General features: G+C 44.4%; 45 protein-coding genes and 1 riboswitch (1 of these 46 running past the window's edge). Of the genes, 15 read left to right on the forward strand and 30 right to left on the reverse strand.

Features of this window, described 5'->3' with window-relative positions; genetic code table 11:
• Window positions 1-579: 579 nt before the first annotated feature.
• The gene (locus VKA52_RS11635; RefSeq protein ID WP_326315766.1) at window positions 580-1,515 is read right to left on the reverse strand and encodes an NADP-dependent oxidoreductase; all 936 of its coding nucleotides are present in this window, start codon (window positions 1,513-1,515) and stop codon (window positions 580-582) included.
• A gap of 114 nt (window positions 1,516-1,629) precedes the next feature.
• Between VKA52_RS11635 and recQ the strand changes: the two genes are divergently transcribed.
• The 3 genes from recQ to kynB are packed head-to-tail and all read left to right on the forward strand — an operon-like array spanning window position 1,630 to window position 5,712.
• Complete coding sequence (gene recQ, locus VKA52_RS11640; RefSeq protein ID WP_326315767.1) at window positions 1,630-3,771, forward strand: DNA helicase RecQ; 2,142 nt, start codon at window positions 1,630-1,632, stop codon at window positions 3,769-3,771.
• A gap of 19 nt (window positions 3,772-3,790) precedes the next feature.
• Window positions 3,791-5,068 (forward strand): kynureninase, encoded by a 1,278-nt coding sequence (kynU, locus tag VKA52_RS11645; RefSeq protein WP_326315768.1) that lies wholly within the window; start codon window positions 3,791-3,793, stop codon window positions 5,066-5,068.
• 11 nt (window positions 5,069-5,079) lie between these two features.
• Window positions 5,080-5,712 (forward strand): arylformamidase, encoded by a 633-nt coding sequence (kynB, locus tag VKA52_RS11650; RefSeq protein ID WP_326315769.1) that lies wholly within the window; start codon window positions 5,080-5,082, stop codon window positions 5,710-5,712.
• Window positions 5,713-5,803: 91 nt separating this feature from the next.
• Here kynB and VKA52_RS11655 read toward each other — a convergent pair whose 3' ends face one another.
• The 3 genes from VKA52_RS11655 to VKA52_RS11665 all read right to left on the reverse strand — a co-directional run bounded on the left by VKA52_RS11655 (window position 5,804) and on the right by VKA52_RS11665 (window position 9,205).
• Window positions 5,804-7,333, reverse strand: a complete 1,530-nt coding sequence (locus VKA52_RS11655; protein ID WP_160910796.1) for a BCCT family transporter — start codon at window positions 7,331-7,333, stop codon at window positions 5,804-5,806.
• Window positions 7,334-7,490: 157 nt separating this feature from the next.
• Window positions 7,491-7,664, reverse strand: a complete 174-nt coding sequence (locus VKA52_RS11660; RefSeq protein ID WP_202412332.1) for a hypothetical protein — start codon at window positions 7,662-7,664, stop codon at window positions 7,491-7,493.
• A gap of 62 nt (window positions 7,665-7,726) precedes the next feature.
• Complete coding sequence (locus VKA52_RS11665; protein ID WP_326315770.1) at window positions 7,727-9,205, reverse strand: phytoene desaturase family protein; 1,479 nt, start codon at window positions 9,203-9,205, stop codon at window positions 7,727-7,729.
• A gap of 347 nt (window positions 9,206-9,552) precedes the next feature.
• Here VKA52_RS11665 and VKA52_RS11670 point away from each other — a divergent pair, with 347 nt between their 5' ends.
• The 3 genes from VKA52_RS11670 (at window position 9,553) to asnB (ending at window position 13,259) form a co-directional block, all read left to right on the forward strand.
• Window positions 9,553-10,143, forward strand: coding sequence for a sigma-70 family RNA polymerase sigma factor (locus tag VKA52_RS11670; protein WP_326315771.1), 591 nt, complete (start codon window positions 9,553-9,555; stop codon window positions 10,141-10,143).
• Complete coding sequence (locus VKA52_RS11675) at window positions 10,125-11,288, forward strand: hypothetical protein (protein WP_326315772.1); 1,164 nt, start codon at window positions 10,125-10,127, stop codon at window positions 11,286-11,288. Before VKA52_RS11670 ends, VKA52_RS11675 begins: the two co-directional genes overlap by 19 nt.
• 87 nt (window positions 11,289-11,375) lie before the next feature.
• Window positions 11,376-13,259, forward strand: a complete 1,884-nt coding sequence (gene asnB / locus VKA52_RS11680; RefSeq protein WP_326315773.1) for an asparagine synthase (glutamine-hydrolyzing) — start codon at window positions 11,376-11,378, stop codon at window positions 13,257-13,259.
• 41 nt (window positions 13,260-13,300) lie between these two features.
• Here the strand turns inward: asnB and VKA52_RS11685 are convergent, their stop codons facing one another.
• The 3 genes from VKA52_RS11685 to VKA52_RS11695 all read right to left on the reverse strand — a co-directional run bounded on the left by VKA52_RS11685 (window position 13,301) and on the right by VKA52_RS11695 (window position 18,171).
• Entirely contained in the window at window positions 13,301-14,548 is a 1,248-nt protein-coding gene (locus VKA52_RS11685) for an aminopeptidase (protein WP_206947450.1), read from the reverse strand.
• A gap of 130 nt (window positions 14,549-14,678) precedes the next feature.
• On the reverse strand, window positions 14,679-16,574 hold the full coding sequence (locus VKA52_RS11690) for an ABC-F family ATP-binding cassette domain-containing protein (RefSeq protein WP_326315774.1): 1,896 nt from the start codon (window positions 16,572-16,574) through the stop codon (window positions 14,679-14,681).
• A gap of 175 nt (window positions 16,575-16,749) precedes the next feature.
• Window positions 16,750-18,171, reverse strand: a complete 1,422-nt coding sequence (locus tag VKA52_RS11695) for an alanine/glycine:cation symporter family protein (protein WP_160910792.1) — start codon at window positions 18,169-18,171, stop codon at window positions 16,750-16,752.
• Window positions 18,172-19,005: 834 nt separating this feature from the next.
• Between VKA52_RS11695 and VKA52_RS11700 the strand changes: the two genes are divergently transcribed.
• The 3 genes from VKA52_RS11700 (at window position 19,006) to VKA52_RS11710 (ending at window position 22,646) form a co-directional block, all read left to right on the forward strand.
• Window positions 19,006-20,118 (forward strand): Fe(3+) ABC transporter substrate-binding protein, encoded by a 1,113-nt coding sequence (locus tag VKA52_RS11700; protein ID WP_160910791.1) that lies wholly within the window; start codon window positions 19,006-19,008, stop codon window positions 20,116-20,118.
• 193 nt (window positions 20,119-20,311) lie between these two features.
• On the forward strand, window positions 20,312-21,922 hold the full coding sequence (locus tag VKA52_RS11705) for an ABC transporter permease (RefSeq protein WP_326315833.1): 1,611 nt from the start codon (window positions 20,312-20,314) through the stop codon (window positions 21,920-21,922).
• A gap of 1 nt (window position 21,923) precedes the next feature.
• Window positions 21,924-22,646 (forward strand): ABC transporter ATP-binding protein, encoded by a 723-nt coding sequence (locus VKA52_RS11710; protein ID WP_206948553.1) that lies wholly within the window; start codon window positions 21,924-21,926, stop codon window positions 22,644-22,646.
• A gap of 39 nt (window positions 22,647-22,685) precedes the next feature.
• Here VKA52_RS11710 and VKA52_RS11715 read toward each other — a convergent pair whose 3' ends face one another.
• The 3 genes from VKA52_RS11715 to VKA52_RS11725 form a co-directional block, all read right to left on the reverse strand.
• Window positions 22,686-23,207, reverse strand: a complete 522-nt coding sequence (locus tag VKA52_RS11715) for an acyl-CoA thioesterase (RefSeq protein ID WP_089653695.1) — start codon at window positions 23,205-23,207, stop codon at window positions 22,686-22,688.
• 65 nt (window positions 23,208-23,272) lie between these two features.
• On the reverse strand, window positions 23,273-24,604 hold the full coding sequence (locus tag VKA52_RS11720; protein WP_326315775.1) for a sensor histidine kinase: 1,332 nt from the start codon (window positions 24,602-24,604) through the stop codon (window positions 23,273-23,275).
• Complete coding sequence (locus VKA52_RS11725; protein WP_160910788.1) at window positions 24,601-25,287, reverse strand: response regulator transcription factor; 687 nt, start codon at window positions 25,285-25,287, stop codon at window positions 24,601-24,603. The genes VKA52_RS11720 and VKA52_RS11725 overlap by 4 nt, the downstream gene beginning before the upstream one ends.
• A gap of 192 nt (window positions 25,288-25,479) precedes the next feature.
• Between VKA52_RS11725 and VKA52_RS11730 the strand changes: the two genes are divergently transcribed.
• Complete coding sequence (locus VKA52_RS11730) at window positions 25,480-26,628, forward strand: S1C family serine protease (protein WP_326315776.1); 1,149 nt, start codon at window positions 25,480-25,482, stop codon at window positions 26,626-26,628.
• Window positions 26,629-27,224: 596 nt separating this feature from the next.
• Here VKA52_RS11730 and cls read toward each other — a convergent pair.
• The 8 genes from cls to VKA52_RS11770 form a co-directional block, all read right to left on the reverse strand.
• Complete coding sequence (gene cls / locus VKA52_RS11735) at window positions 27,225-28,667, reverse strand: cardiolipin synthase (protein ID WP_160910786.1); 1,443 nt, start codon at window positions 28,665-28,667, stop codon at window positions 27,225-27,227.
• A 162-nt stretch (window positions 28,668-28,829) separates the two neighbouring features.
• Window positions 28,830-29,372 carry a transcription repressor NadR gene (locus VKA52_RS11740; protein ID WP_160910785.1) on the reverse strand — a complete coding sequence of 181 codons (543 nt, stop codon included), beginning with the start codon at window positions 29,370-29,372 and terminating at the stop codon, window positions 28,830-28,832.
• 81 nt (window positions 29,373-29,453) lie between these two features.
• Complete coding sequence (locus VKA52_RS11745; RefSeq protein ID WP_326315777.1) at window positions 29,454-30,911, reverse strand: glycoside hydrolase family 32 protein; 1,458 nt, start codon at window positions 30,909-30,911, stop codon at window positions 29,454-29,456.
• 154 nt (window positions 30,912-31,065) lie between these two features.
• The gene (locus VKA52_RS11750; RefSeq protein ID WP_326315778.1) at window positions 31,066-31,563 is read right to left on the reverse strand and encodes a PTS sugar transporter subunit IIA; all 498 of its coding nucleotides are present in this window, start codon (window positions 31,561-31,563) and stop codon (window positions 31,066-31,068) included.
• 268 nt (window positions 31,564-31,831) lie between these two features.
• On the reverse strand, window positions 31,832-33,016 hold the full coding sequence (gene megL, locus VKA52_RS11755; RefSeq protein WP_326315779.1) for a methionine gamma-lyase: 1,185 nt from the start codon (window positions 33,014-33,016) through the stop codon (window positions 31,832-31,834).
• A 73-nt stretch (window positions 33,017-33,089) separates the two neighbouring features.
• The gene (locus tag VKA52_RS11760) at window positions 33,090-34,283 is read right to left on the reverse strand and encodes an MFS transporter (protein WP_326315780.1); all 1,194 of its coding nucleotides are present in this window, start codon (window positions 34,281-34,283) and stop codon (window positions 33,090-33,092) included.
• A complete protein-coding gene (locus VKA52_RS11765) occupies window positions 34,280-34,711 on the reverse strand; it encodes a MarR family winged helix-turn-helix transcriptional regulator (protein ID WP_326315781.1) in 432 nt (143 codons plus the stop codon). The genes VKA52_RS11760 and VKA52_RS11765 overlap by 4 nt, the downstream gene beginning before the upstream one ends.
• 102 nt (window positions 34,712-34,813) lie before the next feature.
• Window positions 34,814-36,070, reverse strand: a complete 1,257-nt coding sequence (locus tag VKA52_RS11770) for an EAL and HDOD domain-containing protein (RefSeq protein WP_326315782.1) — start codon at window positions 36,068-36,070, stop codon at window positions 34,814-34,816.
• 145 nt (window positions 36,071-36,215) lie between these two features.
• On the opposite strand from VKA52_RS11770, the gene VKA52_RS11775 reads away from it, so the two are divergent.
• Together VKA52_RS11775 and rarD are read left to right on the forward strand one after the other, a co-directional pair.
• A complete protein-coding gene (locus tag VKA52_RS11775; RefSeq protein ID WP_326315783.1) occupies window positions 36,216-37,805 on the forward strand; it encodes an FAD-dependent oxidoreductase in 1,590 nt (529 codons plus the stop codon).
• A 108-nt stretch (window positions 37,806-37,913) separates the two neighbouring features.
• The gene (gene rarD, locus VKA52_RS11780; RefSeq protein ID WP_326315784.1) at window positions 37,914-38,819 is read left to right on the forward strand and encodes an EamA family transporter RarD; all 906 of its coding nucleotides are present in this window, start codon (window positions 37,914-37,916) and stop codon (window positions 38,817-38,819) included.
• Between the two features lie 222 nt (window positions 38,820-39,041).
• Here rarD and VKA52_RS11785 read toward each other — a convergent pair whose 3' ends face one another.
• Together VKA52_RS11785 and VKA52_RS11790 are read right to left on the reverse strand one after the other, a co-directional pair.
• A complete protein-coding gene (locus VKA52_RS11785) occupies window positions 39,042-40,007 on the reverse strand; it encodes an NAD(P)/FAD-dependent oxidoreductase (RefSeq protein WP_160910776.1) in 966 nt (321 codons plus the stop codon).
• 128 nt (window positions 40,008-40,135) lie between these two features.
• Entirely contained in the window at window positions 40,136-43,303 is a 3,168-nt protein-coding gene (locus VKA52_RS11790) for an efflux RND transporter permease subunit (protein WP_326315785.1), read from the reverse strand.
• Window positions 43,304-43,418: 115 nt separating this feature from the next.
• On the opposite strand from VKA52_RS11790, the gene VKA52_RS11795 reads away from it, so the two are divergent.
• Window positions 43,419-44,264, forward strand: a complete 846-nt coding sequence (locus VKA52_RS11795) for a TetR/AcrR family transcriptional regulator (RefSeq protein WP_160910774.1) — start codon at window positions 43,419-43,421, stop codon at window positions 44,262-44,264.
• Between the two features lie 51 nt (window positions 44,265-44,315).
• Here VKA52_RS11795 and VKA52_RS11800 read toward each other — a convergent pair whose 3' ends face one another.
• From VKA52_RS11800 to VKA52_RS11810, 3 genes are all read right to left on the reverse strand, one after another.
• The gene (locus VKA52_RS11800) at window positions 44,316-44,771 is read right to left on the reverse strand and encodes a hypothetical protein (RefSeq protein WP_160910773.1); all 456 of its coding nucleotides are present in this window, start codon (window positions 44,769-44,771) and stop codon (window positions 44,316-44,318) included.
• Window positions 44,772-44,807: 36 nt separating this feature from the next.
• Window positions 44,808-46,028, reverse strand: coding sequence for an NAD(P)/FAD-dependent oxidoreductase (locus VKA52_RS11805; protein WP_160910772.1), 1,221 nt, complete (start codon window positions 46,026-46,028; stop codon window positions 44,808-44,810).
• A 320-nt stretch (window positions 46,029-46,348) separates the two neighbouring features.
• Complete coding sequence (locus VKA52_RS11810) at window positions 46,349-46,546, reverse strand: DUF2188 domain-containing protein (protein WP_089653746.1); 198 nt, start codon at window positions 46,544-46,546, stop codon at window positions 46,349-46,351.
• Between the two features lie 135 nt (window positions 46,547-46,681).
• A riboswitch (SAM riboswitch) is annotated at window positions 46,682-46,792 on the forward strand.
• A 109-nt stretch (window positions 46,793-46,901) separates the two neighbouring features.
• Here VKA52_RS11810 and VKA52_RS11815 point away from each other — a divergent pair.
• Both VKA52_RS11815 and metX read left to right on the forward strand, forming a co-directional pair.
• On the forward strand, window positions 46,902-48,596 hold the full coding sequence (locus VKA52_RS11815) for an O-acetylhomoserine aminocarboxypropyltransferase/cysteine synthase family protein (RefSeq protein WP_326315786.1): 1,695 nt from the start codon (window positions 46,902-46,904) through the stop codon (window positions 48,594-48,596).
• A gap of 23 nt (window positions 48,597-48,619) precedes the next feature.
• Window positions 48,620-49,672: a homoserine O-acetyltransferase MetX gene (metX, locus tag VKA52_RS11820; protein WP_326315787.1), complete on the forward strand. Its 1,053-nt coding sequence runs from the start codon at window positions 48,620-48,622 to the stop codon at window positions 49,670-49,672.
• A gap of 80 nt (window positions 49,673-49,752) precedes the next feature.
• Here metX and VKA52_RS11825 read toward each other — a convergent pair whose 3' ends face one another.
• From VKA52_RS11825 to VKA52_RS11855, 7 genes are all read right to left on the reverse strand, one after another.
• Window positions 49,753-51,114 carry a polysaccharide deacetylase family protein gene (locus tag VKA52_RS11825; RefSeq protein ID WP_326315788.1) on the reverse strand — a complete coding sequence of 454 codons (1,362 nt, stop codon included), beginning with the start codon at window positions 51,112-51,114 and terminating at the stop codon, window positions 49,753-49,755.
• A 224-nt stretch (window positions 51,115-51,338) separates the two neighbouring features.
• Complete coding sequence (gene kynA, locus VKA52_RS11830) at window positions 51,339-52,175, reverse strand: tryptophan 2,3-dioxygenase (protein ID WP_326315789.1); 837 nt, start codon at window positions 52,173-52,175, stop codon at window positions 51,339-51,341.
• A gap of 13 nt (window positions 52,176-52,188) precedes the next feature.
• On the reverse strand, window positions 52,189-52,833 hold the full coding sequence (locus VKA52_RS11835; RefSeq protein WP_326315790.1) for a DUF4166 domain-containing protein: 645 nt from the start codon (window positions 52,831-52,833) through the stop codon (window positions 52,189-52,191).
• 373 nt (window positions 52,834-53,206) lie between these two features.
• Window positions 53,207-54,733 (reverse strand): RQC-minor-2 family DNA-binding protein, encoded by a 1,527-nt coding sequence (locus VKA52_RS11840; RefSeq protein ID WP_326315791.1) that lies wholly within the window; start codon window positions 54,731-54,733, stop codon window positions 53,207-53,209.
• Window positions 54,734-54,815: 82 nt separating this feature from the next.
• Window positions 54,816-55,514 carry a ribose 5-phosphate isomerase A gene (gene rpiA / locus VKA52_RS11845; RefSeq protein ID WP_326315792.1) on the reverse strand — a complete coding sequence of 233 codons (699 nt, stop codon included), beginning with the start codon at window positions 55,512-55,514 and terminating at the stop codon, window positions 54,816-54,818.
• A 572-nt stretch (window positions 55,515-56,086) separates the two neighbouring features.
• A complete protein-coding gene (locus tag VKA52_RS11850) occupies window positions 56,087-56,719 on the reverse strand; it encodes a response regulator transcription factor (RefSeq protein WP_160910765.1) in 633 nt (210 codons plus the stop codon).
• Window positions 56,716-57,671 carry the 3' portion of a sensor histidine kinase gene (locus VKA52_RS11855; RefSeq protein WP_326315793.1) on the reverse strand. The gene runs 85 nt beyond the window's last position, so 956 of the gene's 1,041 nt are visible here — the last part of the coding sequence; its start codon lies beyond the right edge, outside the window; it ends in the stop codon at window positions 56,716-56,718. The genes VKA52_RS11850 and VKA52_RS11855 overlap by 4 nt, the downstream gene beginning before the upstream one ends.

A 57,671-nucleotide genomic window follows, 5' to 3' on the forward strand; every position in this document is an offset into this window, starting at 1 on the left:
TCAGCTTGTGTGGTTATGAGAAGTGAATGATGTAAACTCTATCCCATTGACGTTTAGCAAACGCAAATGCTTGATACAACACACTATACGCCTGCCTAGGGGGGAAGAATTGGAACCTTCCTAATGAATACAGGTGTTCTATCACCCACTTCCCTCAACCATTCATGCTACCCCTTTTAGAATTAGTTTCGAGACACTTATAAGGTAAAGGGGCGGAGGGAAACGGTGAGACTCCTATGGGACGTGTGGGACAGGTGAGACCCCGGAAGGCGGAGCCTGAGGAGACTCACCGCCCGCCCCATGGAAAGTGTTCAAATGCGGAATCGTCCTGGTAGACATGACTGGCATAAGCAGAAGAGCAACGGAATGTGTTTTTCATTCCTTTGCTCTTCTGCTTATGACGCGAGTGTCTGGACGATGGAGCAAGACGAACCTTTTCCCGGAGCCCCTAGAATCACACGAACATCTCGAAACTGAGTCTTCAAAAATAGGGAGCTTTTGTGAAGGTTGTAGTTGGGTGAAAAAACGGACCAGGTCATCCTTTTGGGGGTGACCTGGTCCTGTGTGAAGGTGTAAATCCTATTTAATGTTGATGACAATTTTACCTTTGGCATGGTGAGTTTCGCTGACGCTGTGAGCTTCTTTCAATCCTTCTTCACTAAGGTCAAAGCGGTGCCCGATGACAGATACCAAATCTCCATCCTCCATCATGGAAGCAAGCTTGGCTAATTGATCTCCGCTCGGCTCAAGCCAGACAAATCCGCCTTTCACTCCATGTTTGGCAGCGAGGTCTTCATCCGGTGGCTGGACAATAGATGGAAGACGTCCGCCTTTTTTCAAGACAGAAAAGCTTTTTTCCTGAATTTCTCCACCAAGGGTATCGAGGACAATATCGTAGTCACTCAATACTTCTGAGAAATCCTCTTCTTTATAGTTTATAAAACGGTCAACACCCAGCTTCTCTACCCACTCCTGGTTCTTGCCGCTGGCTGTCGCTGCCACATAAGCCCCTTTTTGTTTTGCAATTTGAATGGCATAGTGGCCGACACCTCCTGAACCTGCATGGATGAGTACATGATCCCCTTCTTGAATGTCACTAAAGTCCACTAAGCATTGCCATGCAGTAAGACCTGCCAATGGCACGGCAGCCGCTTCCTCAAAAGAGACATTCTCAGGAAGATGGGCCAACAGGTGTTCATCCACTGCTGTGTATTCTGCATACGTTCCTTCTCGTGTTGTATCGGGACGGGCAAAAACACGATCGCCTACTTTGAATTTATCCACGGAGGAACCAACCTCTGCGACGATCCCTGCAGCATCCCATCCTAAAATGATAGGAAATTCAAAGTCCAGCATTTCTTTCAAGTAACCTTCCCGAAGCTTCCAGTCAATCGGGTTGATGGATGTGGCGTGCAATTCCACAATGACCTGGTTCTCCTTTGGAACCGGGCGCTTCACATCTTTTTCTACTAATTGTTCTTTATCTCCATATTGCTCAATAACAATGGCCTTCATCTTACAATCGCTCCTTTATTTAGAGGTATGACTTCTATAGTTTTCCCCACAGTTTTCACGTGAAACATGATAAGATGTGGGAGAAAGAAGATTATGTATAAAAGGATGATCACGATGATTCAACAGGCCGAAAAAATTCTCCAACAATACTACGGTTATCCCTCCTTCCGTCCTGGTCAAAAAGAGGCCATCACTCATGTGTTAGATCAAAAAAATACGTTGGCTGTCATGCCGACAGGAGGCGGAAAATCCCTCTGTTACCAAATCCCCGGACTCACTCTGCAAGGAACAGCGATCATCATATCCCCATTGATCTCTTTGATGAAAGACCAAGTGGATGCCCTCCTTTCCTATGGGGTAGCCGCTACTTATATCAACAGCTCCCTTTCTCCTACAGAGCAGCAACAAAGGCTCAGAGATATGGAAAAAGGCCGCTATTCCTTCGTGTATGTCGCTCCTGAGCGGTTCGACTCACCCAATTTCCTGGCGGCAATCAACAGCATATCTCTTTCCTTAATTGCTTTTGATGAAGCCCATTGTATTTCCCAATGGGGGCATGACTTTCGTCCCAGCTACCGGTCGATTGTCCCCACCCTGAAGAAAGTCGCAAACCTCCCTGTCCTTATGGCACTAACGGCTACAGCCACCCAGGAGGTAATCAGAGACATTAAAGAGTTGATTGATGTCGAAGATGAAAATGTCATTAATACAGGTTTCGCAAGGGACAACTTGTCTTTCCGTATTATTAAAGGCCGTGACAAACGAGAATTCATCAGCGAATACTTGACCCAGATTCCCAATGAATCCGGCATTATTTATACGGCTACACGAAAAGATGCCGACCAGCTTCATTACCTTTTAACCAAAAAAGGGTTTGCGGCTGGAAAATATCACGCAGGGATGACAGAGAATCAAAGAAAACAGGCCCAGATGGATTTCGTTCAAGATGAAGTGACCACGATGATTGCCACCAATGCATTCGGGATGGGCATTGATAAATCAAACGTCCGTTACGTCATCCACTATTCCATGCCAATGAATATTGAGTCTTATTACCAGGAAGCTGGTCGTGCCGGCCGTGATGGAGAGCCTGGTGATTGCGTATTGCTTTTCTCCAGTCAGGATATCAACCTGCAACGTTTTTTGATCGACCAGTCACCCAATGAAGAAAAGAAAAAGGATGAGTACACAAAGCTACAGGCCATGGTAAATTACTGCCATACTCACTCCTGCCTGCAGCAATACATCCTCGACTACTTTGATGATCCGACGGACTCTGAGCCATGTGGAAAGTGTACGAACTGCACCCACGATGGTGAAGAGCAGGATATGACAAAGGAAGCGCAAATGGTATTGTCCTGTGTAAAGCGTATGGGCGAAAGGTTCGGAGCCGGTCTTACAGCTAAGGTGCTCAAAGGCTCTGCTGATCAAAAGGTGAAGCAGTTCCGTTTCCAACAATTATCCACCTATGGCATTATGCCGAATTATACAGAAAAAGAATTGACTCGCTTCATTCAGTTTTTAACCGCAGAAGGCTATCTATCTACAGGCGAAGGACGTTATCCTTCATTAAAGCTGACAAATGAAGCCGTCTCTGTCATTAAAGGGAGTCAGCCTGTCCTTATGCTTGTTGAATCCACAACGAAAAAACAGAAAACAGAATATAATGAGCAATACTTCGAAGAGTTGCGACAGTTACGTAAAACGATTGCCGATGAAAGCAACCTTCCCCCTTACGTCATCTTTTCGGATGCCACACTTAAAGACTTGACCATCTATCTCCCGGAAAGCAAAGAAGAAATGATGAACATCAAAGGAATTGGAGAGCAGAAATTCGAGAAGTATGGGGAACCTTTCCTGGAGAAATTACGGCCGTGGGCCCAGGAAACAGAAAGAAAACCTAAGCCGGTTCGTTCGACCGAACCTTCTATTCAACAAAAGGATCCGTTTGATGACCGCCCCAGCCACATCATTTCTTACGACCTTTGGAAACAAGGAAATGATGTACAAGACATCTCTAAAGAAAGAGGCATAGGCAAACAAACGATTGAGAACCATATATTCCGAGCTGGAAAAGAAGGAAATGAAATTGATTGGAATCGTTGGTTTGATGAAGAACAGGAAGGTAACATTTTGAAAGTCTATGATCAAATGGAGGAGCATAAATTGAAACCCTTGAAAGAGGCTCTCCCAGAGGGGTATTCCTACTCTATGATCAAGGCTGTCCTTGTGAAGCATAACTTAATTGATGAATGAGAGTTGAGGAGGAAGATTCATGACTAAACCTGTAATCTCAAGAGAAGATGTAAGAGCAATGGACCAGCAAGACACGCTTCAAGCGTTCAAACGTGAATTTTACCAGGAAGGTTTTTACTATATGGATGGAAATTCCCTCGGATTGCTTTCAAGACGTTCCGAGGAAACGCTCTCCACATCCCTGAACGATTGGAAAAAACATGCGATCGGCGGATGGACCGAAGGAGAAGAACCCTGGTTTTATATGTCAGAGAAAATCGGAGCTTTGACCGCTCCTCTCATCGGGGCGAAATCGGAAGAAGTGATTAATACCGGTTCTATTACATCCAATATCCATCAATTGCTGGCAACCTTCTATAAGCCAGAAGGAAAACGCACGAAAATCCTTGCAGATGAACTAAACTTTCCGTCTGATATTCATGCGATCAAGAGCCAGATCCAGTGGCACGGGTTAGCGCCTGAAGAACACTTGATCCGTGTGCAAAGTGAAGATGGCTATACATTATCAGAAGATACCATCATTAAAGAAATGGACGAAGACATCGCTGTTCTTCTCCTGCCTTCCGTTTTGTATCGCAGTGGTCAACTACTAGATATTGAAAAAATAACAAAGGCCGCTCACGAATATGGCATCATCGTCGGCTTTGATCTTGCCCACTCAATCGGTGCTCTTCCTCACCGCTTGAATGAATGGGGCGTCGACTTTGCCGTCTGGTGTACGTATAAGTATTTAAACAGTGGACCTGGAGGCGTCGGCGGACTGTATGTGAACGAAAAGCATCTCGGCAAGAGTCCAGGTCTTGCAGGGTGGTTCAGTTCAGACAAAGACAAACAGTTCGATATGAGCCATGAACTAACACCAGCAGAATCCGCAGGTGCTTTTCAAATCGGCACCCCCCATGTACTCAGTTCTGCACCTCTCTTAGGATCACTCGAGCTCTTTGAAGAAGCAGGGATCGAACGAATTAGAGAAAAATCATTGCAGCTTACCCGTTTGTTGATGGACCTTGTTCACCAGGAACTATCAGGGTACGGCTTCAAAATCGGTAATCCTTTGAATGATGAACACCGAGGTGGCCATATCTGTCTCATCCATGACGAGGCCGCAAGCATCTGTAAGGCTTTAAAACAAGAAGCCATCATCCCGGACTTCCGTTCACCGAACGTCATCCGCCTTGCACCGATTGCTTTTTATACGTCATATGAAGATGTATATGAGGTGGTTTCACGCTTGAAAGACATCCTGGAGAATGACAAACAAAAGCAGTTTAAAAATGAAAGAGATACCATCGCCTAAGGAGGTTTTTAATGATGAAATTCATTGATATTACCATGATATTGAACAACGAAACGCCTCCCTGGCCAGGAGACGAGCCCTTTGAATACAAGCTGACGTGGTCCATGGAGGATACGGGCTCTGTCAATGTTGGCCAATTCAAAGGCAGTAATCATATTGGAACCCATGTGGATGCCCCTTATCACTATGATTCCGCCGGCTTAAAAATTGCAGACCTACCCGTCGATCGATTTTCGGGACAAGCGCTGGTTGTTCACCTAAAAGATAAACCGGCCATCACGAAAGAGCTCCTGGAAGGCGTCGACTTGAGTAAGGTAAGTAAAGTGTTATTCCGAACAGACAGTTGGAAAGACCGTACCCGCTTCCCTGATCCATACACGGTCATCGGTGATGATATCGGTCCATTTTTAAAACAACATGGCATAGACCTGATCGGAATCGATACTCCTTCTGTTGACCCTGAAACGAGTAAAGAGTTAAAAGGACACCACACCCTGTACCGAAATGACATCTTGATTCTTGAAGGGATCAACCTTTCTCAAGTGTCATCAGGAGTTTATGAGCTTTTTGCTTTTCCATTGAAAATGGAGCAGGCTGATGGCAGCCCCGTCCGTGCCGTTCTGCGAACTGTTGAGGCTATCTAATCCCCCACTCCACTTGTGGGGCGGTTGTTTGGTTCTATATATAAAAAAATGCCCGGGAGGCTTTCCCGGGCATTTTTTTATGAGAAAATATTTATTTTTTGGTGATTCGTTGGTCAATAGCCATCTTCTTCGCTACTTTTGGTGCAAGCCAGATCATTGGCAGTAGAAGAATGGATACTGGAACAGCTGTAACAACAATGAAGTTTTGCAGCTGAGTAATACCACTGTCGCCTGTGATTAACAGAATGACAGCGATCGCGCCCATCAATACGGCCCAGAACACTCTAAGCCAGCTTTGCGGGTTCCCTTCTCCTGTGACGGCCATGGCAATCGTGTAAGACATGGAGTCACTCGTCGTTACAACGAAAAGAATCGTTAATAACAGGAATAACGGAGAAATGATACTTGCTAACGGGAATTGTTCAGTAATGGCGAACATCGCTGCTGGATTACCTGCTTCATTCAATGCGTTGGATACAGATCCAGGGTTGTTCAATTCAAAGAAGATTCCTGATCCGCCAAGGACCGTAAACCAAAACGTAGAAATAACTGGTGCAAAGACAGATACAGCAATGATAATCTCTCTGATTGTCCGACCTCTTGAAATACGGCTGACAAGAATCGCCATCATCGGTCCATACCCGATGAACCATCCCCAGAAGAATACTGTCCATAGAGACAGCCAGCCTTCATCGCCTCGATACGTACTCATCGGAATGAATTGATCGACATAATATCCGAAGCCTGCCAGGAAGTGGTCAATGATGAAACCACCAGGTCCAAAGATGACGATAAACGCCATCAACGCAATCGCCATTCGGACGTTGAAGCTACTTAAAATCTGAATTCCCTTATATAAACCTGTAACTGCTGAAATCGTCGATATAACTACAACAGCAAAAATAATGGAAAACTGTGTGCTGAACTGATTAGGGATTCCGAAAATTTCCTGAAGTCCGTAACTAGCCTGAAGACCAAGGAAGCCAATCGGTCCGATCGTCCCTGCTGCTACAGCAATAACAGAGAAAGCATCAATAATCGTACCTAACCAGCTGTGACGCAATTTTTCACCGAAGATCGGATAAAGCAAGGTTCTAGGTTTCATCGGCATGCCTTTATGATAGTGACCATACATCATGACGACAGCACTGATTGTGCCAAGAATGGCCCAAGCAAGGAAGCCCCAGTGCATAAAACTTTGTGCCAATGCCGGATTGATCGCTGCTTCTGTCCCAGCTTCAATTCCACCCGACTGGGATGGGGGCACAGTCAGGAAGTGCCACATCGGTTCAGCAGCAGCCCAGAAAACGCCTCCGCCGGCCAAGAGGGTTGCCATAATGATGGATAGCCATTTGTATAACCCTATTTCTGGCTTCTCCATATCCCCCATTCTGATTTTTCCATAACGTGAAAAAGCTAAATATAAACCAACAACGAACGTAGCAAGCATGAGCACTTGCCAGAAAGCACCGAAGTACTTGGCTGACCATGCAAAGCTGTCACTGACGATCATTTCAATCAAATCAATATCAATAAGTGCAAGAATAACGAAAAGGACCAATAATCCTCCGCTTATTACAAATACCGGCCAGTCGATACGGCCTGTGTTTTTATTTTCCATAGTTGTCTCCTTTAATTCATAGTGTGTTGGAATGCACAATGTACAACTTTATCACTCTTATTATTATGGTGTAAAGCTATATCCTTTATCCTTTAGTGTATTGTTTTTTAAAAGAAACGCATGAAAAAGGCGACCCCTTGAAAGAGATCGCTTCTCTTTAATCTTCTTTGGACTCGACTTTATGATCTTCCTGTCTGTTCTGGCATTCCTTGCAAAGATTGATTTCTCTCTCTTCTTTGATTTGAAGCGGTTTGCCACAGCGCTGACACTCATCGTAGTTATTCGGGTTGGCTTGGAATCCCGGCATTTCGTTACTTCCATCGTTATACATACAAATTCATCTCCTTTATCTTTCACCTTTTCTTTTCTTATTCCCTAATCACTTTTCATTAATCATCTCGTCATTTCCTTTGCGGCTGTCATCCCTGACAAGGTTACTCCAAGTGTCCCGGCCCCTGGAAAAACTGTATCCCCGCATTGATAAACGTCCGGAATGCCGGTGCGGATGGAGTAACTGTTCAGCCAGCTATATTTCCCCGTCGGTGTGTACCCTCCTACCTTTCCACCTTTTCTTCTCAACCACTTTTGAAAAGTAACCGGTGTCCCAGGAAGAACGATGTCTAACTTTTCTTCAAATCCTGGGAAGTAAAAATCCACCGTGTTCAGAAGGCGTTTTTTCATGTGTTCCTTATCCGCTTCATATTGATCAGAGTTCCACCAGTTAGAAAGAGAGGTGTGAGTAGAAATGGTCAATGACCGCTTTCCATAAGGCGCCATCTTCAAATCCCCGGGATGGGATAAAGACATTAAAAACTGTCCCCCATCATGGAGTTCGTCCGGGTGGTCAGGGTCAATAAACTGATGATACAAAACCTCAGACTCTTCAAAAACCGTCCCATCCACACCTCCATGAATGATAAAAGCTCCCCATGTATCCCTTTTTTCTTCTTTTAATGATTGTATATAGGATTGTTCACCTAACTCGTCTGATACCGTATCATGGAAATTATGAACAGAATTGTTTAACAGCACCTTTTGAGCTCGAAAGACTTGATCACGCTTCGTATGAAATTCAAAATGCCTGCCGCTTTTCTCTACTTTGTGGATAGGGTGACGCATATAAATATCGTTCCCTGAATCCTTGATGAATGACGCCAAACGCTCGGCAACAGAAGCAAGACCTCCATGTACAGCATAAGCGCCTTTATGAAACGTTTGTAACGCAGCATAGCCTAAAAATGCAGGGCAATATTCAACGCTTGTTTGAACACTATCCATTAACTCCCCATTCAAAAACACGCGAAAAAGATGATGATTATGAAGCCCATACTTCTTCAAGCGATCTTCTATCGTCTGGCTCATGAAGGGAAGAAGTTGCAATGAATTCTTGTTTACTAAAGGGACGACACGCGTCATGTCTTTTATTGTTCGTGGAGGAAATACTGGAAGGTCTTCCGTTAAACGATCAACCATTGCTCCCACTTTATACACTTCATCATAGAACGATTGGATGGCAGAAGATTGTTCTGGAAAAATTCGTTGGATCTCATCATACCAACGGCTTCGCTCACGATAATAGTGGATGGTGCGGTCCGGCATGTGGATATCCATGATGGTATCTAACAAGGTCATGTCAGGAGGATCAATTTTTAATTGATCGAAGAGTCGGCGAAGAACCCCTCCCTCTTCAAATCCCATACCAAGGGTGGCACCGGACTGAAAACGGTATCCGTTTCGTTCAAATTTCCCTGCACTACCCCCAAGTTCATTAGAGGCTTCAAAGACGGCCACTTTCATTCCTTTTTCCGCGAGGGAAGCTGCAGCTGCCAGCCCTCCGAAGCCTGCACCTACAACTCCAACATCATAAATCATCCGCACACCTCCCTCCTCTTCTTTTCCCCCATCTCCATGATTTTAGGCGTGGCTGATGTTCTTGAAGGATATGGATATAACGGGATTGTGAAAGACTCCATTTCAAGATTTTTTTAAGTGGAAGAGGGCTGCGGGGAATAACTCGCTTTCCACGGTAGCGCGGTGAGCCTCCTTAGGGCGGAAGCTCGCCACTACCCACAGAAAAGCGAGTAGTTTCTCAGCAGCCCCTGACGCTCAACTGAAGCAACGCCTCCCGTGTATCTTGAAACTGAGTCTTCAAAAACCGGGAGTTTTAAGGGAATAAGTAGATTTTTTGAAGGAATTTGTATTATTGCAGACCTTAGGTCATGAAATATCGTCTAATGAAAGAGAAAGGAGAGGAAAGCCTGGTGTCCGGACTTATACAAAATCAGTACACACGCGAAGAAGCGGTTGAGTACGTCATGGACCAATACGGAGAATCATTGAAAAGAACCATTTTTACATATGTGAAGAATCACCATACCACAGACGATATTTTTCAGGAAGTTCTGTTGCAGATTTATCGAAAGTGGGACAGGTTCAACGGAGATTCCCAATTGAAGACATGGGCGATGAGAATCGCTATCAACCGATGCAAAGATTATTTACGCTCCCCTATTCACCGCATTAAAATCGCTACCGATAAATGGCGCGATCAAAAAGATCCGAACTATCCAGAGCAAAAAGTCGTCCAAAAGGAACAGTGGGATGAAATAGCAGGGGTCATCCTTGACCTTCCTATTAAATATCGAGAAGTAATGATTCTGACCTTCCAACAAGATATGACGCAGAAACAAATTGCTGAAGCGACCGGCACACCTCTAAGCACGATCAAAACAAGGATGCAACGCGCACGTCAACTGCTTAGAGAAAAAGCAGATGAAGGAGGGATAGACCCGTGGATCATCAACGAATAAAAGAAGCCATCAACCGCCAAATTGGGGAGGATCCTTTATTCACAGATAAAGATAAAGAGCGCTTTTATAAAAACAAGCCAAAACGCCGGCTACGATTCCCTGCTGCTCCGAAAATGGTTACGGTCCTTCTTGCTTTCCTTGTTTTGAGTGGGTCCTTTTATACCTTTGTAAAGACCGATTGGTTTGAACAATCCTCTTCACCAATGCAAGATGAAAAAGATCCAACAGAAGAAGCCCCCCCTGCACCTGACCCGGTTCCAGAAGAACCCACTCATGTAAAGGTGGAAAAACTAAAGGAAGTCATTACCTCTATGCCGAGTAAAAGCAAGGCCAAAGTGGTCATTGAACAATTCCATGGAGTCGAAGCAGAATTCGAACGTTTTACAAAAGAGAATGACACCGATGGGAGAAAGGTTAATTTGTTGGAAGTTTATTATTCCTTTGACCGTCACAATGAACCGGGAGATTCTTCCGCGTACATTGGTCCTATGCCTCCAACAAAAGAGGCTTTTGAACGCGGAGATGTAGAAATTTCCTTGAAGCTCGACTGGGTGGAATCTGAAAATCGGGATTACCTGAATGAAGCAACACTTCTTTATCTATCAGAAGAAGGTGATCTGATAGAAGAGAACTATACTGCAACCGGTCATCATCGAGACTTCATTAAGGTCAAGAACCCGGATGAACCTGTGGTCATGGACGATTTAATCCTTCGGTCCATCGCAAGGTCCGTAGGGAAAGAGCCGGGAGCTATTACTAAGCGTGATCTCCTGTATTTAGAAGATTTGACGATTAACGCTTCCCATTTATCCGGCATCTATGAAGTGGACGAAGACATTGAATATTTTAAAGCGATGCAGTCCCTTTTCGTGCTTAAGCTGAATCAAGCCATCATACCAGGAGAGTTATTAAAAGAAGTTCCTCACTTGGATCAAGCGACCTTCATCGGTCCGACCGTCGACGATTTGAGTCGGGTCAAAGAAGGCCTGCAAACCATCACGTACTTGAATTTGATTAATTCCTCCTTTAGAGGTACGGCTGAAGACATTCTTGAACTGAAATCTTTGAACATCGTCAGGGTCGACCCTTCGGTTGTTCCTAATTACGAAGAATTGCAATTTGAAGGCATGGATGTTCGCTGGTAATAAATAAAAAAATACGGAGTCCTCTTCCAAACCACGGAGGAGGTTCTCCCTGCTTTCGGGTGTAGGATTCTAAAAAGGAGGCATCACATGTGTGGAATAGTCGGAATATTCAATCATAAAGGCATTGAAAATCCTTCCTTTATTCAGGAAATGATGGCGAAAATCCATCATCGCGGACCAGACAATCAAGGTTCATACACAAATGGAGAGATCAGTTTCGGATTTCAAAGACTCACGATTATCGATGTTTCTGAAAATGGCAATCAGCCGATGTTTAGTGAGCATGAACGATATATGATGGTCTTCAACGGGGAGATCTATAATTTTCAAAGTTTGAAAGAAGATTTACTTCTAAAGGGGCATACGTTTCAAAGTCAGGCGGATAGTGAGGTTGTCCTTCATGGATACGAAGAATATGGTCCTGAGATATTGCAGAAGTTACGAGGCATGTTCGCTTTTTCTATATGGGACAAGGTGGAAAAACACCTCTTTCTTGCGAGGGATCCTTTCGGCATTAAGCCGCTTTACTATACAGAAGAAACGACAGACGGATCCTTCTTGTTTGGGTCAGAAATCAAATCGTTTCTTCCCCATCCGGGGTTTCGCAAATCCTTCAATCATGAAGCTTTACAACCCTACCTTACCTTTCAATATTCGGCTATGGAGGAAACCTTTTTCGAAGGCGTATACAAACTGTCCCCTGGCCACTATATGATCCATGATGGGAAAAACTTTAATATTCAACGATACTGGGAACCTTCTTATTCTGAGGAAATCACTGATGTAAGCCAAGCCATTGAGAAAATCCAGGACGTGATAGAGGATTCCATCTGTCATCATAAAATCAGTGATGTAGAAGTAGGCTCCTTCCTATCTGGTGGCATTGATTCAAGCTATGTGACAAGTTTATTGAAACCGAATAAGACATTTTCGATCGGTTTTGAAGATTATGAAGGCATGTTTAATGAAACAACACTCGCTCAAGAGTTATCACAAATGATAGCAGTCGAAAACCATAAACGGTTCATCACAGCGGAGGATTTTTTCCAGGCGGTGCCCACCATACAATATTATATGGATGAACCCCACGCCAACCTTTCTTCCGTCCCTCTTTTCTTCTTAAGTGAATTGGCTAAAGAACATGTGACGGTCGTTCTCTCCGGAGAAGGCGCCGATGAACTTTTCGGAGGGTATGATTGGTATAAGAGCAGTCCGGAGCAGAAGGTTTACGAGAAAGTACCGTTTATGCTTCGCAAGTCCATTGCCACTATTACATCGAAGCTCCCTAAGAACAGGATCACTACCTTTTTAACGAGGGGTGGAGAGAAAATTGAAGAAAAATTCATCGGGCATGCCAAAGTCTTCCGTCCAGAAGACGCTCACTCAGTCCTTAAACCCGCTTATCAACAGAACCTTAAGCCCGCAGATCTTTTATTAAAGACGTACGCCAAAGTTTCAGGAGCCAATGATTCGACGAAGATGCAATACGCCGATCTTCACCATTGGCTCCCTGGGGACATCCTTCAAAAAGCTGATAAAATGAGCTCCGCTCACTCTCTTGAGTTACGCGTTCCTTTTCTAGATGCAGAAGTAATGGAAGTCGCTTCCTCCCTCGCTCCTTCTTTAAGGGCGAATGGCAAGGACACGAAATATGCCCTGAGGGAAGCCGCTAAGTCTGTACTCCCTGAAGAATGGGCAGACCGTAAAAAAGTCGGTTTTCCTGTCCCCATCCGGGATTGGTTAAGACAGAAAAAATACTATGACTTAGTAAAAACCTCTTTAACTTCCGAAACTGCTCAGCAATTTTTCCATACGGATGTATTAGTTCAGTATTTGAACGACCATTATGAGGGGAAAGGAAATCATCATCGTTACATTTGGACCGTCTATGTGTTTCTTCAATGGTATGACATTTACTTTGAAAAAGAGATGCACTTCCACGAAGAAGACATTCAGCTCGCTTATGCATAAGAAAACCGGCAGTTTCTTAAAAGCTGCCGGTTTTTGCTGTTTTATTCAAATGTAATAGCCCAACTTCCTTGGCGCATGACGGGTTCTGTCGTTCCGTCAGCTCGTACACCATCAATATCAAGCTCACCGGACCCCATCATGAAATCTACGTGAGATAGACTGTCATTCACACCATTCTGATCAAGTTCCTTGGCGCTCATGTCTGACCCGCCTGTCATGTTATTCGGATACGCTTTTCCGAGGGCAAGGTGACAAGAAGCATTTTCATCATAAAGGGTGTTATAAAAAATCAATCCGGATTGAGAAATCGGTGACTCATGCGGCACAAGTGCCAATTCTCCAAGTCTGCGAGAACCTTCGTCTGTTTCCAGAAGGTGCTTCAGCGTTTCTTCGCCTTCTTCTGCTGTGAAATCAACAACTTTCCCTTCTTTAAACGTCAACGTGAAGTTGTCGATGACGTTCCCCCCGTAGTTCAACGGTTTCGTGCTGGAAACTTTCCCATCTACTCCATATTTATGAGGAGCTGTAAATACTTCTTCCGTCGGCATGTTCGGGTTGAATTGGATTTTTCCTTCAACGGTCTTCGAAGGTCCACCCTTCCAAATGTGTCCTTCAGGCAGCGCCACTTCAAGGTCCGTACCTGGAGCTTTATAAATCAACTTCTGGTACTGTTTTTCATTCAAGTATTCACGAGCTTTAATCAGCGTTTGATTATGCTCTTCCCATGCAGCAACCGGGTCTTCACGGTCGACACGGACGATGCTGAAGATTTGCTCCCAAAGCTTTTCAACCGCTGTATCTTCCTCTTCTCCAGGGAAGATCTTTTGTGCCCACTTAGGAATCGGGATGCTGACAATCGACCATTGGATGCGGTCATTCATCGTATAATCACGGAACTTGGACATCGCTTCTGATCTCGCTTTTGTAGCAGCTGCCACTTTGCTTGCATCGATACCTTTCAGAAGATCAGGGTCTGTGGAGCGAATGGAAAGAATGGCTGCCCCTTGCTCAGCAAAGTACGTGTATTGCTGTTTCTGCCATTCAGGGACGTCCGATAATGTCTCCTGATCTGCATGTTCATATTTCATGCGTGTCAGTTCATCATCACCCCAGTTAATATGTACATCTTTCGCTCCCATTTCGAAAGCTTTTCGTGCGACGATGCGTGTGAAATCCGCTCCAGCAATCGTAGAATTAATCATTAACAATTGATCCTTTTGCAAATTGACGCCTGTGCGTAAGGCTAACTCTGCGTATTTTTCTAAGTTTTCTTTGCTTGGCATTTTCATGATTACATTCCTCCTGTCAATGCTTGTATCCGTATTCATTATTCCATAAAACGCACGGGACTACAAAAATAAGGGGGTGATTTTCATATAAAAAAGAGTGGAAAGCAGACGCTCCCCACTCTCCTTGTCATTATTCATCCTCTACTCCCTCGACAATCAAGGAAAGCTCTTCCCACCGCTCCATTTTCGTTTCTAATTCTGTCTCGGCTTCCTCTTTTTCTTTAGAAAGTTCCTGTACACGGTCGTAGTTGGTCGCTTCTGCGGCCAGTTGTTCATCAAGAAGCTCTACCTTTTCCTCCAAAGCAGAAATTTCATCTTCGATCGTCTCCCATTCCTGCTTTTCCCGATAGGATAACTTACGCTTTCGATTCGCCCGGCGTGTATCTTCCTGAGTTGATGGCTTTTTGTTCACCTGGACCTCTTTCTTCTCATCTTTTCTCTTTTCAAGATATTCCGTGTAATTGCCGTAAAACTTCCGGACGTCTCCATCCCCTTCAAAAGCTAACAGGCGGTCAACAACACGATCCAGGAAATAACGGTCGTGGGAAACCGTGATGACCACACCTGGGAACTGATCCAGATAATCTTCCAACACACTAAGCGTCTCTGTGTCGAGGTCGTTGGTCGGTTCATCCAAGAAAAGAACATTCGGTTCACTCATGAGAACTCTAAGCAAATATAAACGACGGCGCTCTCCACCAGAAAGACGCTTAATATACGTCCACTGTTGCGGGCGTGGGAATAAGAAACGCTCCAGCATCTGTTCCGCAGTAATTTCATCTCCATCCGCTGTCGTGATGACTTCCGCTACTTCTTTAATATATTCAATGACTTTCAAATTCTCATCAAGCTCTCCATGATCCTGCGTATAATAGCCTATTTTAACAGTGGAACCGATGTGGACATTTCCGGTATCCGGTTGAATGCGTTCAGCCATAATGTTCAGCAACGTCGTTTTACCAGAGCCATTCGGGCCGATGATCCCGAGTCTTTCTCCCGGCACGACAAGATAATCCAGATGATCGATCAGAGGTTGATTCCCAAAACCGTGGGTAATCCCCTCTAACTCTATGACCTGATTTCCTAATCTTGTAGAACCAATCGCCATATCCACGTTTTCCTTCTTCGTATCAAAGGTCTCTTCCTTCATGGATTCCACACGTTGTTTGCGAGCCTTCTGCTTTGTCGTTCTCGCTTTCACACCAGCCTTCAACCAGGCAAGCTCTCTACGGAGAGTATTTTGATGTTTTTGTTCAGCTTGACGCTCCCACTCTTCTCTTTCCGCTTTTTTCTCGAGGAATGTTTCATAGTTTCCTTCATAGATATACAACCGGCTTTTATCCAGTTCATAGATCAAATTCGTCACACGATTCAGGAAGTACCTGTCGTGCGTGACGATGACGAGTGATCCTCTATAGGATGCCAAATATTCTTCCAGCCACTCAATGGTTTCATTGTCCAGATGGTTCGTTGGCTCATCCAGTAAAAGCAAATCCGCCGGCTGAATGAGAGCTTTAGCAATAGCGACCCTTTTTTTCTGTCCTCCAGAAAGTTCACTGATCTTCTTATCAAAAAACTCGATCCCTAACTTGGACAGTATCGTTTTGGCAACTGTGTTTGCTTCCCAGGCCCCTTTTTCATCCATCTTTTGCTGAAGGTCCAGCATACGTTCCTGGACTTTTGGATCCTCAGGGTGAGCCGCTAAGTCCAATAGAACTTTTTCATAGGCTCTCATAACGACCATAATCTCTGCGTCACCATGATAGATTTGCTCAAGAACGGTATTACTCTCGTCTAATTCCGGTTCCTGCGGCAAATATTCCACCGTAAAGTCCTTCGCATGATCCATATCTCCTGAATCACCACTCTCTATGCCTGCGAGAATCTTCATAAGCGTGGATTTCCCCGTACCATTCACTCCAATCAGGCCGATTCGCTGTTGATTGGATATCGTGAAAGTAAGGTCATCGAACAGATTTTTATCTCCATAACTTTTACTCAATTGATTGACTGATAGTAAACTCATTCCGCTCATTCCTTTTACTAAATATCTCTGTCCATCATATCACATATGAAAGAGTGAGAACTGATGCAGCGATTCTGGCCTCGTTTGGCGCGAACGGCATCCTATAAATGGATGCCGTTCGCGCATAAAAGAAAAAACAGCCTCTGGAACGAAATCCTGAGGCTGTTTATGTTTGTTAACCATGTTCCTTTTCTGAAGTCTGATCTCTTCTCCAGTATTCCATCCCGTCGACACCCGGGAGATGGTCTTGATAAAAGACCGGATCTTTCCCTGCTTTCTTCTGCTTACGATAGTCTTGCAGTGCAGCATATGCCACGGATGATAATCGGAAAATCGCATATAAGTTGATCAATGCCATGATCCCCATCGTCAAGTCGGCCAGTGACCATACAAGACCAAACTCAGCAATCGCACCGAACATGACCATAAACAGTACAGCTACTCTGTAAATAAAGATCGCTGGTTTACTTGTTTTGATGAATTCGATGTTCGTCTCTCCATAGTAATAGTTCCCGATGATTGAGCTGAATGCGAAAAGGAAGATAGCTATGGCAATGAAAACGGCCGCCCATGCGCCGAGTTCAGATTCAAATGCCTCCTGAGTCAGCTGAATTCCATCAAGGTCTGTTCCTACATAGTCTCCGGCAAAGAGAATAATGACAGCAGTCGCACTACAAATAAGCAAAGTATCTGTGAATACGCCCAATGTTTGAATCAACCCTTGTTTGACAGGGTGCGTGACCTCAGATGTAGCAGCTGCGTTTGGCGCACTCCCCATTCCTGCTTCGTTGGAGAATAATCCACGCTTAATCCCAATAAGAATCATACCGCCGAACGTACCCCCGGCAACTTCACGAAAGCCGAAAGCACCAGCGAAAATTTGTCCAAACATCGTCGGCACCTGTCCAATGTTCACAACCAATACGTATGCTGCAAGAATGATATAGAAAATAGCCATAATCGGAATGATGAACTGGGTCACTTGAGCGATTCGTTTTAACCCACCAAAAATAATAATAGCTACAATAAAAGTAAGAATGCCGCCAAGCAACCATTTATCCATATCAAAGGAATTTTCAAAAGCTAGACGAATCGTATTGGATTGAACAGAACTGAAAACTAATCCGTACGTAAATGTAATGGTGATTGCGAAAACAATCCCAAGTCCTCTGTTTTTCAACCCTTTTTCAATATAATAGGCTGGACCGCCTCGATACTGTTTTTCTTCAGGGACTTTATAGATTTGTGCAAGTGTACTTTCAATAAAGCTTGAGGCTCCGCCAAGAATGGCTACAATCCACATCCAGAAAACAGCGCCGGGCCCCCCGACCGTAATCGCAGCGGCCACTCCTGCTAAGTTACCCGTACCAACACGGGAGGCGGTACTAATAGCAAATGCCTGGAACGGAGACGTTCCTTTTTTGCCCTCTGCAGAAATGGATCGCTTATCAAAAAGGACCCGGAACATTTCTGGTATGTATGTAAACTGGGCAAAATTCAGTTTAATCGAAAACCATAAGCCTAAGCCGAGCAAGGCAGCAACGAGTATGGTTCCCCACATCCAGTCGTTCAGAAAAGTAAGTATATCTTCCACCATAACCTTCACCTCTTTAAGTTATATTTTTCCATATAAAGTCAGTTCCCATAATTGCTTACAAACAAACCAACAACTATAAGAACTCAACTATTTTACCATACGTGCTCCCCACCCTCTACTCCTTATCTATCAAACAACCCCCATTCCACTAACGCTCCCTTTAGTTGAATACTCAGTTTCGAGACTTTTGTTGAGTGACGGGGGCTGCGGGGAATAGCTCGCTTTTCGCGGGAGCGCGGTGAGCCTCCTCGGACTGTGGGGTCTCACCCTGCACTTTTTTCCCGCAGGAGTCTCGCCATTCCCCTCCGCCCCTTTATCATAAAAGGTCCTCGAAACCACTACTATAAGGACAGCTCGTATGATTATTAGGAAAGGATGAAAGAACAACTCGCCTAGCACAGAAAAGCCTAATCCAAAGCGTTTTCCCCCCTAACAGTTGGATAGTAGAAGACCACCAAACTTGGTACATGGGTTCGTTACACCCATACAACGAATGGTGTGGTTGGGAAGTGGCGAGACTCCCGTGGGAGAAAGGAAATCGGCGAGATCCCGCAGGGCGTAGCCCGAGGAAGCTCGCCACTCCCCCACAGGAAAGCGAGTAACTTCCCAGCCATCCCCGACGCCCAATAAGGTAACGAAGCCCGAAAACATCTCGAAACTGAGTCTCCCACAATCCTGCCATATAGCGTAATAGAATATGAAACCTTATCATCATCTAAATGAAAAAAATTCTCAATATTCACTTGACTTCTTTCCTAAATCTATTAAAATTGAATCTGGAATGAAAATCATTATCAATGATTGATAAAATTTTACATAAGAGGTGGAAAGAACATGAGAAACAAATGGTTTTTAATGAGCTTTATCCTTATCCTTTCTATGTTCGTACTTGCTGCTTGCGGCGGAGACGATCAGGAAGAAGCAACGGAATCGAATGAAGAAGAAACAACGAACACAGAAGAAAACAGCGAAGAGAACGCTTCAGAAGAAACTGGTGGAGAGGTGAACCTTTACACTGGGCGTCACTATGATACTGACCAGGAGCTTTACGACAAGTTCGAGGAAGAAACAGGCATTAAAGTCAACGTCATTGAAGGAAAAGACGATGAGTTGATTGCACGTCTTGACCGTGAAGGTGAAGCTTCTGAAGCCGATCTTTTAATCACAGCGGATGCTGGCCGTCTGCACCGTGCGAAGTCCCAAGAGCTTCTGCAGCCCATTGAAAGTGATGTATTAAGTGAAAACATTCCGGAGAAATTCCGCGATGAAGATAACAACTGGTTCGGATTGACGAAACGTGCTCGTGTCATTGCTTACCATAAAGAACGCGTAAATGAAGAAGACGTTCAAACTTATATGGACCTGACAAAAGATGAATTCCAGGATAAAGTCCTGATCCGTTCATCTTCTAATATTTACAACCAGTCCCTTGTCGCTTCTATGATTGCTACTGAAGGTGAAGAAGCTGCGAAAGAATGGGCACAAGGCATTGTGGACAACATGGCCCGTGACCCTCAAGGTGGAGACCGTGACCAGGCAAAAGCTGTAGCTGCCGGTGAAGGTGATGTAGCCGTTATGAATACCTACTACATGGGTAAAATGTTGAATTCTGAAGATGAAGAAGAAGTTAAAGTTGCGGAACAGCTAGAAATCATGTTCCCGAACCAGGATACAACAGGTACTCACGTAAACATCAGTGGTGTTGGTGTGACAGCAAGCAGCCAAAACACGGAAAACGCGAAGAAGTTCATTGAGTTCCTTTCTAAAGAGGAAGCACAAAAACAATTTGCTGAAGCAAACTATGAATACCCGGTCAACCCTAATGTAGAGCCTTCTGAGCTTCTGCAAAGCTGGGGTGAGTTCAAAGAGCAGGACATTCGTCTGAATGAACTTGGAGAGAACAACGATCGTGCAATTCAAATCATGAATGAAGTTGGCTGGAAATAATAAGAGCCCACTCCCCGCATCATGCCTTCCATGGTGCGGTTTTTTCTATACAAAACAGTTGAGAACTGTTATCATTAAAGCGGACTCAACCTTGAATGAAGAAAGTTCTCCGGCTTTTTTCATTCAAGGCTGAGCGATTGGTAGGATAAAGGACGTGTCACGCTTGAATTTGTTACGTAAGCTTCCTGGGTACATGAACATTTGGTCGATCCTCAGCCTGGCGATTGTCATTTTGATTCTCATTCCCAACATGACGATCCTCTTCAACTTCTATACACAAAAGGCTGAAAACTGGAATCACATCCAGGAATACATCTTGCCGGATTTATTAAAAAATACCGGTTTGCTTATTGTTTTCACAGGATTTTTAACCATCATCATCGGTACGAGTTTAGCATGGATCGTGTCAGCCTATGAGTTTCCTATGAAAAAGTTCTTTAAATGGGCGCTGATCCTGCCACTGGCCATCCCGCCCTATATTGCGGGGTACACATATAACGGGATTTTGAATTATACAGGCGTCATCCAAACAACATTACGAAACAATTGGGGCATTGAGGTGGATCAAGTCTATTTCAATATTCTCAATCTGCCGGGGGCCGTCTTTATATTCACGCTCTTTCTCTTTCCTTATGTGTACACGATCACAAGAGCTTTTCTAGCGAATCAGTCCGCATCACTCATTGAAAATGCCAGACTCCTCGGCCGCTCTCCAGTAGATATCTTTTTCAGAGTAGTACTCCCTATATCACGCGGAGCGATTGTCGGTGGCGTAAGTCTTGTGCTTTTGGAAGTATTAAATGACTACGGAGTGGTTCAATATTTCGGTGTACCGACGTTCAGTACAGCGATTTTCCAAACATGGTTCGGGATGAATGATCTCAATTCAGCCATCAAACTTTCGGCCACACTTATGTTTATTGTGTTTGCCATCCTTACTTTAGAAAAAGTGCTCCGTGGCCGTAAAAAATATGCATCGACAACAGCTAAAGCTCGACCCCTCCACCCTACTCAGCTAAAAGGATGGAAGGCATGGGGGGCTTTTGGATACTGTTTGTTTATTTTCTTATTAGGATTTCTCATTCCATTCGTACAGCTCGTCGACTGGATGTTATTGACTTTTGAAAAAATCGCATCTCCCGAATTTACGACACTCATTTGGAATTCACTTCTTGTCTCTTTCGTTGGTGCCTTACTGATCGTTTTGTTTGCTGTGATTATCGCCAACTTTTCCAGAATGCATCAGAGCGCCTTATCAAAGTCGGCAGCAAAAGTGACGATCTTAGGATATTCCATTCCGGGAGCCGTCATCGCTGTCGGGATCAGTACCGTTTTTATTGGTTTGGATAATGGTCTTTCTAACTTTTACGAAACTACTGGTATGGAAAGCCGCCTATTTCTGAGTACGAGTTTAGTCATCTTAATCTCTGCCTATATCATTCGCTTCCTTGCCATCGGGTACAATTCCATCGAATCCGGTTTTGATAAAATCGGCAATAAGTACACGGAAGCTTCAAGAATGCTGGGCATGAACATGACGCGTACCTTTTTCAAAGTCGATTTAAGAATGATCAAAGCTCCGCTCATCAGCGGGTTTCTGCTTGCTTTTATCGAAATCATAAAAGAACTGCCTCTCACCTTGATTTTGAGACCGTTTAACTTTGGAACGCTATCGACGAATGCTTTTAAATACGCGAGTGATGAACAAATACATGAGGCGGCTCTCGCCTCCATCATTATCGTTGTCATCAGTGCCATTGCTGTTTTTGTTTTTCATCAAGTTTTAGAAAAGGAGTCGAATTGATATGTACGTTCAAATCAAAGATCTCTGTTTTGGATATAAAAACGCAAAGAATTTGACGATCCACCATTTCAACCTTGATATCGAACAAGGAGAGATCATCTCCATTCTTGGTGAAAGTGGCAGTGGAAAGAGTACCGTACTGCGTCTTTTGTGTGGTCTTGAAACACCTTCCAAGGGAACGATAAAAATTGGAAATCAGACGATGACCGATGAACGGACGTTTGTCCTACCTGAAAGAAGAGGAATTGGCATGGTCTTTCAAGATTATGCTCTATTCCCTCATATGACGGTTTATGAAAATGTGCAGTTCGGGTTAAAGAATTGGAAAAGGAAAGAACGGAAGAATCGCGTACACGAAGTACTGGAACTGGTGAACATGAGCAGCTATGCAAAGAGATACCCTCATGAATTAAGTGGCGGACAGCAGCAGCGAATAGCTCTGGCTCGTTCCTTGGCTCCTGAGCCTTCCCTTCTTCTTTTGGATGAACCATTTAGTAATTTGGATGCAGACCTGCAAATCAAAATCAGAAGTGAATTGAAAGAAATCATTAAACAAACAGGCACGACTTCTATTTTCGTCACCCACGACCGCGAGGACTCGAGAGCGATCGCTGATCGCATCATTACTATGAGAGACGGAGCAGCCCACGATTGGGATTCTCTTTGTACAACGACCCGTCATGAAGAAGAACAGCGTCAACCTGAGCTCGTTCGGCTCAAATAGAAAAAAGCTCGGCTGCCGTTATAGGCAGCCGAGCTTTTTTTAACAGTCGCGTTTCCAAGGAAGGCTCGTACCAAACTTCTCAGCCAGCTCCTTCGATTCTTTCCTTCTGTTTTTCCTGTGTTCATGACGCTTCTGCGCATTTTCATGCAGCCACTTTTCTTCATCAGATTCAGGGTAAACCCCTGGTACCGGGGATGGTTCATTCTTTTCGTCCACGGCTACCATGGATAAGAAAGCGGTTGTGCAAACCTTTCTTTCTCCAGTCAGAAGGTTCTCTGTCGTTGCTTTGACGAACACTTCCATGGACGTATTATGTGTCCATGTGACGAATGCCTCCAGACAAATGGTATCTCCCTCAAAAACCGGCTGCAGAAAGTCGACGGAATCTGTAGATGCCGTCACCACCGGCTTTCTGGCATGTCTGACTGCTGCAATCGCTGCTACATCATCAATATGTGCCATCAGCTTTCCACCGAATAACGTTCCGTGACTATTCGTATCCGGAGGTAAAACGTGTGAACTTTTTACTGTTAATGAATCGATACAAGGTTTTGCTTCCATTGTGTATTTCCTCACTTCCATATGGAATCGTTCTCTGCCTTCTATTATACCATGTTTGGTATATCTCACTCTTTTTGACTGAATACAATTTCAAAAACTGCACCAGACGTGTCTTCCCTGTTGTAGGCATGGATCTCTCCACCACTCCGTTCAATGATTGCTCTGGATATGGCAAGCCCAAGCCCTGTTTCCCCTTCTTTTCCTTTAATAAAACGTTCGAAAAGCTGAGGTAGAAGTTCCTCTGGAATACCAGGACCATCGTCGATTACTTTTACTCGATACTGATCCTGCCCTTTCTCTGTAGTCATGATCACTGTACTCTCTGCATGTCTGACCCCATTGCTTAATATATTGATCATCGCCTGAAGGACTCGTTCCCTGTCAACGAATGTATGGTAAGAATGAATATCTTTCGTTCGCAATGCAATCCCTTTTTCCTTGGCAAGTGGATACAGCCGATCCCTCGCTTGACTAACCACTTCAGATATTTCCGTTCCTTCCGGGTTATACACATCTTCGCTGCTGTCAAGCTTGGCTAACAGGATCATTTCATTCACAATCTTTTTCAAGCGTTCGGTCTCACTCACCATGACATTCAAACCTTTTTCTGCCGCTTCTCCTTCAAACACTCCATCCCTGATCCCTTCTGCATACCCTTGAATCGACATCAAAGGCGTTTTAAGTTCATGGGATGCATTTTGAAAGAACTGCTTTTGGGAGTGGATATACCTGGAGAGCTCTGCAGCCATGTGTCTGAGACTCTGCTCTACTTCACCAATTTCTCCGGAAGCATGAACTTTTTTCACATCAGAGAACTGACGCTTTTCGATCTTTTTCACTTCTTCCTTCAATTTTGTAAGAGGGGTTACGAGACGCCAGGTCAACACATAACTCACAAGGATCGCAAGGAATAAGCCGATGAGAAAAACAACAATCATACGTGAGGCAAAAACGGATTGGACGGCTTGCAAGTCATTGAGCGGGGTTGCCATGACGAGGACTTGACTCTCATCTGAGCTCACAGGAAAGTCATAAGCCACGTATTTCTCCCCCATCGTTTCCCAAACTTCCTGATCGATGAGTTCCTCCTCATAACGTTCCACCCAGGCATACGCTACGACAGCAGGCATCGTACGGAATAATATCTCATCACTTTCCCTATCGAATAATACGATCGGGTAATTTCGGTCCTGCAACAGCTGGGAGAGTTCAGGGCTCCGCTCAGGATCCTGATCATTGATAATGTCTACCAGAAGATCTGCTCTCCCCTTAAGCTGGCGCTGTTCATCCTGAATAAGCATGTCCATGAGCAGCGAGTAGATAAAAAAGGCGGTGATCGACATAATGACGATAATTAACGTTGCAAAAGCGGCATTCAATTGATACAAAAGCTTCATGTACGCTTCTCCTTCAATCGATAGCCGTGTCCCCACACCGTTTCAATCGGCAGGTCTTTCATCTTTTTACGTAATCGCTTGATCAGGTCATCGACCGCACGATCACTGCCGTAATAATCTTCTCCCCACACTTTGATCAACAGTTCTTCACGGGCAAAGGCACGATTCTCTTGAGAAGCCAGGATTTTCAGCATCTCAAACTCTTTTGTTGTCACTTCGATCTCTTCACCTTGAAAATAGGCTTGTCTCTCCGCATCATTCAATTCAAGTTCACCAGCTACGATGGTTTCCTGTGCCTCATCTTCACTCGGCTTCATGGCTTGCCAACGTTTCAAGTGGCGCTTAGCTCTTGCCACTAACTCCCTCGGACTGAAAGGTTTGGTTAAGTAATCATCCCCACCCAGTTCCAGGCCGAGAATTTTATCTACCTCTTCATCTTTGGCTGATATAATAATTATCGGAACTTCTGAAATCTGACGTATTTTTTTACAAAACTCATAGCCATCCATTCCAGGAAGCATGATGTCCAGCACCCAAAGGTCAGGGGTCTGTTCCTGAAAAATATCCCAGGCCTTCTCTGCCGTATCTACAGCGATCACCTGATACCCTTCTTTATTTAAATAACCTTCTACAATATCTCGAATATTCGGATCGTCTTCTACCAGTCCAATCATCTGATTCATAGATGGCATCCTCCTCTATCCACATCTGCTCTTGCTTTATTCTCTCATATTTTTTTAGTTTACTCCTACATTCCACACTTTTTCCACATTTACACCAAAGTCATTCCATAACTCTGTCGTAGAATAAAAATTGTCAGAGGGAAACACCAAAGATCAACAGCGAATCTTATTGAAAGGGGCGTCGTTTCTCTAATGTTTGATGAACAGAAGCGAAATGATAAGAAACAATACAAACGTTCCGGTATAGCTTTCAGTGTTTTAGGAGCCATTGCAGCTGTTTTTCTAGTTACCACCGTTTTTCAGTGGCAGGGCATTTCTATAGATATCAATACAGAAAAGCCGACAGCACAAGCCAATGAACTGAATCTCGGGAAAAACCAGGAGGAAGTGACTCAAGCAGTTAATGAAGCTTCCGAAGCGGTTGTTGGAATCAGTAATGTCCAAAATACAGGACAAGGCGCTAAAAAAGCCGGTACAGGTTCCGGGGTCATTTATAAGGAAGAAGGCGGGAAAGCTTTTGTTGCCACCAACCATCACGTCATAGAAAATGCTTCAGAACTTGAAGTTATTCTGAGTGATGGAACAAAAGTGAAAGCCGAATTAAAAGGTAGTGACCCTTTAACAGACCTGGCCGTTTTACAAATAGATAGCGAACATGTGCAAAAGGTTGCTGAACTGGGTAAATCCAGTGACGTAGAGGTCGGGCAAACAGCCATAGCCATCGGTAACCCACTTGGCATGGAGTTCGCAGGATCCGTAACGAAAGGGATCGTCAGTGGTTTAAACCGTAATATTCCAGTCGATATTAACGGTGATCAACAGCCAGATTGGCAGACCGAAGTCCTTCAAACCGATGCAGCCATCAACCCAGGTAACAGTGGCGGTGCGCTCATCAATCTGCAAGGCGAAGTCATTGGAATCAACTCTATGAAAATCGCAAAAGCAGAAGTTGAAGGAATTGGATTCTCTATCCCTATGGACGTTGCTAAACCTGTCATCGAAGACTTAGAGACAAACGGAGAAGTTGAGCGTCCTTACATGGGAGTTTCCCTGCAAGACTTAAACCAAATCCCTAACCCTGTGTTACAACGTGAGCTAGGGTTGCCAGAAGAAGTAACCGAAGGCGTCCTTGTCCAAGGCGTCGAAAAAGGCTCCCCTGCTGATGAAGCAGGACTCGAAAAATACGATGTGATCACCGCCATCGACGGCAATGAAATCGAGTCTCTCATCAGCCTGCGACAGTATCTCTACAACCAAGCACAAGACGGAGATACAGCAGAGCTTAAAGTTTACCGTGACGGCAAACCAACCACCGTCCAAATCACGCTAACCTCTCAATAATTGAACAGATATGAAGAATACGTGATAAAGAAAGATTTAAAAGTAGAAACGCTGATGGGGATTCGACATCCAATAGATACGATCGATCCCCCCTCCAGGTAGCTATTAGATAAAAGAATTCCCTTCAGCCTTTCTCGTGCTACAAAGGAAAACCAATACCAAAACAACCTCTCTCAAAAAGCCCTGCGCAAGATGCGCAGGGCTTTTTAATTTATTCAATTACTTGGCAGGAAGACATGATTTCGAGACTTTTGTTGAGTGGATGGGGACGACGGGTGATGACTCGCTTTCCGTTGGAGCTTGGTGAGCCTCCTCATCCCCCTCCGCCCCTTTGCTATATCAAGGTCTCGAAACCACTTATAGAAACCCCTCATTCCAACTTGGTTGAGGCGAGTAATTGAAGCGCCCTGGGGCAGGTGTTTGTCATCCTACTGCTTGATATATAGCAAATTCTACGTACAGCACAGGGTTAGTGGAGGACAGTCCTTGTGGGCGAAGGGGTTCGTTTCTCCCTTACATAGAAAGGGTGGTTGGAAAGCGAGTGGCTTCCCAACCACCCCTGGCGCTAAACTAAGTAACGAACCCCGGTAAAATAATTATAGAATTGGTGATAATAGCCTTGAGATGGCTTCTTTGAAGCGGATCCATTTCGTCCTGGCATGATAAAGCTTAAATGTAAGCTCAGTCGACTCGACAATGTCCTCATGGAAACGGTCGGCTAATGACTGCGCCACTTCTGGATGATACAAAAAGGCGTTCACTTCAAAGTTCAGACGGAAGCTCCGCACATCAATGTTCGCTGTACCTACCGAAGCTATTTTTCCATCAACGACAATTGTCTTGGCGTGTAAGAATCCTTTTTGGTAGACGTAAATGCTTGCACCTGCTTTTAACATATCTCCAATGTTTGAAAATGTTGCCCAGTACACAAATGGATGATCCGGCTTATTAGGAATCATGATTCTCACATCCACTCCTGACAGGACCGCTACACGGAGCGCATCCAGTAAGCTGTCGTCAGGGATGAAGTATGGGGTTTGAATGTACACATACTTTTTCGCTGAAAGGATCATTTTCAAGTAGCCATGCTTGATTTGCTCCCATTCCGAATCAGGACCACTGGATACGATCTGCATGCCCACATCGCCTTTGGGTTTAGCCTGGTAATACCGCTGCTCATACACAATATCTCTGCGTGAGGCGTGATTCCAGTCGAGGATGAAGCGTGTCTGCATGTTGTTCACTGCTTCTCCTTCCACGCGCAAATGGGTGTCCCGCCAATATCCAAACCTTTTATTAAAGCCCAAATATTCGTCTCCGATGTTGAAACCACCAATATACCCGATTTCACCGTCGATAATTGCGAGTTTTCTGTGGTTTCGGTAATTAATTTTCATATTCACTTTAGGGATAAAGGAAGGGAAAAACGATTCCACTTGCACGCCCGCTTCTTTCAAGCTCCGTATATAGGAACGCTTCAATAATCTTGAACCCATGTCATCATACAAAAGCTTGACTTCCACACCTTCCATGGCTTTCCGCTTCAACACATCTGCCAGGCGGTGCCCTAAGTTATCATCTCTTAAAATATAATAGAGCAAATGAATATGATCTTCTGCTTTTTCAAGATCTTCAATAAGTGCATGAAACTTCTTTTGACCATCTGTAAAAATTTCAACTTGGTTGTTTTGCGATAATAGTGCATCGTTGTTTTTTAGATGCATATAAATTAAATCTTCATATGGAATGATATCTTCATGCTGGACTTTCAACTCGTTATTCTTAATGGCTGTCAATTGTTCCTGGACAGCGGCAAGAAGTCCAAGACGACTTTTTTTGTCCCAGGTGAATATTTCTTTATTGCTGAGCCGGCGCCCGAAGATCAAATAAAGAAAGAAACCTGCGACAGGGATAAATAGTAAAACCATCAACCACGCCCATGTTGCACTCGCATCTCTTCGTTCAAGGAAGATGATGGCTAAGGCAAGCAACACGTTCAAGGTAAGAATGATACTCACAAAAATCGGCAGGATGTTCAACGTGGCCACCTTCCTTTTTCTAACAAGAAATCATGATATAAATATATCATATTCCTTTCGTTCATTGATTAAGACATGCTTCCCATGTCGTCTTTATATGAAATAAGTAAAAAGAGATAAGCTTCCTTTTCAGAATGCCTATCTCTTCTCAAGATATCCCTGTTATTTCGTCATCAATATACCTGCTTCTTCCAATGCCGTCTCTGCCTCATCAAGGGCTTCCTGGCTGTCCGCTGCAATGGTATGCGTATGGATGCCGCCTGTCAATTCGAGTAAGTAAGAGGCTTTGGTGCTGTTCACTTTCTCGATGAATTTCTTTACATCACGGCGATTCGAAATGGTAAGTCTGGATGTTAAATCACCATAAATAGGGTGTTCGACAACGACATCCTGGACATGAACACCATGATCAACCAGAATATTGAGTTCCTGTTCTGTTTCGTCCCCCTGGTGCTTGCATACAATCGTACGTTGATAGGGCAGGTCATCTTTTCCATCCATCATATACATGTACCCTTGACTCGTGGCGACAATCGGCTCATTCTTTGCTTTCAGCAGGGAGACATCACCGACAATGACTTGCCGGGTCACGTTCATTTCCTCGGCAAGAGAACTACCTGTGACAGGCGCACCTTTTTGTTTTAATAAAGCGAGAATAAACTCTCTTCGTTCATTCGCTTTCATCTTTTTTGGAGATTGACTCATAAACATGACCCCTTCGTGCGATTTACATAAAGTTATCTTACCACAATAATAAGGAATTCAAAAAGCGAGCCCCTTTTCCTATTAAGAATACTCATACCCTTTCAAATTCCACTTTTCAACAGAGAAAGTAGTGGATCCTAATGAGGTAAAGAGAATATGCTCTTCCTCTGCTTGAGGATAAATCCTGGAAGTCAGTACCTCTTCCCCTCCATTAATGAAAATTTCCAGTGAAGACTGATCAATAAATAAACGGAGGTTCTTTAATCCGTCCTTCAATTTCACGCGACGAAACTCTGTTTTGGAACGGTCTTCTAAATGCGGTCTTGATAATGTTATGACATGATTTTTGTAACTCAAAGAAGCATACTGAAAAAGTTCGATGGCGAACATATCCTCCAATGATTCAATATCGAGGTTCAGCTCAATCGATCTCCCCTGTACCCCTCTCACGCCTTTTTGATCATTTTCAATCGTAATGGATGAATGCATTAAAACTGGTCCTCGCATTGAGGCAAGCTCAGGCAGAGGGGTTTGTATGATTCTTTCGCCATCCCACTTCAATTCACGCGGGATCGTCAAGCAATGGACCCATCCATGTTCAACCGTGGGATGTGCTTGTTCATATTGCTCCGGGACCCCCATCCAGCCGACAAGGATCCTTCTTCCTTTTTCGTCCGTTGTCGTTTGAGGAGCATAAAACTCGAAGCCTCGATCAAGCTCACGAAAATCTCCGTGTTGGAATGTTTCAGAGCTTTCATCCCATTGCCCAATAAAACACCCGCTCTGATATGTATTTGCATAGTCCATACCATCAGCCTCAAGTCCCTGGGGGCAGACCATAAGCACGTCTGCACCATCCAGTTCGAATAAATCCGGACACTCCCACATATAGCCAAACTCACCCAGCTCCCCTTCATTACTTCCGGCAATAGGGCCTACGTGTTCCCATGAATAAAGGTCAGTCGAACGGAACAATACAGCCTTCCCCTGCTTATCCCCTGTTTGAGCTCCAACCACCATGTACCATAGGTCACCCTTCTTCCATACTTTCGGGTCTCTGAAATGAGCTGTGTACCCTTTTGGTGTTTCAATGATGACGCCTTTTTTCTCAAAATGGACACCATCCCTAGATACAGCAAGACATTGATATTCTGCCTCAGGTCCATGTTCCCCTTCCACATTTCCCGTATAGAAAAGGTGCAATTGATCATCATGCACGACAGCGCTCCCCGAATAAACCCCATCCTTGTCATACCATTCGGATGGAGTCAAAGCCACAGCCTCATGCTTCCAATTCACAAGATCTGCAGAAGTGTAATGTCCCCAGTATTTTGCCCCATGAGCTGTATCGAAAGGCATCCACTGATAAAAGAGATGATATGTCCCTTTCCATTGTATGAATCCATTTGGATCGTTCATCAGACCGACAGGCGGCATATGATGATAATTCTGACGGTACATATCCGCTTCTAAGGTTTGTTTGTGATTTTGTACTTCTGTCTCCACTTTGTTTCGCAGCTCTGTATCACGCTTAGACATCACGCTTCTCCTCCCTTTTCTACTTATCCGTCTTCCTTCTTGCCCCATTATAAAACATCCCACTCTCCTCCGCCATGAAAACTCCCTTTTTCTGGATCATACATCCAGAAAAAGCCTGATGTACACGTTTGGTACATCAGGCCTTGGTCGTCTATTATTTCGTTTTCAGTGTAGCGATGGTAGATTCGCCAGCGTTTGCGCCATCGCTATAGGAAGGATCAAAGTTTTCGACCACATCATCATAGTTTGTAATGACTACAGGTGTAATCGTGCTTTTCGCTTTTTCTTTAACCAGATCCATATCAAACGTAATCAAATGATCACCCGCGTTTACTTTGTCTCCAGTGGTGACATGCCCTTCAAAACCTTCCCCTTCCATCGAAACCGTTTCAAGGCCGATGTGTACAAGTACTTCCACACCTGACTTCGTTTTTATCCCTACGGCATGGTTAGTAGGGAAAAGCTGGACGATTTCACCGGATACCGGGCTTACTACTTTCCCGTCAGTCGGTTCAATAGCTACGCCGTCCCCCATCATTCGCTGACTAAATACAGGGTCGTCCACATCATCAAGGGGAACCACTTTTCCATTTACCGGAGCAACAATTTGTTCCTCCACACTTTTGTTATTACCAAATAGTTTTTTTAACATAACTCCATCGTCCCTTCTATGTTTTTTTAAGCGGCATGCTTGAACTTTCATTTCTCTTCACACTGGTATTACTTTTCCCGATGTGATGATGGATAAACACATATCCGCTAGCTATTGTTCCACTTGAATGTGTGGAAAGGGAAAGACAGCCAGGACGATGGAGCAAGACAAACCATTCCTCACAGCCTCTTAAAGACCGCTAGCAGCATTAAAATGTGAAATCAAAAGAGCCCTATGTACCATAGAGCTCCGGATGATGTATCGGCTCTTATCCTTCTTTCAAAGACTGATTCAGATCTTCCCAAATGTCCTCAACGGATTCAAGGCCAGCGGATAGGCGGATGAGTGTATCCGTAATGCCCATTTCCTGCCTCTTTTCTTCTGGAACGACTGCATGAGTCATGGTGGCCGGATGCTGGATGAGGGTTTCGGCATCACCAAGGCTGACCGCAATTTGAATCAGATGGAGGCGATCCATGAATTGCTGGGCTTCTTTTTTACCTCCTTCTATTTCAAAAGCAAGCACACCTCCGCCTGTTTTCATTTGCTTTTCAACGATGTTGAATTGCTCGTTCCCTTCCATTCCTGGGTAATACACGTGTTTTACTTTTGGGTGGTTATCCAGCCTTTTAGCCAGATCAAGAGCATTTATGCTGTGGCGATCCATACGTACATGAAGAGTCTTTAAGCCCCTGAGTAAAAGCCAGGCATCAAAGGGGGACAGGACACCGCCGATATCTTTCTGTTGAGCCATAGCCAAGTCATCCATAAATTCTTTTTTTCCTACGACCAGGCCTGCAATGACATCTCCGTGACCACCGATGTATTTGGTGGCACTGTGCAAAACAATATCACACCCAAGATCCAATGGTCGCTGGAGGTATGGTGTGCAGAAAGTGTTATCGACAACGACCGGGATGCCATGTTCTTTCGCCACCCGGGCCACCATACTAAGATCGATGATTTTCATCGTCGGATTAATCGGGGTCTCTATAAAGATACAACGGGTTTCCGGAGTGATCTTCGCCTTCACATCTTCCTCTGTTTCCATATAGCTGAAATCATGAGTGATCGCATATTTTTCTTCAAACATCTTCAGTAAACCATAAGTACAGCCATACAGACCGTTCGAACATAATACATGGTCACCAGCTTTAGTGAGTGCTATTAATACGGCGGATACAGCAGCCATGCCTGAAGCGAAAGCCAAACCACGATCGCCACCCTCAAGAGTGGCGATGCGGTTTTCCAACGTCCGCACTGTCGGGTTTCCGAGTCTCGTATAAATGTATCCTTCCTCTTCACCAGCGAACCTTCTTTCACCTTCCGCTGCAGAAGAAAAAGAAAAGGTGGAGGTTTGAAAAATCGGTGTCGTCAAGCTGCCGTCATACTTTCCTGTTTTTTCATCATTATGGATCATTGCTGTTTCTATCCGTTTCTCTTTATTTTTCAAAACGGCCTTCCCCCTTCATTTTGTAAGCGTTTTCAATTAATTGTAACAAAAGAAGGAGAAAAAGACCTCCTTCTTAACTACTATATTCAATCTTATGTTCAGCGTTCGAGCGGACCTTTCTTCCGTGCAGGAGAATATAAAGGAAAACAGCCCCCAATACGACAAAAGAACTGTTGAAATAGAGCGAGGAAAATCCAATACCTGTAGCAACTGCTCCAACAACATAGGATCCTACTCCAATGCCAATATCAAAAATCGTAAAGAAAGTGGCTGTAGCTGAACCTGCTCTTTCCGGTACTTTTTTCAAAGCGATGGTCTGCATACTCGGAACGAGCGTACCCCACCCGAGACCGATCAATCCGCCAGCCAAAAGCAATACAAAAGCCGTGCTGGCAAAACTTAAAACCATCATCCCAGTACCAAAAATAAGAATCGAAGGGATCACAATCACATTTTCACCATATTGATCAAACCACCTTCCGGTAAATGGTCGGGAGACAAGCAGTACAAGTGCATAGACGACGAAGAAATAACTAGCCGCCTCTGCAAGGCCGAGCTGGTTTGCATAGACGGAAACAAACGATAACACTCCCGCGTACGCAAGCGCCATGACGGCGCCGGTCAACGCAATAGGAAGCACAGGTTTTTCTAAAAGATTGTGCATGTTCGGGACTATACTTCTCTTCGCTGGTACAGGAAGAGGGTCGACACGAATCACAAGCCCAGTAAGCAAAGCCAGGACGGACAGGGCGACACAAACGTAGAACATCACGGTGAACCCGGCCGTTTGTATTAAAGTAAGACCCATGAAAGGACCAATCACCATCGCGAAATTCATCGACATCGCAAAATAACCGAGCCCCTCCCCCTTTCTTTGATCTGGAACAACATCGGCAGCAATAGCCCCTAGAGCTGTCGTTCCCATCCCGAAACCGATCCCTTGTATGAAACGAATGGTTAAAAGGGCAGAAAAGGAGTCGAACCATAGATACAAAAAGGAACTTCCTAAAAAGATGCTTAAAGCGATTACGACCACAGGCTTGCGTCCAAAGGATTCCACCCACTGTCCTGAAAGTGGACGTATAAGAATGGCTGCCAGCAGGAAGACCGTAATAATTAAGCCGGCTTCCCCTTCGGCCACTCCAATGGATTCCATCGAATAGATCGGCATCGTCACGAACAAAAGATAAAACACTAAAAAGACGAGAAAATTGCTCGCACAAACATTAAGAAAACTGGATGTCCATAAACGGGGTTCCCTTTTCATTCGCTTCTCCCCCTTTCCTCTTCAATCAGCCGGGAGAGTGTAAGGACATGCTCTTCCAATACCGCTTCCCTTTGATCACCGTAACGTTCTAATAAACGCGCTTCTGCTTTTTGTATAGCCTGCTGCCAAACTGGATAGCGTTCTCTTCCTGATTTCGTCAAGGTTATATCATTCGTGCGTTGATCAATGCTCTTGTTTTTCGCGATATACCCAAGAGCCTCCAGTTTAGCGATAACCCTCGATAAAGGAGGTGCTTCGATATTCAAGCGGTCTTTGAGATCTGCCTGTGTCATCGATCCTCCATGGCTGTGCAATTGGAACAATACGGCCCAGTGAGACATATAAATATCTTCATCCCGCAATCCTTCATTCAAAAATTGATTCACATTTCTCGACAGTTGTTGGATATGGTGAAAAATTAAACTCATGATGTGTGCTCCTTTTCGTTACCTAGGTAACAATATTGACAAAAAAAGGGCTCTCTTGGCGAGAGCATCTTCAGAAATCATAACATGGATTCAACCGTTCCGCTATCTTTCTACCTTCTCGGTGAAATGCTCATGATAGAGCTGTTCAGACCAGGCAATAGCCTGGCCGTACACTTCAAATACTTCCGAATAGGATAAATTCCATTCAGCCAAGTGTTTTTCAAGCCATTCAAAATCTGCCGTTTCCATCGCTACAGCCAAATCCAACACGAGCCGGTACGTATTCTGCTGTCCCTCTAATGCATTCTTTATCTCTTCATCAAGGGGCAGTGAGCCCACCACTTCATGCGAAGGTCGTTGGGTGATTACATCAATCAGCGACATGAATCCGGTCAGGAAATAACCATCCGCCTTCTTTTCCGCCCTGATTCTGACGGCCATCTGTTCACAAAGTTTGGCACGGACAAGACTCGTTTTGATCACAAGCTGGGATTGGGTCGAGGTAACCGCCGTGGTTTGTTCCACTGATAATACGTACAGCCACTTTTTCAATCCTTCGGTCCCTAACAGCATGACGGCTTGTCTGATGGATTGGATCGGTACTCTTGTCCGTTGCTGGGATGAATTGATCAAGCGGAGCAATTTGTAAGTAAGGGCTAGATCCTGTTCCATAATTTCCGTTACTTTTTCAATATTAATGTCGTCATTCGTAGCTGTAAGCTCTTGGATCATTTGAAAATAGGTGGAGGAAAGAAAAGGGATATCCATCCCTTTTACGATCACCGGCTTACTGAAATAAAACCCCTGGAAGAGGGAGAAACCTTCTTCTATGCACCGTTGATGCTCTTCATGGGTTTCCACTTTTTCCGCTAACAACGTCACCCCATACTCTTTCCCTAACTGAATGATCCGGCCCCGGTTCTCGTCTGTCACTTCCCGTATGTCCACTTTTAAAATGTCCACATAATGAAGGAGTTCATACACCGAAGGCCTGTCAATATCGATGACATCATCCAGCGCGATTAAATATCCTTTTTCCTTCAAGGTTCTGCACACTCGGATAAGGTCAAGGCTGAAAGAAACGTGTTCAAGGATCTCCACGACCAGTTGTTCAGAATTAAAGTATTCAGGGACTTGTTCCAGCAGAAGATCCTCCGTGAAATTGATAAAACATGGCTTGTTTTGTGACAAACGCTCTAAGCCGATCGTAACGAAACTGTTCATCAATACTTCTGAGGTTGCCTGACTTCCATCCATAGGAACGAACCGGTTTTCTTCACTGTTCCGATACAGTAGTTCATAGGCAAATATATCATTCTCAACTGTCAAAATCGGCTGCCGCGCCACGAATACTTCCATCCTGCTTACCACCTTCATACGTTTCTTCCCATCTTGTTCAAGTATACTACAAAGCCTAAATGTTGTTAATTTTTCCATGGAAAAATACATGAAACCTTCAGACAGGGAAAGACTGAAAGAAACGAGTCACTCAGGAGGGAAAGTCATGGAACAACACGAGAAATGGACTCAGCCAGAACCCTTATGGCGTGAAAATATGTCACTGCCCACTTTTGAAGCTCTGAAGGAAGATACAACGACAGAGGTGGCTGTCGTTGGTGGAGGGATGACCGGGATTACGACCGCTTACCTTCTAGCGAAAGCAGGGAAAAAAGTAACTCTTATCGAGGCGGACGAGTTATTGAATGGTACGACAGGTCATACAACCGCAAAAGTAACTGCTCAACACGGATTAATCTACCACGAATTATTGAATCATTTTGGTGAAGAGGAGGCATCCCTCTATTACCAGGCCCAAATGAGTGCCTTGCAATCCATGGAAGAATGGATTGATAAATATCAGATCGACTGCAACTGGGTGAAAGAGGATGCCTACCTTTTCTCAACCACTAAGCAAGGTGCGCGCAAATTAAAAAATGAGTATGAAGCCTATCAAAAGCTGGGCATTCCAGGCGGCACAATTGACGCCCTGCCTTTCGAAATGGAAGCTACCCAAGCGCTAAGCATGAAGGATCAGGCCCGCTTCCACCCGATCAAGTACTTAGCTGCTCTCATTGACGAATTCGTTAAAATGGGCGGGGAAATTTTTGAACATACCAAAGCGACAGATGTGAAAGAAAAGGACCGCATAGAGATTCAAACGGGGGATGGGCATACACTTGCCTGTGAGAAATTGGTTTCATGCAGCCACTTCCCTTTTTACGATGGAAAAGGGCTCTATTTCAGCCGCATGTATGCCGAGCGTTCCTACCTCCTTGCCATAGAACCTGAGAAAGAAGTGCCTGAGGGGATGTACTTGTCGATCGATGAACCGAAACGTTCCATCCGCACGGCTGAATACAATGGGAAACCAGTGTTGTTGATTGGTGGAGAAAGCCATAAGACAGGGCAAGGTGTGGATACATCATTCCATTACCATGCTCTCGAGGAATTTGCCGCTCAGACGTTCGGTATTAAAGAGAAACTGTTCCAATGGTCAGCTCAGGATCTAACCACACTTGATAAAGTCCCTTATATCGGACCGATCACACGGAACAACGATCGCGTATTCATCGCTACAGGCTTCCGTAAATGGGGCATGACGAACGGGACGCTTGCAGCTAAACTGATTTGCGATTATGTCCTTGGTGAGGAATCTCTTTTTCACGAACTGTTCAAACCTACACGCTTCAAGTCAGACCCTAGCATGAAGCAGTTTTTATCCCAAAACTTCGATGTTGCTGTCCACTTGGTCGAAGGGAAACTGGAACTTGTAGCCGATCGCCCGAATTCTCTCAAAAAAGGGGAAGGAATGGTCGTCCAGTGGCGCGGTGAAAGAGCCGGTGCGTACAGAGATGATGAAGGCAAGCTCCATGTCCTCGACACGACCTGCACACATCTAGGGTGTGAAGTCGAATGGAATAGTGGCGAACATACATGGGACTGCCCTTGCCACGGATCCCGTTTTTCCTATGATGGAACGGTGGTCGAAGGACCTGCCGACAAGCCTCTAATGAAGATTGCATTGGAAGGGGAACCGGATCACCACGCGCCACTAGGAGAAAGCAGTGAAGAAGAACACGGCGAACAACCTTAATGTGCATGGCCCATCATACGGGCCATGCATTTTTCAAGCTTCCCCTTTCGAACGGTGATATAATGAAGCGGATGAACAACTATCCCGATTTACGAAAGGGTCCTCACCATGATCAATGAACAAAAACTCGGTGTTACCTATGCGGCTGGAGCCTACATATTGTGGGGAGTGCTCCCCATTTACTGGAAGATGATTCAAGAGATTCCTGCTTTTGAAATCCTGGCTCACCGCATCGTCTGGTCCTTCCTCTTCATGGGAATCATAATCATGATCACAAGAAAACAGAAAGAATTTATACGGGAATGCCGGCAAATCGTAAAAAATAAAAAGCAATTGATCGGCATCACCCTTGCCTCCATCACCATCAGCATCAACTGGGTTACCTATATCCTTGCGGTCAATACGGATCACGTCGTTGAAGCGAGTCTTGGTTATTACATTAATCCACTCGTGAGTATTCTACTCGGTATGATTGTCTTAAAAGAAAAATTTTCAAAAGCTCAATGGCTTGCTTTCTTACTAGCTGCACTCGGCGTCATTTATATGACAGTCAACTTTGGTTCTGTGCCGTGGCTTGCTCTGTTGCTTGCCTTCAGCTTTGGATCGTACGGACTCTTGAAAAAACTTGTTCCTTTGAATGCCATGTTCGGTTTGACGATCGAAACGTTGATTGTCACGCCAATCGCTATGGGCTTTCTTCTTCAGCAACAATCAGGCCAATGGTCCACCATAGACTTTTGGTCATGGACGACTGCCATAGTTTTCGGCGCCGGAATCGTTACTGCCATCCCCCTCCTTTTATTTTCAGCAGGGGCAAAAAGAATTCCCTTATCCATGGTAGGGTTCCTCCAGTATTTCGCGCCCACCATCATGCTCATCATAGGGATCTTCCTATATGATGAACCATTTACGGATGTTCACGCCGTATCTTTCACCCTTATATGGGCAGGACTGGCGGTTTATACCGTTACGAGAGTGAAACGATTGAAAAGATACGAAGCGAAAGCAAGTTAAAAAAGGTTGGGTGGCATGTTATCAATGCCGCCCAACCTTTTTCTAGAATGTTTCGGGGCTCCTTTGGCGCGATTCGGGGCTCCTTTGGCGCGATTCGGGGCTCCTTTGGCGCGATTCGGGGCTCCTTTGGCGCGATTCGGGGCTCCTTTGGCGCGATTCGGGGCTCCTTTGGCGCGAAAGGTCATCCTCGAAACGGATGACCTTTCGCTTTGTTATGCGAGCTCACCAACTCAAGTAGGCTGCCGCATCTTTCCCAGATAGGTAGGCACTTTCAAACCGCGTGCGCCCCGCTTCATCATTCAGCCTTAAGAACGCGTCACCGGCAACCACCAGGCGTCCATCACCTGAAAGATCGACATAAGGCTGCCGCATCACTTTTTTGGCCTGCGCGTATCTCCAACGTTTCAATTGTTCGGACTCTAACTGCTTCCAATTCAAATGCCCTGCTGCTTTTTCTTTGATTAAAGACATCACGTAATCTTCACCATAATGCTTACGTGACCACTCTGCTTCCATATAGACACTCACAACCGTATCATCCGATATTCCTTTTTTCCGATGATCCACCATCCGTTCCATCCCTTCAGGAAGGCCCACATCTACATGGCCATCTTCCGGCAAATCCGTCTCTTCTCTGAAATGAAAAATGCCCACATACGTTGGTTCGAAATAAATGTCCTTCAGCTGCTTCAGTTCTTCTTCATCAACCTCCACTTCACTATTCTTCAATAGTTCAATGATTTGCGGAGAAGGCATCGTGAGCAGGACTTTATCTGACTGCCATTCCTTCCCGTCTTCGCTGTAAAGACGGTATCCTCCCTCTACTTCAAGCATTTTGACTACTTTCGTATGTAGGGCAGTTGGAAGGTCTGAGGCTAACTGCTTCGCAAGGCCGTTCATTCCTTGCACAGCGGTGTAACGAGGATACTTTTCCCCGAACCATTGTTTAATCCAGCCTTGTTCTAACCATTCCTGCACCTCATCTTCTAATTCATCTGTTCGTACAGTGAAAAATTGCGCCCCATGATCGGCCCGTCCATCTGCAACTCTCCTCGTTGCCAGCCGGCCACCGACACTTTTACTTTTATCTGTTAACAACAGGCTGCTTCTTCCCTGTTTCTTTAATCTCCTTGCTGCTGTTATGCCCGCCAGTCCAGCTCCTATGATCGTAATTTCATAATGCTCCATCCAAACCCCTCCATTAAGCGATTTATAGTCCATTCCCACAGCCATATAATTAAAAACGATAAACTTTCTACTAATGTATAAAAAAAGAACATCCCCGCCATGTGAGGATGTTCTTATTCTACCAAAATCTATTTCGTAGTTTGTGTCTTTTTCTGTCTACGGAACTTCATTAATATTTCGTACGCGAGCGGTACGATGAGTAGTGTTAGGAGTGTAGAACTCGCTAACCCTCCTATAACCGTAACTCCAAGACCTTTACTGATGATCGAACCACCTTCAAACCCAAGAGCCAGCGGAAGCAGAGCTCCAATAGTGGCAAGAGCTGTCATCAATATTGGACGAAGTCTTGTCATTCCTGCATCAAGTAAAGCTTCGCGTGTAGAGAAGCCTTCTTTTTCTCTATATATGACACGGTCGATGAGAACAATCGCATTGGTTACAACAATTCCGATCAGCATCAAGGCACCGATCATGGCAGAAATACTTAGGGTTTCTCCACTGATCAATAGTCCAAGAACCGCTCCGATAATGGTAAACGGCAAGGAGAATAGAATGGCTAATGGCGCCAGTCCTCCGCCGAAGAATACGACTAGGATCAAGTACACGATTGCGATTGCCGCAAGCATTGCTATACCTAATTGGGAGAAGGACTCATTGATATCCTCTGCCACCCCTCCTTGAGTAATTTCTACACCGGAAGGCGTATCAATCTCCTGTGCTTTTTCATTAATTTCCTGAGAGACAGCACCTACATCATCGACTGTAATCTCTGCACTGACACTTGCATACACGCGTCCATTTCTTCGTGTAATCGTATCAGCTGTTGTCCCCTCTTCAACTTCGACAAGTTCACTGATCGCCACTGTCTGACCCGTTGGAGAAGTGATTTCTTTCTCTGTTAAGTCCTCAATTCCAGCAATATCTTCTTTTTCTACTTCGAGATAGACATTCAATTCCTCTCCATCCCGTTCAATCGTCGTAATCACTGGCTCCTGACGATTTTGTCCAAGCTCCATACCGATTTGTGCAGCCGTTAGGCCTAGCTCACTTAAGCGTTCATGGTCGGCTACAAGCGTGTACTCTTCGTAGGATTCTGAAAGACTGGAATCGACGTTTCTCAACTTCTCTTCTTCTGCAAGAAGTTCTTCTAATTCAGTAACGACCGGTTTGATTTCGTCTGTATTATCTCCGTACACCCGCAGTTCAAGACCACTGCTTGATCCTGCTCCAGAGAAATCCTGACTCATCCATTCGCCATTTTCCGTTTGTTCATTCAGGCTGTCTATGACAGCTTGCGTTTCTTCCGAAAATTCTTCGGTATCATCCGCATATTCCACGTAGAACATCGCCTGGTTGGAAGCCCCAGGGTTCATCGGGTTTTCGCCTCCAACAGAGTATTGAACCGTTTCGGCTCCATCACGGTCCATAAAGAACTGCTGCGCATCTTCAGCAATACGTTCCACGTCTTCTGACGTCTGTCCCGGCTCAGGGCTGAAAGTTGCAATGACCATCTTCTGTTCTTGTTCAGGAAGGAAACTCGTTCCCACAAATGGGAGAAGAGCAATACTCCCGACCAGAACCAAGACAGCCACGATGCTTGAAATGACTTTATGATTCAACGTGCTGTTTAGGATTTTTTTGTAGAAGAGAGCGAGTTTCCCTGCCCCTTCTTCATGTGTACGTCCTTTTATTTTCGACTCTTTTAGTAGAGAGTGGGATAGCATCGGAACTATGGTAACAGCCACAAGTAGAGATGCTAACAAGGCAAAAACAACCGTTAGTGCAAACGGTAGGAATATTTGACCCACTGTACCTTCAACAAGGCCAAGCGGCAGGAATACAGCGATGGTTACAAGCGTCGAAGAAAGGATCGGCATGAACATTTCTCTCGTCGATTCACGAATCAGTGCTTTTCCTTTTAACTTTTCTTCCGATAACGACATCCGCCTGTATATATTCTCCACAACGACAATCGAGTCATCCACCACACGTCCAATCGCAACTGTCATGGCACCAAGGGTCATGATATTCAACGTGATGTCCATCCAGTTCAAGAATAGAATAGCGATCAATAAGGATAGCGGAATGGAAATGACCGAGATCAATGTCGTCTTGATGTTACGTAAGAACAACAAGATGACTAGGACAGCGAAAATCCCACCAAACAATGCCTTATTAAGCATCGTACTGACAGACTCTTCAATCGGCTCGCCCTGGTCGAAAGAATACACAAATTCTATCCCATCCAGGTCTTCCTGGAAAGAATCTGTTTCTTCTTTTACAAGATTTACAACATCAACGGTATTGGCTTCCTGAGATTTGACAATTTGCAGGGATATGGAATCTTCCCCATTCGTACGGGAGATGGATTCAGCTTCTCCAACGACCTCTACATCAGCAATTTCGCCAAGGGTAACCGTCGGGATTCCATCCATGGCCGGCATGTCAGCGGTCGCAGATCCCTGCCCTTGACCTCCTTGCTGAGCTTCAGGAGGGATTTGACCCTCTCCTTGTGAAGGCATTTGTTGACCAGGTTGACTTCCTCCTGCTGAAGGAATAGCAGGAATCTGCAATTCTCTCAACTTTTCCACACTTGTAAGGTTGCCATCAATGACGACAGATTTTTGAGTATCATCAAAAGTGTATAAGCCTAATGGGAAGGAAACGTCCGATCCTTGAATGAAACTCGTAATGGTTTCTTTATCAAGACCCCGCTCATTCAATACTTCTTCATTCAAATCAATGCGGATTTCTTCAAGCTGCTGCCCGGAAACCTGCACATCCGCGACACCTTCAAGACCCTCAAGAGATGGCACGATCTCTTCTTCTACTGTTTTCGTTAATTGTTCAAGTGATCCATCTCCATTGATGGCACTTAAACTCACGACAGGAAAGGCGTTAAAGTTCAAACGTGATACAGAAGGCTCTTCTGCTCCGTCCGGCAAAGCAACCTCATCGACTGCTTCTTGCAATTCATCCTCTGCTTCATCTAAACTTTTATCAAAGCTATATTCCAACTGAAGTGAGGAAGCATTTTGAAAAGAGGAAGAACTGACCGTTTTCACTCCACTCAAATTGCTTACTTGCTTTTCAAGTGGTTCTGATATTTGATCAGCCACCTCTTCTGGTGTAGCCCCTGGATACGTCGTGGTCACCGTAATGATCGGCGGCTCAATATCCGGTATGGTTTCAAGCTTCATATTCAATCCTGCATATAAACCTGCTGCGGTAATGAGGATTGTCATAAGCCAAATCGCAAATTTGTTATTCATCGAAAAATCGATGATTCGTTTCATACTCAACTCTCCCCTTTATTGACCAGTTAGTCACAACACTATAAAATATAAATGACCAACTGGTCAGAGGTCAAGGGAAAACATCAACTTCTCCAACTTTGAAGGAGCGACAACCATGGAACAAAAATCAATATATATTATCGAACAGTCCATCAAGCTGTTTGCTAAAAAAGGATTCAGCTCTACTTCCGTCCAGGAAATCGCAAGCGCATGCGGAATATCAAAAGGAGCTTTCTACCTCCATTTTAAATCGAAAGATGCTCTGCTGTTAGACATATTCAACTATTATTATCAACGGATTCAAACGCGCATTGATGAAATTCAAAAGCTCGATGCGGATGATCGTACGAAGTTTAAGAAACAACTGCAAGTCACTTTTGAAGAACTGGCCAACCACAGAGAATTCATTATTATGCAAATCCGGGAACAAGCCATCCCCTTCAATGAGAATATCGAACAATTTCTTACTCAAATGCGGGTGAACTCTTACCTTTTCTACAAAAGTCACTTGCAAAACATCTATCAGCATCAGGTGGATGAAACCGTATGGGAGGTCAGTCTGATTCTACAGGGGATGTTCAAAGGGTACATGGATCTCATTATTATCGAGGGGGCTGATTTAGACCTCGAGTCGCTGGCAGTCGCCATGTTACGTAGAACGGACTATATTGTAGAAGGTTTTCAAAAGAGTGGTGACCAACCAGTCATAACGGGAAGAACCATGCGGCAGCTCTTACCACCCATGTTCTACGGAGAAGAAAAAGAACAGTTGCTATTAAACTTAGAAGAACTAGCCAATGATGGGGATCAGGAAATGAAAGATACGGTGCATGTCCTGACGGAAGAAATGAAAAGGGACCAGCCCAGGTCTGCTATTCTAAAGGGAATGATGGCAAACCTTGAAGGGGAACCGCTTTTCAAAGAAACCATCGAAAGCATAAAAAAATACTACCAGTTATAAAATCATTTAATAATCATAGTAAAAAGCTCAGGCATAGCCTGAGCTTTTTTATTATACACGCTCTGCTTCCAGTACTTCATCGAGAATTGGATAGACAGCTTCTACGCCTTCTTCTGCTACTAAGCATGCTACACCAAGCGGAGTTTCCCAAAAGGAATCAGGAATATAAGGGTTTTTAAGCCCTGCCGGCTGATAAAGCGAACGATAGATGCGGTTCAAATGCTGTCTGGTTTCTTCAGGGTCTCTTTCTTTTTCACCCCGGGCAATTAAGAACACGTAACGCATGGACTGAAACAAGTTGTCTCCTGGCATGAACGTATATTCCTTGAAGAATTTCAGCTGTTCCTGCGCTTTTTCCTTCAGCCCAGATTGGACCGCAAGATCATCGAGATGCTGTTGTAAATGATTGTACACTTGTTGGAAGACTCTTCGTTTTTCATCCTGCATGACTTTATCATTATAGATTTCCTGCAATTTAGTAAATGCGGTTTCTTTCGTCCATTCCACCTTGATCACCTCATTACCTACATTCGACTTTTCTCCCTAAGATTCCTTTTTAAATCCGAACTGTTCTGCTTCCATTTGCATCGCTGTATGAAGAAGAGGAAAATCAGCCGCATCTTTTTCTAAATGACGGGATAAATTCGGAACAAGTTTGTTCCATACCATTGGATTTGCTGCCATCGATTGAAACAGTGCCACTTCATTATCTGACCACTTTCTTAGGGACTCGACGTAATGAAGAGTCATTTGAAAACCAGGGAGAAGCTGCTCGTCCCTTTTCCGCGCAAACTCTTTCATTGCCTCATCTCTCGGGACTCCCTCATCCATTTTCAAGCAGGCATCGGCGAGTAAAAATGACTGCATAAAGGCATCATTGATCCCCAACCCTGTACTCGGGTCTTTGCTGTGACCAGCGTCCCCGATTAATGCCCAGCCATCTCCATAGGCCGTTCGGAAGAAATTCGGCATGCCTGGTGTTCCTATCATCTTTCCTTGAAGCTTGGCACCTTTCATTCTTTCTCTCATTCTATACATTTGATCAAACGTTTGTTTAAACGAATCTTCCGGATTTTTCATCATCGTTTTGAATTCTTCTGGATGGATTTCGATGCCCAGGCAGTCCCGGTTGGGCTCCATCGGGAAAACAAAACCGATACGGCCTTCATGAAGGAAAATCTCTGTAGCAGGTTCTGATAAGGGGTCTACCCCCTCAAAGTAACCGTAGATGACCGGGCGCAATGGTTTCGTTTCTTCATACTTTTCTGAACCGGCCCAGTGGGCGATGTTTGAGTTTTTCCCATCCGCGCCAACGATTAAATCAGCATAGACATTCTGCGATGCCCCTTTTTCTATTAGACTGAGGCCGACGACCTTCCCTTCTTCCCATATCAACTCTCGTGCTGCCGTTTCAGGTTTAAATTGGACGGAGGGGAAAGTAAGCGCTCGTTCAATCAACATGGAGTCGAGCTTGTCTCTTCTTGGAATGATAGTATAGGATGTTCGCGGTCCTTCTACGAAGCTGCTACCAATATGTGTCCGCATCCTTGTTACTTTTCTCAACCCCGACTCCTCCAGTTGCTTAAGCACGCCCAATTTTTCTAAAAACCCTGTGTGGGACATAAAATGAGTAGACAGTGTATCACTTGGAAAACTGGCTTTATCGACAAGGAGGACTTTCTTCCCCATCTCTCCTAGTAAAATAGCTAAACTTGCGCCGGCTACACGTGCACCGACGATAATGACATCATAATGATGTTTCATGATTGCACACACCTTCACGTAACGTTTACCTCCATCATAACTGGACCACCACAAAAACTCTAGAGTGGCTTGTGATAGATAAGCTCCCTTTAGTTGAAGACTCAGTTTCGAGATGTTCGTGGGATTCCAGGGGCTCCGGGAAAAGGTCCGCTTTCCATGGGGCGGGCGGTGAGCCTCCCGCGGAAAGCGGGTTATTCCCCGCAGCCCCCATCCACTCAACAAACGTCTCGAAACTAAGTCTTCAACAATCCTGTCATATACTTTAACAACTGATCATAGATAATTGCATATAAAAAAACTCCCGCGGTGGGGAGTTTTAATTAGTAAGTGCGCTCTTCTTCAACTTCATGGTTTTGATCCAAGATTTGAAGTTTGCTCGGTTTGTTTTCTTTTGCGATTTCCTCTGCTTTGGCAACCGCAGTATCACGCTCATCATAAAGGTCTGTTGGAGCGACATCTTCGATTTTTACAAACCAGCCAGTTACATCTTTATTAGGTACAACACTATATTGTTTCATGAACTTCACTCCTATCTCATAGACTTAATTATCCATTCCCACAGCTGGGAGGGTTCAAACGTATCAAAATTGTTTGACAATAAGAAAAGACGCCTTTATAATTTCAAACAAGTCAGAAAAATTGAATAAAAACAACTCTTATCGAGAGCGGCAGAGGGACTAGGCCCTACGACGCCCGGCAACCTTCAAGGCAAACCCTTGAAAAGGTGCTACATCCTACAGATCACATGATCTGAAAGATAAGGGGAGGTATGAGATACATAAAGCCCTCTTCTTACTTAAAGAAGAGGGCTTTTCTTTTTCACTCTTCAACAAAGTGAATGCCCTAGGAAAAAAATAGAGGAGGAATTTTCCCATGAGTTTACCATTCCACACGTTTGGTCCTGAAACGAATTTGCTTCACGGTGGTCAGGAACCTGACCCCGCTACAGGTTCACGTGCTGTACCGATTTATCAGACGACATCGTATGTTTTTAATGATACGGAACATGCTCAAAATCTTTTTGCACTTGCCGAGCCCGGCAACATTTATTCACGAATCGGTAACCCAACCGTGGATGTATTCGAACAGCGCATCGCTCTTCTGGAGGACGGTGCCGCAGCGGTGGCGACAGCATCAGGCATGTCCGCGATTACGATGGCTATTCTGAATGTCGCTAAAGCTGGAGATGACATTGTGACTTCCACGAACCTTTATGGAGGAACGTACAATTTATTTGTCCACACCCTCCCTCGTTATGGAATCAATGTCCACTTTGTAGAAGGAGATGATCCTGAATCGTTCGCCAAGGCGATTACTCCTCATACAAAAGCGATTTTTGCCGAGACCATTGGGAACCCTAGTTTGAATGTACTGGATATTGAAGCGATCGCAGACGTCGCGCATGATCACCACATCCCTTTCATCATCGATAACACATTCGCTACTCCTTATGTGTGCAGACCAATCGATTGGGGAGCAGACATCGTTGTGCACTCTGCCACGAAATGGATTGGCGGACATGGAACGGCCATTGGAGGTGTGGTGGTTGATAGTGGACGTTTTGACTGGAATCATGAGAAATTCCCAGGGTTCACTGAACCGGATGAAAGCTATAACGGGATTCGATTCGGGTTGGATGCCGGCCCTGCTGCTTTTGCCATAAAACTACGCGTCCAGCTGCTTCGAGATATTGGGGCCTGTCTTAGCCCACAAAACGCATTCTTACTTTTGCAAGGTCTGGAAACTTTACACTTGCGAGTGAAAACACACGCGGATCAAGCTTTGGAAATCGCCGAATACTTAGTGGACCACGATGGTGTTGAATGGGTGAATTATCCAGGGTTGAAAGACCACCCTACTTATTCTTTAGCCCAAAAATATTTTCACTACGGGCATGGATCCATTGTTGTCTTTGGAATTAAAGGCGGGCGTGATGCAGGTCGTAAACTAATTGATCAAAGTACCATCTGGTCGCATGTAGCCAATGTCGGGGATGCCAAATCTTTAATCATCCATCCAGCTTCTACGACCCACCAGCAATTAAGCGACGAAAACTTGAGTAAATCGGGTGTAACAGAAGAACTAGTCCGCTTGTCTGTTGGCTTAGAGTCTGTGAAAGATTTAATCCAGGATCTGGACAATGCCATCTTCCACGCCACTGGATATAAGAAATCCTATGGTAAGAGCAAACATGTGGCAGAGCCTGTTTTATCATCATCCCTGGACCGTTCGAACGGGGAATTGAGGAAAAGAGTGATCGGGATCGTAGGCACAAGTACTCTTCTTATGGAGCAAAACAAGTTGGAAAGGTTAGGGTTTGAAGTTCTTACCTTCTCTCATCTTGAGGATCTGCGTAAAGAAACGAATGTCAACTGGGATATCGTCTATGTTGAAGAAGCCGATGAAGATGTCTTGAACATAGCAAAAGAAATAAAGCCAACATTACTCTGGTCAAGGAAACCAATCACTCACGAAGATGCAGCCATCATTTCCGGGGTAAGCCTTTATGACGCTGTCGTGAATATCCGGTCAGGGAAAGATTTTTCCACTTCCCTCGTATCGGTCTAGTGAAAGAAAGGAGAATGAAAAGCATGTCATTAAGAAACCCCGCCAGCCACCCACGAACCAATCAATCGATCTCGATCGGCACTTTCACCTTTGAGTCTGGTGAAGTGCTATCAGATGTCGAACTTGCTTACGAAAGATACGGGCCGACGAATGCCCCCGTTATTCTCGTATGCCACGCATTAACGGGCAACCAGCTCGCCGTCGGTTCAAGGGATGAACGTGGCTGGTGGGCCGGTTTAATTGGGGAAGATTGTCCAATTGATACCAATCGCTATCAAGTGATCACCTTCAATGTTCTAGGTGGATGTCACGGATCAACAGGACCCGCAAGCATTAACCCGGACACAGGCAAACCATACCGGCAAACCTTTCCAAAAGTCACGATTCGGGATATGGTGCATGCTCAATATGAGGCTTTACAACAGTTAGGCATCACTCATGTCCATGCGATTGCAGGTGGATCACTTGGCGGTATGCAGACGTATGAATGGGGACTTCTTTACCCTGATTTCATGAAAAAACTATTCATTCTCGCCGCTACCCCTTATTTAAGTGATTATGGCATCGCATTTAACCATATCGGTGCCAGAGCCATAAAGAGTGACCCTCATTTCCTAAACGGGGACTATCATTCAAATGAGGACCTCAGAGGATTCGAAATTGCCCGTATGACCGGAATGGTCACGTACCGAAGCAGTACATTATTTGAAAAAAGGTTCGACCGGTCCTATAACACTGATACGTCGTATGAAATTCAATCCTATTTGGACTACCAAGGGGATAAGATCAAAGAGCGCTTTGATGCCAACAGCTACCTTTACCTTCTTGAGGCGATGAACAATCATGACATTGGGCGAGGGAGAAATGGTTGGGCACAAGCAGCGAAGCAATACAAAGCAGAGGTCCACACCTTCAGTTTCGAACACGACCTCCTTTACCCAGAAGCCCTGATTCAACCATTCTCTACCTTCTGTAAAAAAGGAAAGCATCATCACATCCCCACTGACTATGGTCATGATGGATTTCTCGTAGAATTTGACCGTTGGGGCAAATGGGTGGAAGATCAATTAATCTAATATCCCACCAGGTACTTTCCCCTTGTACAAATCAAATAAAAAACCCGTTCCGTTTTGAATTCAAAACGGAACGGGTTTTTTTAATGATCACTCAAATGACTGACAGGAACGACTTTATACCCTTTAGCATACAGGTTCTCCAATAAAAGCTCTACGGTTTCCACTGTAGAAAGTTGAAGGTCATGAAGCAGAATAATGGAATCTCCTTCTACTTTTGAAAGAATATCCTCTGCTACTGCTTCCGGCGGGAGATCTTCCCACTTCTCAGAATAAATGGTCCAGGGAACAACATGACCTTCTTCTTGATAGTTGGCAGAAGGCAGGTTTCCAAAAGGCAATCGCAGCAGGTCCACCTTTTGTCCGGTCACTTGTTCCAGAATCGTTTGAGTCGATGAGATCTGCTGATTGATCTGTTCGTCTGACATGCGACCCAAGCGAGGGTGATTCCATGTATGATTACCAATTTCATGCCCGCGCTCACTCACTTCCCGAACCACCTCAGGATAGTAACCTACGCGCTTGCCAATCATGAAGAAAGAGGCCTTCGCTTCATACTGGTCCAGTACGTCAAGGATTTGCCTGGTGACTTCAGGATGAGGACCATCATCGAAGGTTAAAGCCACTTCTTTCCCCTCCTCATGTAAATGGTCATCTAAAGTAAAGTCCTGATATTTATTGTCACTTCCCTGATCCTCTGAAGTTAGATTAGTCATTGCTTCAGGAGTCTCTTGGAAGGCTCCTTTATATTCTGAACGAAGAAGCTTAGATACTTTGCTTTTCTCGATTATCACACGGACCGGTTCCTCATTAGCTGGATCGTCTATAAATACAAGGACCCCTTCACCCGTCAAAGCGATGTCTTCGTAAAATTCAGGTTTAGCCTCAAGCTTATCTATAAGCTTCGAGTTTTCTTCACCTGCATCAATCATTTTTTCTTTCGTCCAATCGTGAAGACGATCGACATAATAGATGTCTTCCTTGAATAATTCTTCCATCGACAAAGCTTTGCCATTTTTCTTATCGAAATTCATAATGGTTTGATTGGTAATGACTCCACCCCTACCAAGATCAATCGTTTCGATAAACCTCACAACAAAAAAACGTTGGTTTTGATGGATGACTTCAAAATCAATGTGCAGCTCGTGCGCCTGATCTCCATTATTTTTTTGTTTACTCTTATAACTTTCTTGTTTAAACAAAGCTTTCTGCTGATTCACATAATCTATAATAGTCTGGTCAATTTGGTTATTCGGTGTTTGTGGATAATGAGCGGTCATATGATACTCTTCAAATTCATTAATCTCTGTTTCTATACTTACGTCATACATTGCCGCCTGCTTACCCTTTTTCTTCCCCGACTCTTCATTAGCATTTGCAATGAAAGAACAGCCGGACGCCGTCAACAAAACAAACAAAATGGTATATATAATCGGTTGTCTCATGCTTTTCCCTCTTTATCTCATAGTCACACTATCTATTGTAACACAAATGTAACAATGACTTAATAACTTCGATATATTCAGTAAATTAAATTAATTCAACAAACCCTTTTTTCGTAAACACTCCTTATTCTTGAAGGTTCAGTTTCGAGACGTTTGTGTAGTGGGTTGGGGCTGCGGAGGATAATATAGCGGAATAAAAAAAGAACTTTCCCATAAGGAAAGTTCTAAATGTTGGTGCGGACGTCCCATAGCTCTGGAAAGAAGCGGTGGTCGAGTACTTTTTTTAAGTAGCCGACGCCCGAGGAGCCACCTGTGCCTTTTTTATGTCCTATGATTCGTTCGACTGTTTTCATATGACGGAAACGCCATTGTTGGAGACTGTCCTCGATGTCCACAAGCTTCTCCCCTAATTGGTACAGGTCCCAATACTGTTCCACATTTTTATAGACATTCGTCCAGGCAGCTTCTACGCTGGAGTCTTTTTCATACAGTTGTGTGTAATCCCGGTCCAACAGGTTTTCAGATATATGAAAACCTGAATCGGATAGCTTCTCAATAGCAGCATCGTAAAGGCTTGGTGCACGATAAGCCGTTTCAAGCCGCTGGTGCAGCTCAGGGTCTTTTTCGTAGATCTTCAACACGTGAGGCGTTTTATACCCCAGTGCAAATTCAATCATCCTATACTGATAGGATTGGAAGCCGGAAGCCTGTCCAAGCTGATCACGGAATTCCATATATTCGGACGGGGTCAATGTTGATAGCACATCCCACGCTTGAATGATTTGTTTCTGTATGCTTGAAACGCGTGCCAGCATCTTAAATGCCGACTGCATTTGATTTTCTCTGATGGCTTCTATCGCTGCGTGAAGTTCGTGTAAAGTTAATTTCATCCACAGTTCACTGACTTGATGAATGATAATAAAGAGCATTTCATCATGATGTGAGGATAGACGATTTTGCGCAGATAGCAGCTCATTCAAGTTCAAATATTCCCCGTAGGTCATCCTGCTTGAGAAATCAGTATGGATGTTCTCGTTGCCATCTTTTTTATGGTTAGTCACTGATGTCCCTCCTTCAGTCCAAAACGCCGCGTTCAGGAATGTTGTTAAAAGTCATCGGTAAAAATTCCGTATGAACTGTTCCTTCATACATAAGAAGCGTTCCTAAGAGTGGGTGCTCTGCATGGACATGAACCCGAAAAGCACCTTCCTCTTCATCATAATGTTCGTACACGCTGGTTGTCGGATTCGTCATGGACAATAGTCCATCTACATTCATTGCTTTTGACTCCATATAGAGTCCGCCTTCCGCTGTGACATGGAGATCCAGCTCGGTTTGTAGGAGGCCTGTCTTTCCAAGATCATCAACGATACAACCTTTCTCTTCATCAAATCGCATCGCTGCATCAAAACCTCGAATAGAGTAGGGAAAGAAGAACCTCCGAATCCAACTGATCGTCTCACGTCCTCTTTCATCTTCATAGATATAATTCTCAAGAGTGAACGGCACGTCCTTTCCTCGTTCTGCGAACACAAGATGATCTTTTGTTCCCACTTGAAGGAAAGGGCGCAGCAATGGATGGGTTCCTCTGATTTCAGTCATTCTTCCTTGTCCAAGAATCATTAGATTTTGTTTGCTCGTCAATCCGTACTTCTTTTGAAGCTCCGGCTGAAGATTATGGAATTGCTCACCTAGCGCGCGATGAAAAATCGATTTCATGAAAAAAAACTCCTCTCCAAAACAGGTTTCCATCCTTGCTTCATTGTGGATGGTTACGAATGTTTGTCCTTTACTCTTTATGTAATACTCCATATTTAAACAGGATTAATAAAAAAGGTATGAAATGTTCCAAAACAGAATATGGTTTTATTTAGTAACCTATTTCCTTTGATGTATGTAATGGCATTATAGCATAAGTAACCGCTTTCCATGATACCTGAAAAGAAATAAGACCTGCCCTTCAGCAGGTCTTTATGATTGTATGTGTGAAATCGAGAGGAAGTTGCATAAGCTTTTGTCACCTTTTATTTGTGTTATGCCCGGGTGTATTCTTTTGACATCCCCCGCTAAAAGGTTCACTTCCAATAGTCAATTACATGACTTCTTCTGCATAGTCGCTAATAGAATAGCCTTTTTGCTGTTTCATCAGCCATCCTTGTTTTTCAAGCTGGTTGAAAAGTTTTTGAATATGTTTTTCAGGCCAACTTGAAAGAATACCAAACCAACGTGTTTCATGCAGGCGGAGCTGTCTAAGCTTATTAGTCGCCTTTCCAGCAAGCACTTGTACCAAGGTATGAGCCGGGTAATCTGTTCCGTAATAATAGATCAAGTCAAGCACTTGTTGAGTTTCTGCATACGTCAGCGATCTTCCTTTGACAGTAATGATCACATCATTCTCTTCATACCGAACCTCACTCAACTTATTTTTTAACTCTTCCAATACATGGCTTGTCATCGGGTAAACATTTTCCGGAACAATCTTTTGCCAATCACGTAGTTCTTTCAACATGCGAACGTCATCGAGCTCTATCTCGGAAAGCCACAACAGCTCCGATTCCGTCGTACGTTCCGGAATCCTGCTCCGATTTAATTTATCATACATGTAGAGGAGTGGATGCGATTCCATATCATCTGCTTTACGCTGATAACGGTGAATCTGTTTAACAACCTCCAGACTTTCATCCAACGTTTTTCTGGCGACAGTCAATTGTTTTTTCAATCCCCGTAATTGAAGCAGCTGTTCCAGGAGGCGCTGGTTCTGATCTGCAATTTCATTGAATTGCTTCTCAATCGTTATGACTCGTTTCGTCGCTCGCTCCACATCGAACTCCTCTTCAAGAGCCACTCGATCTTCATCCAGATAATAAAGCAGAGTATAGTCACATCTTTCGCAAGAACAGCAGATGCATCGCTCCTTTGAAAGAAAGGTGAGTGATTTTTGGTGTGAACAGCTTCCTTCCCTGCCTTCCAGCCAATCAGCAGGTAAAGTTCGGAATGGACGCATGACGATGCTGACTCTGTGGCGCCAATATGCCACATCCTCAGGGTAATTAAGAACCGAGATGAGAGCGGATTGATTCATGACTTCAACCGCATCGATGACCTCCCTTTTTTCATGGAATAATCGTACGATCGGGTGATTATGAAAAGCAGCCGATATTTTATCGATCCAGTGCTTACGGTCGTATTCACTTATATGTGATAAAAACAGATAATCCTCAAGTACTTCCCCGACATGTTCATAAAGTTGTTCCGAGGTGAGTTGAGTAAAATCTGTACTGTATAAATACTCTTCTTTTAAAGGTAGTCCATGTTCTTCAGACAAGGACCTCCATAAAAACAATTCTGGGCGCAACAAATGTGGGTGGATCGTTTCTTCTTTTTCAAAAGAAACCGGCAGGACAGCTCTTCCTGATAACCCCAGGTAGGGGCGAATATTCGCTACATCAAGAGCTTTGTCGTTGATTTGGTCCACGATTGCGTCATTAAGCCTGGATAATAACCCCCGTTCAAATTTATGTCCGATCGACCGGATTTGTTTGTTCTTCTTTCCGATCGGCGCAAGTACTACATACGGGTATCGTTGATCCTGGTAAGCAATCCTGTTTGGCAGTCCCATAATGATTCCCCTTTGAATAAGGATTTACTACTATTATAGAAAAAGTATTACGATGTACCAATAAATATAAGTAAAATGGGCGTCATACTGTTAAAATTTCCACGGAATACCCAATGAAAAGCCCCGTTTCTATGACACCTGGAATCGCACTCAACTCTTTTTCCAACGTATCGTGTATAACATGAAACCTTACGTCTATGAGCACATTGCCAGCTTCGGTCAGAACCGGGCCGTCCTTCGCTGCCGCCATACGCAGCTGAATGTCATGACACTCAAAATGTTGAAGAGCTGTTTCTACAAGATGAATGGCTCGCGGGTCCACTTCCAATGGAACGGCAAACTTCTCCCCAAGCCTTTCCACATGCTTGCTTTCGTCTACTAAAATATACGTTTTTGCAGCGCTTGCCATTACGAGCTTCTCGGCAAAAAGAGCGCCCCCTCTTCCTTTAATGAGGCGTTGTGCTTCATCCACCTCATCTGCCCCATCAAACCCCCAATCGGGTTGATGATTAAGAAGAGAAGTTGTGGTCAGTCCATAATAGCTGCAGTTCATTTCTGCCTCTTTAGAAGTAGGAACAGCGAGAATCTCCAGCTTTTCCTTTTCCACTCTTTCCGCAATCTTTTCGAGGGCAAGAAAAGATGTCGACCCTGAGCCGATGCCGATGACATCTCCGTCTTTCACATAGCAACTTACTTGTTGAGCGACTTTTTCTTTTCGGTCGCGATTTGAAATTTCTCCTGACCAGACCGGCTGACCAGCTAGATTATTCTTCCACTTCACAGATATCACCTCTTCCTTTGGTATTCCCGAATGATAAAAAAACAAGCATGGGTGGTAAACAAAGTGTATCAGATGAAGAAGCCGCTTCCTTTTCCCACAACAAAACTTTGTCATTCTTAACGTTCTCTTCACATAAATATAAGGTAATCCATTGTTCCACAGAAAGAAGGGGATGGCATTGAAACAAGTGTACTGGAAGTTGTTCATCTTCTATCTCATCCTCATCACCGCCATCGTACTCGTCACATTAAACCAATAAACCCGAAGACACTTCTCCATATTAGCTCTCTATTCTTAAAAACTGCGTTTCGAGTTCGCTTTCTATGAGTTGGTTAGGAAGCTGCGAGACTCCCGTGGTGGATAGGAGATCGGGAAGATCCCGCAGGACGTAGCCCGAGGAAGTTCCACACTCCCCAGGAAAGTGAGTAACTTCACAGCACCCTCAGCAAACGAACACCGGTGAGTCTCGAACTGGGTATTCAACAATCCTGCCATAGTTGAACAAGCGTTTAATTCATAGGAGGGAATCAACAATATATTCAAAAAACCTCGACCGTTTTATGGTCGAGGTTTTATTGAATTAAATCATGCTTGAAGGCATAGATTACTGCCTGTGTACGGTCAGAAACTTGGAGTTTCCCAAGGATATTGCTTACGTGTACTTTTACGGTTTTCAGAGCAATGAACAATTGATCTGAGATTTCCTGGTTAGTCTTGCCTTCCGCCATTAGAAGAAGAACTTCTTTCTCCCTTCCTGTCAGCTGATCGTGAAGTTCTGCTCCATCCGGAGTACGCATTTTTGTCATGATTTTACCTGTCACTTCAGGTTCTAGGATGGACTGGCCTGCGTATGTAGAACGAATGGCTTTGGCAATTTCTTCGGCTTTTGACGTTTTGAGCATATAACTCGTCGCTCCGGCTTCGAGTGCCGGGTACACTTTTTCATCATCCAGAAAACTCGTGACGATAATGACTTTTGCCTCCGGCCATTCTCCAGTTATACGTTTTGTTGCTTCGATACCATCCATTTCATCCATGACTAAGTCCATCAAGATAATATCAGGACGATGTTCCAATGCAAGATCTACGGCTGCCTTTCCATCGTCTGCTTCCGCAACAACTTCGATATCCGGCTGTGCCGACAAATAGGCTGAGACGCCGATGCGCACCATTTCATGGTCGTCAGCAAATAATACAGTAATCATCCCTCTTCGCCTCCTTTAATCCGATGGGGAACTTTCACCTCTAAGTGGGTGCCCTGTTCCTTTACGCTTACAATCTTTAATGTCCCTCCAACTTCAAACGCCCGCTCCTGCATGTTCTGCAAGCCATATGAACTGGTCTTCGCTTCTTCTACATCAAAACCGATGCCATCATCCACGATACGCAGGATGACGTTATGGTCCCTTTCAATCAGCATGACATTCAGCGAATGAGCCTTCGCATGTCTTAAGGTGTTTGATACCGATTCTTGGAGTATCCGGAAAAGCTGATCTTCAATCCCTTTTTCAAGATTCAAAGGTTCTACAGACCACTCAATTTCCATTGGTACTTTTTGTGTGAGTTCATAAAGCAGTTCCTCTGCACCTTCTGACAAGGACTTATCCTTGAGAGCTACAGGTCTTAAATGAAGGAGCAGCGCTCTCATTTCAAGCTGAGACTGATGAATCATCCGTTCGACCATCTGCATTTGTTTTCTCGTGGCCTGCCAATCATCCGAATCGGTTTCATTAATCGCAGACATCATCATCGAAGCTGCAAATAATTGCTGACTGACGGAATCATGAAGCTCTCTTGCAAGCCGGTTCCTTTCCTGAATTACTACTTCCTGCAGACTTTTCTCACGTTCCTCAGCTCTTTCTGTAACCATTCGTTGAGCAAGCTCTGTTTGTTTGGTCATTTTTTCTTCCAGTTGTTTAAGAGCTAGGTCGATCTGCTCCATCTCTTTCAAATCAACCTCTTCTTCCGAAAGCTCATTCCCCTTCGTCAACTCAGAGACACGGTGTTCGATAGTGTATAGCTGTCTCCTCCAAAACCATCCCTGGATGACGCCGACTACAAACCCAAAAGATAAAGAAATGAACAAAACAAAGAAAATATAAGGAAGATCAAAAACCTCTCTTTCCAGGAGATCCCCCCACGAGCCGAAAGGAAAGG

The organism is Halobacillus sp. HZG1 (assembly GCF_035818575.1).
Taxonomy (GTDB): Bacteria; Bacillota; Bacilli; order Bacillales; family Halobacillaceae; genus Halobacillus; species Halobacillus litoralis.

Bases quoted from the DNA above. Each gene is read 5' to 3' on its own strand.
- VKA52_RS11635 (WP_326315766.1), bottom strand. From the start codon at position 1,515: ATGAAGGCCATTGTTATTGAGCAATATGGAGATAAAGAACAATTAGTA.
- recQ (WP_326315767.1), top strand. From the start codon at position 1,630: ATGATTCAACAGGCCGAAAAAATTCTCCAACAATACTACGGTTATCCC.
- kynU (WP_326315768.1), top strand. From the start codon at position 3,791: ATGACTAAACCTGTAATCTCAAGAGAAGATGTAAGAGCAATGGACCAG.
- kynB (WP_326315769.1), top strand. From the start codon at position 5,080: ATGATGAAATTCATTGATATTACCATGATATTGAACAACGAAACGCCT.
- VKA52_RS11655 (WP_160910796.1), bottom strand. From the start codon at position 7,333: ATGGAAAATAAAAACACAGGCCGTATCGACTGGCCGGTATTTGTAATA.
- VKA52_RS11660 (WP_202412332.1), bottom strand. From the start codon at position 7,664: ATGTATAACGATGGAAGTAACGAAATGCCGGGATTCCAAGCCAACCCG.
- VKA52_RS11665 (WP_326315770.1), bottom strand. From the start codon at position 9,205: ATGATTTATGATGTTGGAGTTGTAGGTGCAGGCTTCGGAGGGCTGGCA.
- VKA52_RS11670 (WP_326315771.1), top strand. From the start codon at position 9,553: ATGAAATATCGTCTAATGAAAGAGAAAGGAGAGGAAAGCCTGGTGTCC.
- asnB (WP_326315773.1), top strand. From the start codon at position 11,376: ATGTGTGGAATAGTCGGAATATTCAATCATAAAGGCATTGAAAATCCT.
- VKA52_RS11685 (WP_206947450.1), bottom strand. From the start codon at position 14,548: ATGAAAATGCCAAGCAAAGAAAACTTAGAAAAATACGCAGAGTTAGCC.
- VKA52_RS11690 (WP_326315774.1), bottom strand. From the start codon at position 16,574: ATGAGTTTACTATCAGTCAATCAATTGAGTAAAAGTTATGGAGATAAA.
- VKA52_RS11695 (WP_160910792.1), bottom strand. From the start codon at position 18,171: ATGGTGGAAGATATACTTACTTTTCTGAACGACTGGATGTGGGGAACC.
- VKA52_RS11700 (WP_160910791.1), top strand. From the start codon at position 19,006: ATGAGAAACAAATGGTTTTTAATGAGCTTTATCCTTATCCTTTCTATG.
- VKA52_RS11705 (WP_326315833.1), top strand. From the start codon at position 20,312: ATGAACATTTGGTCGATCCTCAGCCTGGCGATTGTCATTTTGATTCTC.
- VKA52_RS11710 (WP_206948553.1), top strand. From the start codon at position 21,924: ATGTACGTTCAAATCAAAGATCTCTGTTTTGGATATAAAAACGCAAAG.
- VKA52_RS11715 (WP_089653695.1), bottom strand. From the start codon at position 23,207: ATGGAAGCAAAACCTTGTATCGATTCATTAACAGTAAAAAGTTCACAC.
- VKA52_RS11720 (WP_326315775.1), bottom strand. From the start codon at position 24,604: ATGAAGCTTTTGTATCAATTGAATGCCGCTTTTGCAACGTTAATTATC.
- VKA52_RS11725 (WP_160910788.1), bottom strand. From the start codon at position 25,287: ATGAATCAGATGATTGGACTGGTAGAAGACGATCCGAATATTCGAGAT.
- VKA52_RS11730 (WP_326315776.1), top strand. From the start codon at position 25,480: ATGTTTGATGAACAGAAGCGAAATGATAAGAAACAATACAAACGTTCC.
- VKA52_RS11740 (WP_160910785.1), bottom strand. From the start codon at position 29,372: ATGAGTCAATCTCCAAAAAAGATGAAAGCGAATGAACGAAGAGAGTTT.
- VKA52_RS11745 (WP_326315777.1), bottom strand. From the start codon at position 30,911: ATGTCTAAGCGTGATACAGAGCTGCGAAACAAAGTGGAGACAGAAGTA.
- VKA52_RS11750 (WP_326315778.1), bottom strand. From the start codon at position 31,563: ATGTTAAAAAAACTATTTGGTAATAACAAAAGTGTGGAGGAACAAATT.
- VKA52_RS11760 (WP_326315780.1), bottom strand. From the start codon at position 34,283: ATGAAAAGGGAACCCCGTTTATGGACATCCAGTTTTCTTAATGTTTGT.
- VKA52_RS11765 (WP_326315781.1), bottom strand. From the start codon at position 34,711: ATGAGTTTAATTTTTCACCATATCCAACAACTGTCGAGAAATGTGAAT.
- VKA52_RS11770 (WP_326315782.1), bottom strand. From the start codon at position 36,070: ATGGAAGTATTCGTGGCGCGGCAGCCGATTTTGACAGTTGAGAATGAT.
- VKA52_RS11775 (WP_326315783.1), top strand. From the start codon at position 36,216: ATGGAACAACACGAGAAATGGACTCAGCCAGAACCCTTATGGCGTGAA.
- rarD (WP_326315784.1), top strand. From the start codon at position 37,914: ATGATCAATGAACAAAAACTCGGTGTTACCTATGCGGCTGGAGCCTAC.
- VKA52_RS11785 (WP_160910776.1), bottom strand. From the start codon at position 40,007: ATGGAGCATTATGAAATTACGATCATAGGAGCTGGACTGGCGGGCATA.
- VKA52_RS11790 (WP_326315785.1), bottom strand. From the start codon at position 43,303: ATGAAACGAATCATCGATTTTTCGATGAATAACAAATTTGCGATTTGG.
- VKA52_RS11795 (WP_160910774.1), top strand. From the start codon at position 43,419: ATGGAACAAAAATCAATATATATTATCGAACAGTCCATCAAGCTGTTT.
- VKA52_RS11805 (WP_160910772.1), bottom strand. From the start codon at position 46,028: ATGAAACATCATTATGATGTCATTATCGTCGGTGCACGTGTAGCCGGC.
- VKA52_RS11810 (WP_089653746.1), bottom strand. From the start codon at position 46,546: ATGAAACAATATAGTGTTGTACCTAATAAAGATGTAACTGGCTGGTTT.
- VKA52_RS11815 (WP_326315786.1), top strand. From the start codon at position 46,902: ATGAGTTTACCATTCCACACGTTTGGTCCTGAAACGAATTTGCTTCAC.
- metX (WP_326315787.1), top strand. From the start codon at position 48,620: ATGTCATTAAGAAACCCCGCCAGCCACCCACGAACCAATCAATCGATC.
- VKA52_RS11825 (WP_326315788.1), bottom strand. From the start codon at position 51,114: ATGAGACAACCGATTATATATACCATTTTGTTTGTTTTGTTGACGGCG.
- VKA52_RS11835 (WP_326315790.1), bottom strand. From the start codon at position 52,833: ATGAAATCGATTTTTCATCGCGCGCTAGGTGAGCAATTCCATAATCTT.
- VKA52_RS11840 (WP_326315791.1), bottom strand. From the start codon at position 54,733: ATGGGACTGCCAAACAGGATTGCTTACCAGGATCAACGATACCCGTAT.
- VKA52_RS11850 (WP_160910765.1), bottom strand. From the start codon at position 56,719: ATGATTACTGTATTATTTGCTGACGACCATGAAATGGTGCGCATCGGC.